Raw genomic sequence first — 46802 nt, 5'->3', positions numbered from 1 at the left:
CCCCAACCCACCCAACAGGAGGACACCACACTCAAACTCACCGCATAACCCACTCCGAAGGACACAAAACGATTACACCACTCCACAGGACTTGACCCACTGAGGACGTGAGTCAAGCGGTGGGGCGCCCTGCTGGGGCGATATTTCTTCCATGGAGGCTCGCTGGAAGTGGCGGTGGTTGCCGTGGAGTGCCTCGATGAGACCGATACCCCCATGCCGCGTGTCAGTGCCTGGTTGCGGCACCCGTGGGTGGTGGCTGGGACTGCCTCAGAAAAGTCGCACGTAATTCGATTGGGTTAAGTTTCAATAAAGTCTGAAAACGTTGCAATTCCAACGATCTGATTTTCGAATTTGAAAGGGGTGTGGGGGAATTGCATGCGAAATTGGGTGTGGGCGCAGAAATGATGTGCGTTAGGGTTGGCTGCCAGAGATGGGGTTCAAGTAGGAGACAGGCTGCGGTGCCCGCGGGCGGCGTCGGGGCCTGCCCGGACAACGAGCCGACGCGCCAAGCCACACGTCAACACACCAGGTCCCACCGGTGTGAAGGGCGCCGGAGGGCCGTGAGGGGCCTGGCTGCGGTGCCCGTGGGCGGTGGCGGGGCCTGGCCGGGCTTCGAGGCGACGCGCCGAGCGAAGCTCGCGGCGCGGACGGCTCGCGGGCGGGCCGCCGCCCACGGGCACACCAAGCAGCCCGGCCCCACAGCCGGGCCCTCCGGCGCCCGGAACACCAGCGGGGCCACAAACAAGGCACTGCGGGCGGGCCGCCGCCCACGGGCACACAAAGCAGCCCGGCCCACCAGCGGCGTCACAAGCAACCCACGCACGCCGCGTCGGCATAACAAAACCGCCCGGCCCCAATGGGGCCGGGCGGCAGTGGCGGTAGCGCTGGGATTTGAACCCAGGGTGGCTGTGACACCACACAGCATTTCGAGTGCTGCACCTTCGGCCGCTCGGACACGCTACCTTACCCGGATACTCTACTACACCCTCCCCCCGCGCGCGCAAATCGACCGGGTGGGCTGGGAGCAGGGCCACACCGCAGCCTGAAAGCAGGGCCACACAGCAGTCCAGAAGCCGGGCCACACCACAACCGACAACCAGAGCCACACAGCCACAGGATCACACACCGCACATGAAACGGACACGACCTCACCGTTTAGATTGATTGAAAACGAGATGAAGTAACCGCATACCATTCACGACCACTCATAAATGCACTACTCTTGCAGGGTATCTATTCAAGGCAGCGAAAGGATTTTTCGTGTCTGCGCCAAACGCGACGAAGCAAACGTCGCTCAAAGAACTGACCCTCCGCGGCATCATCCTCGGCGGCATTATTACGCTGCTGTTCACGGCCGCGAACGTCTACCTGGGTCTGAAGGTCGGCCTGACGTTTGCAACGTCGATCCCGGCAGCCGTCATCTCGATGGCGGTTCTGCGCTTCTGGGGCGACCACACGGTCCAGGAGAACAACATCGTCCAGACCATCGCCTCGGCGGCCGGCACCCTGTCGGCGGTCATCTTCGTTCTCCCCGGCCTCGTGATTGTCGGCTGGTGGAGCGGCTTCCCCTACTGGGAGACCATGTTCGTGTGTGCGGTCGGCGGTGCGCTGGGCGTCATGTACTCGATCCCCCTGCGCCGTGCGCTCGTGACCGGCTCGGATCTGCCCTACCCGGAGGGTGTGGCAGGCGCTGAGATTCTGAAGGTCGGCGACGCCCAGGATGCGGGCGAGGACAACAAGCGCGGCCTCCTGGCGATCACCTGGGGCGCCCTGGCCTCGGCCGCGATGGCGCTTCTGGGCTACATGAAGGTTGTGGCCTCCGAGGTTGGCACGGCCTTCAGGATTGGCTCGACGGGCACGATGATTTCCACCTCCCTGTCTCTCGCTCTGATCGGCGTGGGCCACCTTGTCGGCATGACGGTCGGCATCGCGATGCTGATCGGCATGGTCACCTCCTACGGTGTCCTGCTGCCCCTGTACGCGAACGGCCAGCTGGAGGGCGCCGAGGACCTGACCTCAGCCCTGTCCACGGTGTTCAAGTCGGACGTGCGTTTCATCGGCGCGGGCGTCATGGCGGTCGCCGCTATCTGGACGCTCATCAAGATCATGGGCCCGATCGCCCGCGGCATGTCCGAGTCGCTGCGCGCCTCGCGCGGCACAAAGGAGGACGGCGCGCAGGTCGACCGCACCGAGCAGGACATTCCCGGCAAGTGGGTCATCGTCTCCATCTTCGTGGCCATGATTCCGATCGCCGGCCTGCTGTGGTGGTTCATGCGCGGCACGCAGATCGAGCACAATACGGCTGTTCTGATCGCCATTTCGGTTCTCTTTATTCTGCTCGCCGGCCTGCTGGTTGCGGCGGTCTGCGGTTACATGGCCGGCCTGATCGGCTCGTCGAACTCGCCGGTCTCCGGTGTCGGCCTGCTGGTCGTCGTCATCACTGCGGTCGTCATCCTGGCGGTGCACGGCCGCGGCTCGACCACGGAAGAGAACACGGCGCTCATCGCCTACACGCTCTTCACCTCGGCCATCGTCTTCTGCATTGCGACGATCGCAAACGACAACCTGCAGGACCTCAAGACGGGCCAGCTGGTGGGCGCAACCCCGTGGAAGCAGCAGGTCGCCCTGGTTATCGGCGTCGTCTTCGGCGCGCTGATCATTCCCCCGGTCCTGGAGCTCATGCAGAACTCCTTCGGCTTCCAGGGCGCTCCTGGCGCCGGACCGGACGCGCTGGCGGCCCCGCAGGCCTCGCTGATTTCCTCGCTCGCCAAGGGTGTGCTCGGCGGCGGCATCGACTGGAAGCTCCTGGGTATCGGCGCTGCGATCGGCGTTGTCGTCATCATCATTGACGAGATCCTGCGCCCCGCATCGAAGGGCAAGCTCGCCCTGCCCCCGCTGGCTGTCGGCATGGGCATTTACCTGCCCGCTTCCCTGACGGTCCTGATCCCGATCGGTGCGCTCGTTGGCTTCCTGTACAACAGGTGGGCTGATAAGCAGGCGGACGTGGAGCGCGCGAAGCGCTTCGGCACGCTGGCTGCGACCGGCCTGATCGTGGGCGAGTCCCTGTTCGGCGTCGTCTACGCAGGCATCGCGGGCGCGACGGGCTCGGAGTCGCCGCTGGCGCTGCCATTCATCGGCGATGGCTTCACACCGATCGCGAACGTGCTGGGCCTCGTGTTCTTCGCGGGCGCGACGTGGCTGCTCTACCGCTTCGCCCGTAAGATCACGCGCGACTCGGATCGCGAGTCCGCCGCGAAGTAAGCATGCACTAAGCGCGCGGGATACCCCCGCTACGCATCAGCCCCGGCCTCGTTCCTCCTCTCAGGGACGAGGCCGGGGTTCATTATGCCCGCGCGTCACCTCCCGGGAACGGGGTTTATGTCCATCCACGTGACCATAAATCCCACGATGTGGTCTCCGTCCCACTTGTCACCCGTAGATATTCCGCATGTCAAGGCACATTTGCCCACATTTCGAAAATATTGCCATTTCATGACCAATCATTAAATGGTACTTTTATTACATGAAGCACATCCCGGAACCAGACGTTGCATGGCTGCGGGACCCGGGGGCGTCGGTGAACCGCCTGACGGTGCACTCGACGTGGAGGTCGCGCAGGCCGCTTCAAATGCTGTCCAGCACCTGGCAGGTCACGGGTGCGTCTGGCACTCCCGCCGAGTTGATCAAGCGCACTCCCCTTCAGCGTGATTTCGAGGCGACGTCGGTGCCCGGCGTGCTGGAGATGGACGGCGCATGGGTGCGCCGAGAGGAAGAGGCCCGCAGGCTGGACGAGGAGGGGGGCCCGGACCGGGTGCGCGCCTCGATCCTGCGCCGTGAGTTCATCCTTGACGCGCCCCTCAAGGACGCGGCAGAGCGCGGCTGGACCATGACGCTGACCTTCGGTGGTTTCACGGGTCCCCTGTACGCGTGGGTCGACGGAACGTTCGTGGGCTTTTGCGCGGACGGTTTCATCCCCACCGCCTTCGACGTGACGGACGCGCTGCAGCCGACGCACACCCACGCGATCGCCGTGCTTCTCATGGATTCTCCGGCGTGCTGCCACGGCCTGTTCCGCGAGGTGTCGCTGGAGGCGCGCCCAGCCGCGCACATCGTCGACCTGATCCCCCAGGCCTCGCACGATGGCAGGAATGGGAGCGTGCGGCTGCGCATCGAGACCTCGGCGGAGTCGAACAACTCGAGCGTGCGCGCGGCACTGCTTGGTGAAGCGGAGCAGCAGGAGATATGGTCCGCGAGCGCGCCCGCCGGCGAGGTGCTGGAGGCGAGCGGCTTGGACGTGCTTCCGTGGAGTGCGGAGGAGCCGGTGCTGTACACGCTGGTCGTGACACTGAGCGACGAGGAGGCGGGCACGCAGGACACGATCGCCCTGCAGGTGGGCTTTCGGGATCTGACGGCGACCCCCGAGGGCTTGCGCCTGGGCGGCCGCCCGCTGACGCTGCGCGGCGTGCGCCGCAACGAGTGCGATGGTCCCACTGGGCTCGCGGTGGGCCTGCAGGACATGGTCGAGGACATCGTGTGGTGCAAGCGCCACGGCGTGAACGCGGTTGCGATCGAGCAGGGGCCCGCGCACGCGCGCTTCTACGAATTGGCGGACCTGTACGGCCTGTACATCATTGGCCGGGCGTCGACGATGTACGAGCCTGGAGTCGCGCGCGACGAGGCGATCGAGGCGATGATCCGCCGGGATCGCGCCCACCCGAGCGTCATTGCGTGGAACGTGGGCGAGGAGGACGAGGAGATCCGCACCGCCCGCGCGCTGGATCCGACGCGCCCGGAATACGCGGACACGGACTTCCCGCTGCTGAGCGAGGTGCGCGCCGAGGAGTTGCACTACGCGCCGGTGACGGTGGCGCCCTCGTATTCGGGGGTGACGGTTCGCAATCACATGACCTTCACGCCGACGTCCGACCTGGAGTTCCTGTGCCGCGTCGTCGAAGACGGCCGCGTCACGTGGGAGTACCCGGCGTTCCTAGACGTCGCACCCGGGGAGACGGGGTTTCTCCCGGTGGCGTGGCCAGCCTCGGGCATGCGCGAGGTGTCGGTGCGTCTGTCGTACGGGACGGGCTGGGCGCCGGCTGGGTTTGAGATCGGTCGCGGGGTCATGCCCGCGCCGTAAACATCGGACGAGGCCGGGGACAGTGCGCACGAGGAGGTGTGCACGCGAAGGGGACGGAGCCTGCCAGCTCCGTCCCCCTCTCAGCGTCTCGGCTGAGTCAGCGGAAGGCCGCCCGCCTGCTCGGGATCGTCGGCATGCCGAGCATGACCGAACCGGACCCGCCGCATGACGCGGGTTCTTCGGCGTCCACGAGCTGCAGGACGTCGCCGTCGCGTGCCTGCGGGTCCTGCAGGGCGGTGGCCAGCATCAGCTTGATGCGGTTGAGCTGGTTGACCTCGGAGGCACCCGGGTCGTAGTCGACGGCCACAATGTTGGCCTCGGGGTAGCGGGTGCGCAGCGCGCGGAACATGCCCTTGCCGACGACGTGGTTAGGCAGGCACGCGAAGGGCTGGGCGCAGATGATGTTCGGGCAGCCGTGTTCGATCATGTCGACCATTTCGGCGGTCAGGTACCAGCCTTCGCCGGCCTGGTTGCCCAGGCGCGCAATGTCCTGGGAGCGCTCGATCATCTCTTCGATGGGCCGGTGCGCCTCGAACTTGCCGTTCGTCGCGGCAAACGCGCGGTGCACGGGCTTCTCGTACTTCTTGAGCGCCCACAAAACGATCGGCATGATGTAGCGCTGCTTGCCCTCGATACCCAGGTTCTCCTTGTCCCACGCGGCGGTGGCCACGGAGTTGTGGAAGAACTGCATGAGGCCGGGCAGTTCGGCCTCGCAGCCCTCGGCCTCGATGACGTCGACGGCGTGGTTGTTGGCATCGGGGTGGAACTTCACGAGGATTTCGCCGACCAGGCCGACGCGCGGCTTGCGCGGAATGTCGCGCAGGGGCAGGGCGTCGAAGGCGCGCACGCACTCGCGGATGATCTTCCCGTAGGAAACGCGCCCACCGAGGGCGGCCACGCGTCCCGAGGTGATCCACTCCTGGACGTAGCCGTCCCACATGCGGTACAGGTCCATCGCGGAGCCGGGGGTGGCCTCGTAGGGGCGCACGCGCAGCAGCATCGACTGGATGGCGTCGCCGATGACGAAGGCCTGAATGGCCTTGTGGAGGTGGGCGACGCCCAGGTGGAAGCCGGGGTTGTCCTCGATACCTTGGACGGACAGGGCGATAACCGGCACCTGCGGGTATCCGGCGTCGCGCAGGCCCTTACGTAGGAGGGCCGCGTAGTTGCTGGCGCGGCACATGCCGCCCGTCTGCGTGATGCCGACGGCGGTACGGTCGGGGTCGGCGCGCCCGGAGATGAACTCGTCGAGGAGCTGGCCGATGACGACGATCGCCGGGTAGCACGAGTCGTTGTTGACGTATTTCAGGCCGACCTCCATGGAGGTGCGGCTCGTGTGCTCCAGGACGCGCACCTTCAGGCCCGCGCTCGCGAACAGCGGGGTGAGGAAGCGGAAGTGGATCGGGGACATCTGGGGGGCGAGGATCTCGTATCCGGCCTCGCGCATCTCCTCGGTGAAGACGGCGCGGGGCTGGATGTGCCCGGCCTCCTCCTCGCGGGCGGCGTCGCCGGAGGGGTCGCGCAGGGTGGCGGTGTCGACGGAGCCCGACACCAGGCCCACGGACGAGGCGGGGGCCAGTTCCGCTCCATCCGCGCCGTTGTCGCCGTCCCCGGCCCCGGCCTCGTCGATCGCGGAGGCGAGGGAGGCGCGCTCGGTGATCGCCGCGTCGAGGGAGCGCAGGCGGATCTTGGCGGCGCCCAGGTTGGAGACCTCGTCGATCTTGAGCACGGTGTGCACGTCGCCGCGGCCCTCGAGGATCTCCTGGACCTGGTCGGCGGTGATCGCGTCGACGCCGCAGCCGAAGGAGTTGAGCTGGACCATCTCAAGGTCGGGCTCGTCGCCGACGCGGGCGGCGGCCTCGTAGAGGCGCGAGTGGTAGGACCACTGGTCGAGGACGCGCAGGGGGCGCTCGAGGCGCGCGTCCACGATGGAGTCCTCGGTGAGGACGGCCATACCCAGGCCCACGATGACCTCGGGAATGCCGTGGTTGATCTCGGGGTCGAGGTGGTAGGGGCGGCCCGCGAGCACGATGCCGCGCACGCCGTGCTCACGCATCCATTCGATGGTTTCGACGCCCTTCGCGCGAATCTCGGCCTTGACGGCGGCGTCCTCCTCCCAGGCCTTGTCGAGGGCGGCCTTCATCTCCTCGACCGGGATGTCGTAGCCGTACTGCTTGAAGGTCTTGGACAGGTGGGCGGGCAGGTACTCGCGGTTGCCGAAGTTGACGAAGGGGCTGATGAACTTTGTGCCCGGCTCCAAGAGGCGCTCCATGTTGTTGCGGATGACCTCGGGGTAGGTCGCCACGATGGGGCAGTTGAAGGAGTTTTCGGACTCGGTGAGCTTCTGCTCGAAGTCGACGCAGGGGTAGAAGATCGTCGTGATGCCCTTGTCCAGCAGGGACTCGATATGTCCGTGGACCAGCTTGGCCGGGTAGCACACGTTCTCCGAGGGGATGGACTCCATGCCGGTCTCGAAGAGGTCGTGGTTGGAGCGGCCCGAGATCATGACGCGGAAACCGAGCTCGGTGAGCATCGTGAACCAGAACGGGTAGTTCTCGTACATGCCGAGAACGCGCGGGATGCCGATATCGCCGCGGAACGCCTTCTTTTCGGTGAGACGGCGGTATCCGAAGATCCGCTTGTACTTCCAGTCGTAGAGGTTGGGCAGCTCCGACTTCTTGGGCACGCGCTCCAGGGAAGCGCCGCGCTCGCAGCGATTGCCCGACACGTGGCGCTCGCCGTTGGAGAACGTCGAGATCGTCATCTGGCAGTGGTTTTGGCACAGGCGGCAGGTCTTGCGCATCGTATCCACGCTGAAGCCCTCGAGGGCCTCGATCGTCGCCAGGGACGAGGTCCCCTCCCCCGTGTCGTGCATGCGCGCGGTCAGGGCCGCGCCGTACGCACCCATGAGGCCGGCGATGTCGGGGCGCACGACCTCGCGGCCAGTGAGCAGCTCGAAGGCGCGCAGCACCGAGTCGTTGAGGAAGGTGCCGCCCTGGACGACGACGCGCTCACCCAGGTCCGAGGGCTCCTTGAGCTTGATGACCTTGTAGAGGGCGTTGCGCACGACGGAGTATGACAGGCCGGCGCTGATGTCGCGCACATCGGCGCCTTCCTTCTGCGCCTGCTTGACGGAGGAGTTCATGAACACCGTGCAGCGGGTGCCCAGGTCCACGGGGGATTCGGATTCCATGGCCATGCGCGCGAAGGAGCGCACGTCGGTGCCCATCGTCTGCGCGAAGGTCTGCAGGAAGGAGCCGCAGCCTGAGGAGCAGGCCTCGTTGACGGAGATGGAGTCCACCGCGTGGTCGCGGATGCGCAGGTACTTCATGTCCTGGCCGCCGATGTCGATGACGGAGGTGACGCCGGGGCAGATGAACTCGGCGGCGCGGTAGTGCGCCATCGTCTCGATCTCGCCTTCGTCCATGGTGAGGGCGGACTTGACGAGGCCCTCGCCGTAGCCGGTCGCGCACGAGCGGCCGATCTCGCAGCCCTCGGGCAACGCGCCTCGCACCGCACGCACGATGTCGACGGCCGCGGCCACGGGGTCGCCCTCGTTGGAGGCGTAGTGGGTGAAGACGATGCGGTCCTGGGAGTCGATGACGACGGCCTTGATCGTCGTGGAGCCCGCGTCGATGCCGAGCCAGCAGCGTCCCTCGGCCTCGTCGAGGCTGGCCTTGGGGATGACGTCGAGGCTGTGTCGGGCCATGAACTCTTCGCGGTCCTCGGGGGTCGCGAAGAGGGGGGCCATGCGCGGGGACTCGACCTGCACGGGCGCGGCGGCTAGGCGCTCCATGAGGGTGGTGAGCTTGTCACCGCGGGAGTCGACGGAGGTGGCACCCGATTCCTCGGCCTGGCGCGCTTTCTTGGCGGCCTCCTTCTCGGCGAGGAGGGCCGCGCCGATCGCGACGTACAGCTGGGCGTCGTCGGGGGTGACGAAGGAGTCGGCCTTGGGCAGGAGGGCTTTGTAGGCCTCACGCAGGGCGGGGAGGAAGTGCAGGGGGCCGCCGAGGAACATGACGGTTCCACGGATCGGGCGCCCGCACGCCAGGCCGGCGATGGTCTGGGTGGCGACGGCGTTGAAGATGGAGGCGGCCAGGTCCTCGTGGGCGGCGCCCTGGTTGATGAGGGGCTGGATGTCGGACTTGGCGAAGACGCCACAGCGCGACGCGATCGGGTAGAGCTGCGTGTGGCGGGTCGCCATCTCTCCCAGGCCCGCGGCGTCCGTGTGCAGGAGGGTCGCCATCTGGTCGATGAACGCGCCGGTGCCGCCCGCGCACGTGCCGTTCATGCGCTGCTCGGGAGTGGGGTGCAGGTAGGTGAGCTTGGCGTCCTCGCCGCCCAGCTCGATAACGACGTCGACTTCGGGGTGGAGGCGCTGGGTGGCCTCGGTGCCCGCGATGACCTCCTGGACGAAGGGGATCCCCATGGCGCGAGCGGTCGTCAGGCCGCCGGATCCGGTGATGGCCGCGTGGACGCGGGCGCCGGGCAGGGCGCGCTCGACGTCGGCGAGGAGGGCCCCCAGGGATGCGCGCACATCGGCGTTGTGGCGGCGGTAGTCGGAGAAAAGGCGGCGATTCCCGTCCAAAACGACGGCCTTCACCGTCGTCGAGCCGACGTCGATGCCGAGCTGATAGGGGCGCGTTGCCTCGTGGTGACCCTGTGTTGTCATGAGGTACCTCCTGGGTTCTCATCACAACTTAGGAAACCCTTCACGCAGAGTCAAAGCTGTCCACCGACTGCTGGTACGCGGCGATTAAAACCGCAGAATAACCGCGAAAATAGGCTATGTTCCCCATTTTGGGGGTGCGGACCCCGCTCATGCAAAAAGCAAGAATTACAACATATGAAGCGTGACAAAATTCGCGCCACCGTCAGACAGTGAAACAATCAGGAGGTCGGCGCGACGCGGATCGCGCGGACCTGGGTGGCCTTGACGCTCACCCACAGGCCCTCGCCGACGCCGAGGCCCAGCTCGGACCAGGCGGCGGCAGTGACTCGGGCGGTCACCGATACGCCCTCTGCGAGCGCGACGTGCACGCTGACGAGGGAGCCGTCAACATCGATGCCCGCGACGACGCCGGGTAGGACGGAGCGCGGCGAGGCGTGGGCCTCCTCGCGGGACAGGGCCACGGCCTCGGGCGGGAAGGTGAGGGCGACGCGCGCTGACTCCTCGCCAGGGGCAACGCTGTCGGAAGCCGCCCACAGCGCCCCGTCGCCGACGCGCACGCCGACCATGCCGGGACGCGCCACAGGAGGCCCACTCACGATGTTGAGCCCGGCCAGGCGGGCCGCGAACACCGACGCGGGCGATGCGAGCACGCGGGCGGGTTCGCCCTCCTCGACGATGCGCCCCTCCCCCATGACGATCATGTGGGAGGCGAGGGAGAGGACCTCGGCGATGTCATGTGAGACCAGCAGGGTCGTAATGCCGGAACCCGCCAGGCGCTCGCGTAGAACGGCGGAGACCTGGGCGGTGGCCTCGACGTCGAGGGCGGCCGTGGGCTCGTCGAGGATGAGGACCTCGGGGCGGAAGACGAGGGCGCGTGCGATCGCGACGCGGGCTGCCTGGCCGCCCGACAGGTCGGAGGCGCGCTTGCTCGCGAGGTCGGCGATCCCCACGGCGCGCAGCTGTTCGAGGGCGGCGGCCCGGGCCTCGGCGCGCCCCACCCCGCGCACGCGCAGGGGGAAGGAGACATTGGCAGCCACGCTCATGTGGGTGAAGATGCGGGGCGCCTGGGAGACCATGGCGACACCGCGGCGGCGCGCGGGCACGAACGTGGCGGCATCATCGACGACTCGCTCGCCGATGCTGACGGTCCCGCTATCCAGGCGCAGGGTCCCGGCGATCACCTGGGCGAGCGTCGACTTTCCGGCGCCGTTGTGGCCGACGACGGCGGTGACGAGGCCGGGGCGGAGCTCCGCGTCCACGTCCCATCCGCGCGCCGCCACGGTTCCGGCGACGCGCACGGTCACGCTCTCCCCCGCTTCTCCCGCGAGCGCGGCGGGGGCCTCGGGGGAGCGAGCGGAAGGGTCAGCGGGAGCGGCAACCAACCCGGACCTCGTCGATCGAAGGAGGGAGGCGAGGCGTCCCCACGGGGTTTCCGTGAGCGCGACGACGGCGGCCGCGACGCCGAGGAGGACGATGCCGAGCGCGAGGGCCAGGTCCGCGTCGGATTCGCGGGCCAGGTAGATCTGGAGGGGCATCGTGCGGGTGACGCCCTGCATGGATCCCGCGAAGGTGAGGGTCGCGCCGAACTCGCCGAGGCATCGGGCCAGCGCGAGGGCGGCGCCGCGCCCGAGGCCGGGCAGGACGGTCGGCAGGGTGATCTGCCAGAACACGCGCGTGGGCGAGGCCCCCAGGGAGGAGGCCATCTCGTCGAGCCCCTGCTCGCGGGCGCGCAGCGCGGACTCGAGGGTGACGATGAGGAAGGGCAGGGAAACGAAGACCTGGGCGATGACGACGGCGGTTGTCGTGAAGGCGATGTCGAGGCCGGCCCCGCTGAGGAGCGCCCCGAGGGTCGAGCGCCTGCCGAAGGCCGCAAGTAGGGCGATGCCCGCGACGACGGGCGGCAGCGAGAGCGGCAGGGCGACGAGGATGCGGGCTGCGCGCACGCCCCGCCACGAGCGGGACAGCACGAGGGCCGCAGGGACTCCGAGGAGGAGGTCCACGCCGAGGGCCATCAGACACGTGCGCAGCGACAGGCCGAGGGCGTCGCGAGCCTCCGGCGTCGCGAGGGTCGCGCCGAGGGTGGCCCAGTTGACGCGCCCCAGCATGAAGGCCAGGGGCAGGACCAGGAAGCACAGGGCGAGCGCGCCGAGGCCCCCCGCCCAAAGGGGCAGGGGGCTGACGGCGGGCGTCCTGCGTGACTTCACGCGTCGATGTTACTTCGCGGCGGGCGTGAAGCCCGCGTCTTCGAGGATTTTCTGGCCCTCAGCGGACAGAACCAGGTCGATCCACTTCTGGCCGAGATCCTTCTTGGTCGAGGCGCTCACGAGGGCGATCGGGTACTTGTTGACGGCCTCGTCGGCGCCCTGGATGGCGACGGTCTCGACGGCGTCGCCCTCGGCGAGGGCATCGGTCTTGTAGACGATGCCGGCGTCGGCCTGGCCGGAGGACACCTTGCCGCGCACGTCGGTGACGGCCTGCTCCTCGGAGACGGGGTTCAGGGTCACACCCAGCTTTTCGGTGAGGGTCTTGGTGAGCTTTCCGCAGGGGACCTCGGGCGCGCAGACGACCAGCTTGACACCGTCGAGCGAGGAGTCGAGGCCGGTCACGCCCGCCGGGTTGCCGGGCGTCGTGATGAGCGTGAGGGTGTTGGTGACGAAGATGGTCTGCGCGTCGACCTGGGAGGCGTCGGCGGCCTTCTTCATGGTGGATTCGTTGGCGGTGGCCAGGACGTCGACGTCCGCGCCCTCACCGAGCTGGGTCACGAGGTCCTGGGATCCCGCGAAGTTGAAGCGCACGTCCACGCCGGGGTTGGCTTCCTCGAAGATCTCTTCGAGCTCGCCGAAGGTCTCGGTGAGGGAGGCGGCGGCGTAGACGTTGAGGACGGTCTGCTCAGCGGCGGGCTGGGTCGCCTCGGACGAGGCCGTGGAGTCGGCGGCGGGGGTGGAGCCGGAGGTGCAGGCGGCGAGGGCCAGGGCGGCGGTGCCGATGGCGGGGAGGATGCGGAGGGAACGCACTCATATCTCCTTTTGAGAGGGAATCGAACGAGTTAAATCTAACAAGGGGCGCGATCACCTTGCAACGGTTCGCAAGAGCGCACCCAAATTGTTACTTTTGCTTTTAATGCCAGGGAAATCTGGAAAGCAATTTAACTTGCTTCCTCCCGTCATAAATCGGGATATACCGCCGCGCGCAAATCCCGGCAACCGTACATCAGCGCGCACGGATACCCAGACGCCACTTTTCCCTCGGGCCACGCACGCACAAAATCACCTGGCGACCACGCTCAGCTCTAAGCCCCACCTCACCACGAGGAAGGGACTAGGATCACATTCGTACGCATCATTCTCGGAGGACACCATGCCCAAGCCTGTCGACTACGACCTCAGCCAGATCAGCGCCCACGTCATCACCTATTCCGACCGCATCCAGCGCGGCACGAAGGAGGACCGGGCGACCCCCGCCTGCACGGCGGCGCTGGCCGAGGCCGGCCTGGGCCCCGTGACGGTCGCGGCGATCCCCGAGAGCGCCGACATCCTCGAGACGGAGATTCGCGACGCGCTCGAGGCCGGCGTGCGCTTCATCCTGGTCCTGGGCGGCTCGGGTTTCGGCGTGGGCAACTACGCGCCCGAGGTCGTCCGCTCGATCATCGAGGTCGAGATTCCCGGCATCGCCGAGCAGATCCGCGCACACGGCCTCGCCAATACCCCCCTGTCGGGCCTGTCCCGCGAGGTCGTCGGCGTGACCGCGCGCGACTCTTCGGGCGCACTCATCATCTCCTCGCCCGGCTCGCGAGGCGGCGCACTCGACACCCTCGAGGTGGTCACGCCCCTGCTCACCGCGATCTTCCACCAGCTCGACGAGCAGCGCTGACTCCCCTCCCTCCTTCCTTCCCTCCCTCCAATGTCGCATGCAATTTGGCTTCCCTGAATTTTCTTAGGCACCGAGAAAACGTTGAAATACCAACATTCCCATTTCAAATCTCAAAAGGTTGACATGGGAATTGCATGCGGAATTGTGGGGGCCATACGAGGCCCCGGACACCAGAAACGAACGAGGCCGCGGAGGCCGCGACGGTCATCGTCAGGGCCGCTGCGAGGCGGGCGCGAGGAAGCGTCATGGCGAGCCTTTCACGTGGGGATGCTGTCTTCACAGTACAGGCAGCAAGCGCCGCCCACCTGCGTCAATACGCGGCGGGCGGCGCTTCGTGAGGATAATCGCCGGTTCCTCGGTTAGGAGGCGTACCCGATCCAGCGTCCCGACAGGGAGAAGGTCGAGGAACGACCCTCAATCTCCCGGGTGCCGGTGACCATGGCTCCCGTATCGTCCATGTAGTACCAGGCGCCGCTATCCAGGACCCAGCCGGTCGCCAGCGCTCCAGAGGAGCTCAGGTAGTACCAGGCGCCGCCGGAGTTCAGCCAGCCCGTCATCATCGAGCCGGAGGAACCCGCGTAGTACCAGGAGGTGGAGCCATCCTGGAACCAGCCGGTCATCATCGCACCAGTCGCGCTGAAGTAGTACCAGGAACCCGACACCCGACCCCAGCCGGTGACCATCGCACCGCTACCGCTCAGGTAGTACCAGGTGCCACCGCTACTCATCCATCCGGTGGCCATGGCCCCGCTGCTGCCCATGTAGTACCACTGGCCATCCACCTGGGTCCACCCTGTGGCCATCTTTGCATTGATGCTATCGAGCCAGTACCACTGGCCACGGTCAAACATCCATCCGGTACGCGCCCGACCCGCGTCTAAGTAGTACCAGGCACCATCAATCCACTTCCAACCACTAGAGCTGGGATGCCCTGCAGAATCCAGGTAGTACCAGGACTTGCCATCATGGATCCACCCGGTTGCCATCGCACCCGTTGCATCCATCCAGTACCACTGGCCCCCGTCATACACCCACTGACTAACTACAGACGAAGCCCGCCCAGCGAAGTAGTACCAGTTGCCGCTAGCACCCTTCCACCAGCCGTTCGTGGCCGAGGGACGCCCGCCCACGAACCACCAGGCGCGCGGACTCAGCGCACCATACTCATGTCCCCACGAGGCAGAGGATAGATCGTTATATGAAATACCGGAGGGACCGAAGGTAGCAATGAGCGCAGGAATATGCGCGCTCGACCAGAGGTCCATCATCGGCACCCACGATGAGTTTCCGCCAATGACACTCTGCGTCAGATTGTCGGGCGTGTACCACTCCGGCCCGGTCTGAGCGATCATGGAAGGACTCAGCGCCTTCACGAAAGCAACAGAGTTAGAAGTCGGCAGACCATGATGGCCAGCCTTGAGCATGTCGACGTGGCCAATAATCGGGGCGAGGCGATCTTCATAACCGCCGCCTGCTTCGAGATCGGCGGCCAAATAGGCGGAACGCCCGAACGCGCTCACCTTGGCCGTATACGCGATGAGGTTTGCGTCGCGCACCCCTGTCTTCTTGTAGTTTTCAGCGGGATCCGTGGGGAGAATCTGGACATCCATATCACCCAGCGTGATGTGAGTGTTGTAGTCATGGACGTTCTGCACGATTGATGCCCCATACGCACCCTGCGCCCAGCGCGCAGCCGCCATCATGTTGTCATAGACCCACTGGTTATCCCACAGGCGCGATTCATCTGTGATCCACGCGTCGGAATACTCGGGGCTGAGAATGACCTTCGGACGGAACTTCCTGATGATCTCGTCCGCGTTGTCGATATGATCGGAGTGGGCATGCGTGCCGAGGTAGAAGGCGAGGTTCGAGGAGGTGACGCCGTGGTTGGACATATAGCCAAGGACGAAGTCCGTCTCCCCAGACGACGCGGGAATGACAGCATAACGTAGCGGGTAGCGAGGGTCACTACCATCCGGCGCTCCGTAGCCCTCTCCGCCGTCGATCATGCCGAAGACGCCCTTCGACTCGAGCAGGATCGCGTCCGACGAGTGGGTTGATAGCACGTGAATGCGCGTGGGGCCGTCCACGCCGGGGAAGGTGTAGACTTGCGCGTCGACGCCGTCCACGCTTTCTTCCTCGGCCGAGGCCGTGGCCTCATCGGCGCTTTCGGTTTCCTCCGCGGCCGCGCGGTCCTGCACAGTGGCGGGGGAGGAGACATCGGAGTCGGAGCTCGACGTATCGAGGTCGGCAGACTCCATGTCACCATGCATATCCTGGCCGTCTGCAGGAGCAGCGGCAGTGGCGGGAGCGAGGGAGGCGACGAGGATTCCTGACAGCACTGCCAGTCCGAGTCGTTGCCACAGTTGTCCGTAACGAAGGTTCATGAGCACGCCTTAGTGGGATAGGCCACCAGATACTTACTAGCTAAACCTACACCCAAAGGTGCGTTACCGACAAATCAGTTGCCCAGAAAGCTCTCCCACCAGGCGACATCCTCTGGGGTATCGATATCCCGGCAGACATCGGCGCCCACACTCACCCGCTCGACCTCGAGGGCGCGTAGCACCCGGCGCACCCCCACTCCGCGGACCGACCCGAGGGCGGCCACGGCCTCGTCGAGGACGCGCCGCAGCGCACCCGCACGATAGACGCCCATCAGGTACTGATCGAAAGGCTCCGGATCACCGCCGCGCACGATGCGCCCCTCGACCCCCTCACCCAACGCAGGCTCCAAGAGGGCGGGCAGCAAAGCACCCACGCCGGGAGCATCAACCGAAACAACCACGACGAGGACGTCGTCGCCGACGCCGAGCGCGCGCAAGCCCGCGTCGATACCGGCCAGCGGGCCGCCGCTCGGCGGATCCTCAAGGGTACGCAGGACACCGTCGGGGACGCGCACACTGGGCGGCACAACAGCCACACACCCTGCGCCGCACGCCTCTATCAAGGCCGCGCACACGCGGTCAAGCAAGCGCACGCCACCCAGCGTCAGATCCGGCTTGGAGACGCCACCCAGGCGCTCTCCCCCACCGCCGCCGACGACGAGCGCGGCGACATCAGCGCGCGGGGCGGCCACGGGACTCAGTCCCACGGGGCGAAGGTCAGCACGTCGGCGCGCTGCGTCGCCGCATCCGTCATGAGGACGCGCCCGATCAGCGGCTCACCGAAGCCCACCAGCAGCTTGATAGCCTCCGTCGCCATCGCGGTGCCCGCCTGGCCGACCACGGGACCAAGCACGCCAACCTTCGGCGAGGCCGGGGTCGTCCCGGGGGCAGGCTTGACCGGGTGCAGGCTCCGCAGCGTCAGCGACGGCACGGGGGCAGGTGCCGCAGACCAGAACACGCTCACCTGGAAGGCCATCGACACGACCGTGCCCCACACCAGCGGGACGCCGGAATCCGCACAGTAGTCCGCCACCAGGTACTTCGAGTCAAAGCTATCCGTGCACTCGACGATCAGGTCCCACTCGCGGCCATGCTCGTCCAGCCACTCGCGGGTCACGTGCCCGTAGCGCTCAAAATGCACCGAGGAGTTCAGCCCACTCAGGTGACGCACCGCAGAATCCGGCTTCGGATCCCCCACGTCACCCTCGCCGTGCAGGAGCTGACGCTGAAGGTTCGACACCTCGACCACGTCGGAGTCGCAGATGCCGATCGTGCCGATGCCCGCCGCCGTCAGGTACAGGAGGACGGGGGAGCCGAGGCCGCCCGCGCCCACCACGAGCACGCGCGCGGCCGCCAGGCGCGCCTGACCGGCCTCGCCAATACCGGACACTAGCCAATTGCGACGGAAACGCTCCAGCGCGGGGTCCCCGGCCTCGTACGGGACGGGCTGATTGATCAGCGGAAGCGCGACGGCGCGCCCCGAAACGGCTGCATCACGGGAAAAAGGATCGCCGATCGTCATCTCACAGACCCGACCAGTTGTGCGAGCCGTCAGTCAATTCCTGCTTCTTCCAAATCGGGAGCTTCGCCTTCACGTCCTCGACGATGGCCTCGACCGCGCGGAACGCCTGAGCGCGATGCTCCGCAGCGACGGCGACGACCATCGCATCCTCACCGATCTCCAAATGCCCCACGCGGTGCCACGCGACGATGCAATGCACGCCCGGACGATCCTTGAATTCCATGACGATGTCCCGCAGAATCTGCTGCGACGAGGGGTGCGAGGAATACTCGATCGCGTCCACGCTCTCTCCGCCGTCGTGGTTACGCACCACCCCAATAAAGGACGCCACAGCACCACACGTATCCCGACGTGCGCTATCAATCAGCGCGCCAGTATCCAGCGGCTCATCGGTGATGCCGGTTGCAATCTCAGCTGACATGGGACCCTCCAGGGACGGGAATGCCTTCCCCCTCATCTTACGAGGGAGCGGCCAGGATTATTTTACAACCCTGACCGCCCCACACAAATGACTAAAAAATCTCACCCGCCGGCGAACGGAGGCAGCACGTCGACGCGCGCGCCGGGCGCGAGCTCAGCGTCCAGACGAGCAGAGCGCTCGTTGACCAGGTAGCTCGACACACCGAGGATTCGCGCCAGCTCAGGGCTCTCTGAGCTGAGCTGATCGATGAGTTCACGCAGGGTCGCGGGGGTCTCATCGGAGGGCAGTTCTCGCACGTACCCACCGGCCGCCTCAGCCGCTCCACCGAAGAAGTGAAGGGTCGTCGACAGCGGCTTCGGGTTTGCCTCGTCAAGCCGTCGAATATAGACGGTCAGGCGCAGAGGATCCTCGGGATCACTCTCCAGTGACCAGGTGGCAAAACCGGTCGCCGTCCGCTCGAACACACGCTCGACGATGCCGCGGCGCAGCTCGAGGGCCAGGTCGTCGGGGGTGCCCGGCTCGGTGAACGGGCAGGCCGTCAGGACGACCGCCATCGGATCAGTGTCGTGCGGGATGGACGCAAAACCCATGGCGTTCATGAACAGGCGCACCTTGCCCAGGTGCGACGCGATGTTGAAGGTGTCGCGCACGGGACGACGGTTCGCATTGTGGCTGTGATCAGGCACCGCCATCGTCTCGAGGGCGGCGTCCGCCCAGCGCGAGCCGATCTCACGCACGGAAGCCGCCGGGTCGACCGCGTCAACGCGCAGCCAGGCCAGCAGCGACGACGTGAGCTGGTGCAGCATCTGCGCCGCAAACGAGGGGTCCGCCGGGGTCATCGTCGAATAGCCCAGCGCGGGGCGGCCACGGCCGGACGAGGGGAGCTGCTGCTTTTCCACGAGGCCAAGGGCGAACAGGCCCTCAAGGGTCTCGCGCACGCTCGAGACGTGCAAGCCAGCTTCCTGAGCCAACTCCGCCACGGTCACGGGCATCGCATGGTGCGAGATGCGTTCCAAGAGCGTGTGCTGTGCAGGGGTCAACGCTGCCATTGCGGCGAGCGTTTCAGCCAGAGGCCGAGCACGGGAGGTATCACTCATGACGTATCCTCTCTCCCTCATAATCAGCGGAAATACCCTTCATAGGCATCTCCATACGGCATTAAAGCTGTTACGTTACTAACAAAGCGCGCTTTATTCTACCCATCACAGACAGCCACCCGCACGGCCAATACCAACAGTCGGTCGTATTACGCGGGGTCTATCGCTCTATTCATACAGATGAGTACGCGGGAACCCCCGATAAAGACGCGGAGGCGAGCCTGCGCTCGCCCCCGCGTCTGCCGATCACCACGCCACAGCCTCACCAAAGAGCGAGGGGCCGCGGCGGGCACGGCCATCGATCAGTCCGACATACCGCCGCGCGTGAGCTCGTGCGTGCGACGCTCGTCGCGCGACCGGTAGATCACCGGGGGACGCGCCACGTAGCCGACCGGCGCACTCACCGCGTGTACGAGGCGAGTGAACGGCCAGATGCAGAACAGCAGCAGGCCCGCGATGATGTGCAGCTTAAAGCTGAGGGGCACATCCACCATCAGGTGCGCCTGCGGGTGGAGATAGAAGATCGAGCGGAACCAGACGGAGATCGTCTCGCGGTAGTCGTAGCCCTCGTGCCCACCGAGCACCTGGTTGAGCAGGGTCGCCGCCCCGCCCAGGAGCACCGGGATCGCCAGCATCACGTAGGTGACGATGTCCATGCGGGTCGTCGCCACGCGAACCGACTTGACCACCGCTCGACGGTAGATCAGCAGCGCGAGGCCAACGATCGTCATGATTCCAGCGATCGTACCGGGGATCGTCGCCATCAGGTGGTAGACGTGCTGAGGCACGCCAGCCGCCTCGGTCCAGGTCTTCGGGATCACGAGGCCGAGGATATGGCCCAAGAACACGAAGAGGACGCCGAAGTGGAACAGCGGCGAGGCCCAGCGCAGGATGGTCGGCTCATTCCACTGCGAGGAACGAGACGTCCACCCGTACTGGTCGGTCTTGTAGCGCCACGCGAGACCCACGATGAGGATCGCGAAGGACACGTACGGCAGGACCACCCACAGGGCAATGTCCAGGAAGGACAGCGACTGCGTCTGGGATGCAGACGCGGCATGCAAAAGTGCGGATTCCATGAACGTTACCGTCCCATCGTTGAATCGGAAGTCGGGAAGGGCGTCGCAGACAGATCGCCCACGCCCACCAGCTCGGTGGGCGGCCCCTGGCTAATGAGCTTACGGAAGCCCTCAATGGTCTTTTCGTCCGGCTCGGGCAGCGTCGCGACCAGAGCGTCCAGCAGCGGCGCGTACGGGGAGTCCGTGGCGCGCAGCGCCGTGCGGATCACCTCGATACCCTCGCGGTTGGAGCGCAGCAGGCCCTCGGCCGTGCCGGTCTCGTCGAAGGCCGCGAACTCCAGGACCACCGGCAGGTGATCGGGAAGCTCCTCGCGTTCCATCTCGAAACCGGCGCGACGCAGGATCTCCTTGAAGGCCAGGATGGCCTGGCCGCGTCCGCGGGTGTCGCCGTGCGTGTAGTACGTCAGGCCGAGCGCGCAGCGTCGGCGCTGGTCGAACGTCTCCACGTAGGTGGTCTGCATGGCGCGCAGGCCAGCGGCGCGAGCGTAGCTCACGAACGAGGCCAGGGACGCCGAGGCCGGCTCCGGCAGGTCCGCCAGAGCCTCCTCGACCGCGTCCAGCTTGGTCTCGAAGTCATCCCCCGGGTAGTCCAGGAGGACCGAGACCGCCATGCGCACGCCGCGCGCGTCCTGCGGATCCATCTCCGTTTCCGGAGCGGCCGTAGGAATACGCGGAATGCCGACGAAAGTACTCATCGAACGACCTCAAGAGGGAGCATCTGGCGTCCCTCCGGCGACGAGCCACCCATCGGGCGGTTCGACGTGGCGGGGGCCAGGCCGTGGAAGGCCTCGACGTCGTAGGACACCGGGCAGCCCTCGAGCTCCTTGATGCCGCGCGGCATCTCGGGGTGGGCGGTCGGGATGACGAAGCGGTCGTCGTACTTGGCGATCGACAGCAGTCGGTACATTTCCTTGACCTTCTCCGGGGTCATGCCCACGGAGGCCGGGATCTCCTCGTTCGTCGGGTTGTCGACGAAGACGTCGCGCATGTAGGAGCGCATCGCGGCGAGGCGACGCAGCGCCAGCTCCACGGGAGCCGTATCTCCGGCCGTGAACAGGCCGGCCAGGTACTCCAGCGGGATACGCATCTGCGAGATGGCGGACAGCAGGACCTTGTGGTCCTCGCCGTCGCTGCCGGACGCGGTCACCTGGTCGACGACCGGGGACAGCGGCGGCACGTACCAGACCATCGGCAGGGTACGGAACTCGGGGTGCAGCGGCAGGGCGACCTCGTACTCGGTGATGAGCTTCCAGATCGGGGACTGCTGGGCGGCCGTGATCCACGAGTGGGGAACGCCGTTGGCCTGAGCCTGGGCGACCACCTGCGGGTCGTTCGGGTCGAGCAGGATCTCGCGCTGGGCGCGGTACAGGTCGCGCTCGTCCTCCTGGGAGGCGGCCCAGGTGACGCGGTCCGCGTCGTAGAGCAGCACGCCCATGTAGCGCAGGCGACCCACGCAGGTCTCCGAGCAGATGGTCGGCTGGCCGACCTCGAGGCGCGGGTAGCACAGCGTGCACTTCTCGGCCTTGCCCGTGTTGTGGTTGAAGTAGACCTTCTTGTAGGGGCAGGCGGACACGCACATGCGCCAGCCGCGGCACTGATCCTGGTCGACCAGGACGATGCCATCCTCGGAGCGCTTGTACATCGCGCCCGAGGGGCACGCCGACACACAGGTCGGGTTCAGGCAGTGCTCGCAGATGCGAGGCAGGTAGAACATGTACGCGTCTTCGATGGTCTTGGCGACCTGGAGGTTCATCTGGTGCAGGACGGGGTCCTGATCCAGGGTCTCCATGGAGCCACCGAGGTCATCGTCCCAGTTCGGGCCCCACTCGGGCTTGTCGATGTGCTCGCCCGTGATCTTGGACTTCGCGCGGGCCGTCGGGATCGCGCGGGAGTTCGCGGGCGCCTGGAGCAGCTTGTCGTACTCGTACGTCCACGGCTCGTAGTAGTCCTTCATGGTCGGCTGCGTCGGGTTCGCGAAGATCTTCGCGAGCGAGGCGACGCGTCCGCCCTGACGGGGAACGAGGCGGCCCGTGGCGGTGCGCTTCCAGCCACCCTTCCACTTCTTCTGGTCCTCCCAGCCGCGGGGGTAGCCCACGCCGGGACGGGTTTCGACGTTGTTGAACCAGATGTACTCGGTGCCCTCGCGGTTCGTCCACACCTGCTTACAGGTGACCGAACAGGTGTGGCAGCCAATGCACTTGTCGAGGTTCATCACCATCGCGATCTGAGCCATGACCTTCATCAGAACTGCACCTCCTGGGAGCGGCGGCGGATAACCGTGACCTCGTCGCGGTTATTGCCGGTGGGACCGTAGTAGTTGAACGCGTAGGCGAACTGCGCGTATCCGCCGGCCAGGTGGCTCGGCTTAATGAAGATTCGGGTCAGCGAGTTGTGCGTACCGCCGCGCTTGCCGGACTCCTCGTTCAGCGGGGTGTTGATCTGGCGATCCTGGGCGTGGTGCATGAACACCGTGCCCTCCGGGATGCGGTGGGAGACAACGGCGCGAGCCGACACGGTGCCGTTACGGTTCTTCGCCTCGATCCACTCGTTGTCGCGCACGCCGATCTTCTCGGCGTCCTGCGGGCTCATCCACACCGTCTGGCCACCACGACCCAGCGTCAGCATGTACGGGTTGTCGTAGTACTGGGAGTGGATGGCCCACTTGTTGTGGATCGTCAGGTAGCGCACCGCGACCTCGGCCTGACCCGGCTGACCGGGACGGTGGTCGCCGACGGGGCGCTCACCGTAGATGTGCGCCAGGTCGAGCGGGGGACGGAAGATCGGCAGGGACTCGCCCATGTCCATCATCCAGTCGTGGTCGACGTAGAACTGCGGGCGGCCCGTCAGCGTGTGCCACGGCTTGCGGCACTCGACGTTCTGCACGAAGGCGCTGTAGCGGCGACCGCCGTGCTCGGAGCCCGACCACTCGGGGCTGGTGATGACGCTGCGCGGCTGCAGGACGGTGTCCTGGTAGGTGATCTTCTTTTCTTCGTCACCTTCGGCCAGGAACGCCATCTCGTTGCCGACGCGCTTTTCCAGCGTGCGGAAGCCCTGAACGGCCAGCGAGCCGTTCGTGGTGCCCGAGAAGCGCAGCGCCATGTTCGCCGCCTTGATGGCGGTGTCGCACAGCGGCATGCCCTCGCCGGCGTTGCCGTCCATGGGGGCGCGGCCGTTGAGGTCGCCGAGCTGCTCGTACGCCTCCTGCACGTTGTACGCCACGCCCTTCGAGGCCAGGCCGGCCTTGGGCAGGAGCGGTCCCATGCGGTCGAACTTGTATCCGACCTGCCTGTAGTCGCGCTCGATCGGGACCAGCTTCGGCATGGTCTTGCCGGGCGTCCACGTCTGCTCGGGGACGACGCCATCCGCCATGGTCATGGCGTCCGGGGAGTCGTGCCCCAGCGGGACGGCGACGACGTCCGTCTGGATGTCCAGGTGGCCGGGGGCCATGCGGCCGACGAGGCGAGCCAGGGTCTGGAACACCTCAAAGTCGGTGCGCGCCTCCCACGGCGGGTTCACGGCCTCGTCGAAGCAGTGCATGAAGGGGTGCATGTCCGTGGAGGACAGGTCGTGCTTCTCGTACCACGTGGCGGCGGGCAGCACGACGTCGGAGTGCAGCGTCGTCGAGGTGTTACGGAAGTCCGCGACCCACATGAGGTCGAGCTTGCCGGGGTGAGCCTCACGCCAGTTGACGGACGCGGGGCGGTTGCCCTCTTCCAGCTCCTGCGCGTTGACCTCGTTGCCGGTACCCAGCATGTGACGCAGGAAGAACTCTGTGCCCTTCGCGGACGAGCCGAGCAGGTTCGTACGCCAGTTCGCGAGGATCTTCGGGACGTTGTGGTGGGCGTCCGGGTCCTCGATCGCGAACTGCAGGCGGCCCTCACGCAGCTCCTGGGACACGTATTCCGCGGGGGCCATGCCGGCCTCGGCGGCCTCGCGACCCAGCTGGGTCGAGCCCTTGGAGAACGTCGGGTAGCAGGGCATCCAGCCGCGCTGAACCGACTCGACGAGCGTGTCGACCAGCTGCTTGCCGTCCAGGTGCGAGGACTTGATCGGGTTCGCCATAGCCGAGGCCGGGGCCCCGTCGTAGCGCCACTGGTCGGTGGTCATGTAGTACCAGCCGGTGGAGATCATCTGGCGCGGCGGGCGTGCCCAGTCCAGGGCGAAGGTGAAGGAGCCCCAACCCATGATCGGGCGGACCTTCTCCTGACCCACGTAGTGGGCCCAGCCGCCGCCGTTGCGGCCCTGGGTGCCACACATTTCCGTGAGCGCCAGGAACGTACGGTACATCTCGTCGGAGTGGTAGTAGTGGTTCGTGCCGGCGCCCATGAGGATCATGGAACGGCCCTGCGTCTCAACCGCGTTCTGCGCGAACTCGCGGCCGATCTTGATGGCTGCGGCGGCGGGAACCGACGTGAACTCCTCCTGCCACGCAGGGGTACCCGGCGTGGAGGCGTCCATGTAATCGGTGGGCCACTGGCCCGGCAGGCCCTCACGCTCGACGGCGTACTGGGCGAGCAGGATGTCGAACACGGTCGTCACGAGGCGGCCGTTGACGCGGCGCGCGGGCACGCCACGCTTCACGTAGCCGCCGCCGACCGAAGCCTGGCCGGGGGCCGCGGGCAGGTCGAAGCGCGGCAGGGCGATCAGGGCGGCTTCCCACTCGTCCGTGTCCATGATGGACATGACGGGCTCGACGCCATCCAGGTTGAGGTTCCAGTGGCCGGCGCCCTCCTCGCCGAAGCGATCGGCGAGCGTGCCGCCCGGGTCCTTGACCGTGCCGTCGGCCTCGATGACGAGGGAACGGAACTGGTTGTTCTCGGTGCGCTCGGTCGTGCCTGCGGGCATCTTGGCGGCCGTCAGGAACTTGCCGGGGACCAGGGTCGTCGGGGCGATGCCCTCGTGGGCGCCCTCGCCGACCTCGTTGATCTCCACCAGGAACGGGGCGTCGGTGTAGCGCTTCATGTAATCGAGGAACATGGGCTCGCGCTTGCCGACGTGGAATTCCTTGAGGATGACGTGACCCATGGCCTGCGCCAGGGCGCCGTCCGTGCCGGGCTGGACGCGCAACCAGTCGTCCGCGAACTTCGTGTTGTCCGCGAAGTCCGGGGACACGACGATGACCTTCTGGCCGTGGTAGCGGGCCTCGGCCATGAAGTGAGCGTCGGGGGTACGGGTCAGCGGCAGGTTCGTGCCCCACATGATGAGGTACTGCGAGTTGAACCAGTCGCCGGCCTCGGGCACGTCGGTCTGGTCGCCGAACACCTGAGGCGAGGCTGGAGGCAGGTCCGCGTACCAGTCGTAGAAGGACAGCATCGTGGCGCCGATGAGCTCGTGGAAGCGGGAGCCCGCACCGTAGGAGATCATCGACATGGCGGGGATGACCGAGAAGCCGGCGATGCGGTCGGGGCCGTACTGCTTGATCGTGTGCACGTAGGCGGCGGCGACGATCTCCATCGCCTCTTCCCACGACACGCGGACCATGCCGCCGCGGCCACGCTGCGACTTGTAGGCGCGAGCCTTCTCCGGGTCCTCGACGACCGCGGCCCACGCGTGGACGGGATCCCCGAGGCGCTTCTTGGCCTCGCGGAACATGTCGAGCAGGACGCCGCGCACGTAGGGGTACTTGATACGGGTCGGCGAGTATTCGTACCACGAGAACGCCGCGCCACGCGGGCAGCCGCGGGGCTCGTACTCGGGCATGTCCGCGCCGGTTGACGGGTAGTCAGTCTGCTGGGTTTCCCAGGTGATGACGCCGTCCTTGACGAAGATCTTCCACGAGCACGAGCCCGTGCAGTTCACGCCATGGGTGGAGCGCACGATCTTGTCGTAGCTCCAGCGGTCGCGGTAGAAGGAGTCGCCGTCGCGGCCGCCCTCAAGGAAGAGCTGGCGCGCGTCGGCGGATGCCTTGCCGCGACGCAGCCACGAGCCGAGCGCAAACAGGGTCGCGCCGGTCGCGGGCTTGACCTCACCGCCGTAGGTCGGGAAGGTCATATCGGATTCGAGATTCGTCATGGGGTGCTCCTAAGAGTCGATTGACGAGGCAGTGGCAGGTCCGTCGGCACCACGCAGTGCCGGGTGGATCAGCCGGGGAACGGGGCGTTCTTGCGCGCGTACATGATCCAGCACAGGACCGCGCACAGGGCGCAGAAGATGGCGCAGCCCGCGAAGAAGACCGGGGCGCTGATGGCGGAGAGGGCGACGCCGACCAGGAAGGGGCCGAGCGACGCGATCGCCGCGGTGAAGCCGATGGCGCCGCCGGCCTGGCGGGCCGGCATAATCATCGGCATCTGCTTGAAGGTACCGGCGTTACCGAAGCCGGAGAACAGGAACATGGCGAGCATGAGGCCCAGGAAGATGTGGAAGTCCGTCATGCCGGTGGGGTTCGTCAGGACCCAGGCGATGCCGCCCATGGTGACCGCCATGCCAACGGCGGAGATGAAGGTCCAGATGGCGCCGCCCATGCGATCGCAGAAGATACCCCAGGACATGCGGATGAGCGAGCCGATGAGGGGGCCGAGGAAGGCGTAGGTCGCGCCCTTGACGCCCAGGTTGAGGGCCGACTGGTCACCGAACTGGTTGTTGATCAGGAGGGCGAAGACGGCGGAGAAGCCGGAGAACAGACCGAAGGTCATGACGTAGAGGATGGTCATGTACCAGGTGTTGGGGTTGGAGAAGATGTCCAGCTGCTGCTTGAGGTTGGCCTTGACGGGCACGTCACGCAGCCAGATGAAGGCGAGGATCGCCGCGAGGATGCACCACGGAACGAAGAAGATCGCTGCGTTGTAGACCCAGATGCTCTCACCGACGTGGTCGCCGGCGACCTGCTGCTGGGGCGCCAGCCAGGTCAGACCGAAAAGACCAAAGCCCATCAACACAGGACCAACAAGCAGAATGACGGACATGCCGAGGTTACCGATGCCGCCCTGCAGGCCGAGGGCCGTACCGGCGAGGCGCTTGGGGAAGAAGTAGCCGGTGGAGGGCATGTAGCCGGAGAACGCGCCGCCGCCGATTCCACACATGAATGCCAGGGTCAGCAGGACCCAGTAGGGGGTCGTGTTGTCCTGGACCGCGAAGAACCAGCCGAGCATCGGAATGATGCACAGCAGGGAGGTGATGCCCACGAGCTTGCGTGTGCCGATGAGCGGGGGCAGGAACATGTAGATGAGGCGCAGGATGCCGGCGGCCAGACCCGGAAGGGCGGTCAGCCAGTAGAGCTGAGACTTATCCAGGTTGAAGCCGAGAAGCGTCAGCTTGGGCGCGATCGCGCTGGGCAGGAACCACACGCAGAAGGCCAGGATCAGCGAGTAGGTCGTGATCCACAGCGTGCGCCACGCGAGCTTCGAGTCCCACTTGGATTCGTCGTTGGGGTTCCAGTCAGTGAGCAGGTAGCGGCTCTTCTTGGCCGCAGGTTCGGTCGCGCTCATGGCTCTCCTCGGGTCTGAAGGGAGTCCGGGCGCGGGCGTGCGCCGGACATTCTTTAACACGGAGGCTACCAATTGAAATGACATAACCCACAAGAACGCATTGGGACGTGCATCACCCTTGTGAACACTAGGAAAAGTTCTTTCGCCACGAACGTCCCTCCCGAGGACACACAAGCAATTAACCGCTGTTAGAAAACATCGGCATCACGAAATTAGTGGGAGGTTACCCGCCAATACGGCTCATGGTGCGCGACGCGCGAGCAAAGGTGTCGATATTGAGCCCGTGCGCGGCCGGCTTGGCCCACATCGCGTCGGCCCATCGGGCGGCGATCTGTGCGTCGTCCCCGCCGCCGCGCAGCAGGTCGCGCAGCGAGGTCTCCTCGGTGGAGAACAGGCACGAACGCACCATGCCGTCCGAGGTCAGGCGGGTGCGGTCGCACGCGCTGCAGAAGGGGTCGGACACGGAGGCGATAACTCCGAGGCGCTTCGTCGGGTCACCGTCCACAATCCAGCGCCCCGCCGGCGAGTGCGGATCCTCGCGGGGCGCGGGGGTCAGCGTGTGGCGGGTGCTCATGATGTGCAGGATCTCGTCGGCCGTCATGATGTTTTGGCGGTCCCACGTGTCCGGCGGGCCGATCGGCATCTGCTCGATGACGCGCAGCTCGATGCCCCGGTCCAGGCAGTAGTCGACCAGGTCGGGCAGGTCGGCCTCGTTCATGCCGCGCAGCACGAGGGCGTTGACCTTGATCGGGCTCAGGCCCGCGCGGGCGGCGGCCTCGATGCCCTCCAGGACGTCGCCGAGGCGGTCGCGGCGGGTGATCGCCGCGAAGTGCTCGGGGTCCAGAGAATCAAGCGAAATGTTGACGCGGTTCAGGCCAGCGTCCTTCAGGCCCTGGGCGCGCTTGGCCAGGCCGAGCGCGTTCGTCGTGAGGGCCAGATCGAGGGGGTTTCCCTCGTCGGTGCGCAGGTGGGAGCATGCTTCGATGATCCCCTCGAGACCTCGGCGCAGGAGGGGTTCCCCGCCGGTGAAGCGGACCTGGCGGATCCCGAGCCGCTCGACGCCAACGCGCACGAGGCGCACAACCTCGTCGTCCGTCAGGGTTTCCTCGGTGGGCAGCCAGTCCAGGCCTTCGGGGGGCATGCAGTAGGAACAGCGCAGGTTGCAGCGGTCGGTGAGCGACACGCGCAGGTCGCGGGCCACCCGCCCAAAGGTGTCGACGAGCCGCAGCGGCGCGTCACACGCAGCTGCATCTGCCGCCTGAGAGGCGGAAACGAACTCGACTGACATGGCGCAACCCTACCGCGATTTGCCCGGTGTTCGCCCCTCGAAAAACCGAGCACCAACGGCGACACGCGGCCCCGGCCTCGTCTCTGAGAGAAAGGAGACAGTGTCCAGCAGTGACGAGCAGCTGGACGTGAGCGCTACCGTTGCCCTACGACCAATTCACCAATCACGAGGAGAATCATGCGCGCCGTCATCATGCACGCGCCCGGCAACGTCACCGTCGAAGACATGCCGATGCCGGCCATCCTGGAACCCACAGACGCCATCATCAAGCTGGCGGCCACCTGCATCTGCGGCTCCGACCTGTGGCCCTATCGTGGCGCCCAGCACGTCCACGAGCAGCGCATGGGCCACGAGTACGTCGGCACGGTCACCGAGGTAGGCTCCGCGGTCGCGACCGTCAAGCCCGGCGACTTCGTCGTCGGTTCCTTCTGCATTTCCTGCGGTGAATGCGAAATCTGCCGCGCCGGATACCCCTCGCGCTGCGCGACCGCCGCCGCCCAAGGAGATCCTTTCGTCGGCACGCGCGCAGGCGGCACCCAGGCCGAGTACGCTCGCGTGCCCCTCGCTGACGGCACGCTCGTCAAGACACCCGCCACCCCCACGTCCGAGCAGATTCCCTCGCTCCTGGCCGCCTCCGATGTGCTCGGCACCGGCTGGTTCGCCGCCGACGAGGCCGGGGCCGCCCCCGGGAAGACCATCGTCGTCGTGGGTGACGGGGCCGTGGGCCTGGGCGCAATCATCGCCGCCAAGCAGCTGGGCGCTTCTCGCATCATCGCTATGTCGCGCCACGCGGACCGTCAGGCTTTGGCTCGCCAGTTCGGCGCGACCGACATCGTGGAAGAGCGCGGCGAGAAGGGTATCGCCCGCATCAAGGAGATGACCGGGGGACTGGGTGCCGACTGCGTCGTGGAGGCCGTGGGCAACGAGGCGTCCTTCGACCAGGCTCTGGGCTGCGTGCGCCCGGGCGGCCACCTATCCTTCGTGGGTGTGCCGCACGGTGTTTCCCTCGACATGGGTCGTATGTTCGGCGCGCAGGTTCACATGTTCGGCGGTCCAGCCGCGGTGCGCAAGTACCTGCCCACCATGATCGACCTGATCTACCGCAGCGAGATCAACCCCGGTGCCGTCTTTGATCTGGTCCTGCCGCTCGAGCAGGCCGCCGAGGGCTACGCGGCCATGGACGAGCGTCGCGCCACGAAGGTCATGCTCACCGTCTGATTCGGTTGCACGGCGGCTTCAGCCTCGCGTTTTCACTCGTTCTGAGCCGCACCGTCATCCGGGCAGTCCCACCGCCGTGCGGGGCTGCCCGGATGGCTTTGTGGCGACCGGCTCCACGTCCACGACAATCCGCCCCACACCGCCCCACCAGACCCATCGGGCCCGCCCGTACCTCGCTAAGTCGCACCCCCGCCCCTCCAACAACGGCCCACCAGCCCCCCAACCGGGGGTTTGGCACTACACGAAGCCTTCCAACGGCCCACCGGGCCACCCAACCGGGGGTTTGGCAGCATTAGAAGTCCCATCACGGCGTGTCGCCGGCGTGTCGCGCGCCTAATGCTGCAATTCCCCCCGACATCCATATCCAGGCCGTTGAAATGAGCTGCAACCACACACCCCAGCCCGCGCCTCGTCACGCCGCGCACGAACGCCGTACCCACGCCCGCATCGCGACAAGTCACATATGTGCGCCATTAACAATCAAGCAAATTAGTACATCTAAAACTGCAACAGACTGAAATCTATCGCACTAGAATTCACTCATGAGCCAAGAAGTCAGGGGCAACGACGCTCCTTTCATCCTCAACGCCGTTGAACGCGCGATCATTCGCGTACCGCGATCCAGCCACCACGGCCTCACAAAGATACCGACGGCTGTGAACATCGCGGGCAAGACCTACCTCGACCTTGCGCGCCTAACGGATATAGACACACATCAGCTACCGCAGGTCGTGCTCGCCGCACGCCTCTACCACCTCGCGCACACACACCAAACTCTCATCGCTACCGGACAATGTGCGCTATGGGCGCACGGCTATGGAAGTGATCCCGCGCTTCCACCTATCACGGTTGCCACTTCGTCCGCTATCCGCCCCATCGTCCTGCCCGCCATAACAATCGGTACTCGCACCTTTGCTCCCATGAAGGTCACGCCCAGGCACGTACGTCACCTCCCTGCTATCAGTGACACACGCGGGCTCCTCATCGAGAACCTCGAATCTGCACAGATTACTGCTGCCCGCACATCATCCAACCGACGTGCTGCTTTCACGCAGATGTGCATGAACGCCCACGCCTACACGCACTTCGACAACTTCCACATGAAAGCGTCACGCAACAACGAGGAGTCGTGGAAGTTCTTCCTTGAGCGCGAGCTGAAACAGCTGGGCAATCGGGCAAGAGGACGCTCTCAAGCACAGTGGATCATCACTCACGCAGATGCCGGCTGTGCCTCCCCCGGAGAAGCGCGCGTGCTGTACGAGCTGTGTGCCGCGGGCCTGGCAGGCATGCTCACACAGGTCGAGGTGCACACGCGGGGTCGTCGCTATTTCATCGATTGCGCGTTCACGGCCGAAAAAGTCGGCATCGAGTTCGACGGGCGCGCAAAATACGGGGACGACGCCCGCAGCATCCACTCCTCGCTCGCCCGCGAGCGCGAGCGCCAACGCCACCTTGAGGGTGAGGGCTGGCACATCATCCGCGTCGGCTGGCACGATCTGGACCATCCGGACGAGCTCATTGCGCAGGTCCGCGCAGCGCTCGCCGCACGCCTCGGATGAGTCCACGACACCCGGCGAACGCCGTTAGCGGCTGTCTCCACTGCGCCAACGAAGGCCCACCAGGCCACGCAAGTGGGGGTTTGGCAGCATTAGAAGTCCCGTCACGGCGTGTCGCCGGCGTGTCGGCCTCCTAATGCTGCAATTCCCCCTTGCAGCCCATATCCAGGCCGTTGAAATGAGCTGCAACCGCGCACCCCAGCCCACTCCTCGTCCGTCGCGCACGAAGCAAACGCCCGCACGCCTCGCCCACCCCACCTGGCCCTACACTGGTGGCATGCACGATCCCTCCCTGTCCACTGCGCAGCATCGCGAGCTGATCGAGGCGTTGGCGCTCAGCCACGTCCTCCCCCATGACACGCTTCCCATCGAGGAGTGCCTGGGTCGCCGCCTGGCCGTCGACATCCACTCGCTCATCCCACTTCCCCCGTTCACGAACTCCGCGATGGACGGATTTGCGGTGCGCCGCGAGGACCTGGAGGGCGAGGGCCCGTGGACTCTGCCCGTCGCAGGCGACATTCCGGCGGGCGACACCCGCGAGAACCGCCTCGAGAAGGGGCAAGCCTGGCGCATCATGACGGGCGCTCCGATCCCGCAGGGCGCGGACACCGTCGTGAAGGTCGAGCACACAGACCACGCGGCGGGCGTCGCCCAGGCGCCCGACAGCGTCGAGATCCGCGTTGCCCCGAAGCTGGGCGCGAATGTGCGCGTCGCGGGCGAGGCCCTCGAGGCCGGCTCCCCGGTCCTGAAGGCCGGCCGCATCCTAGACGGGACGGCCCTGTCGGCCGCTGCCTCGGTCGGCCACGGCACCCTCATGGTTCTGCCCCGCCCGCGCGTCATCGTCGTCTCGACGGGCACGGAGCTCAAGCGCGCCGGCGAGGCCCTCGAGCGCGGACAGATTCCCGATTCGAACGGCATCCTCCTGCGCGGCCTCGTCGAGGATGCCGGTGGGCAGGTCGTCGCACACCTGCGCACGGGGGACACCCCGGCCGAGCTGCGCACGGCCCTCGATGAGGCCCCGGAGGCCGACCTGGTCCTCACAGCCGGCGGCATTTCGGCGGGTGCCTTCGAGGTCGTGCGCCTGACGCTTGGCACGGACGCGGGCTTCCACCACGTCGCCCAGCAGCCGGGCGGGCCGCAGGGCGTCGGCTCGACGCAGGTGGGGGCGGGCGGCCGCGAGACGCCGGTCATCTGCCTGCCCGGCAACCCGGTCTCGGTCTTTACGACGTTCCACATGTACGTCGCGGGCGCCCTGGCGGTCATGTCCGGCCTCGTCGCACCCGAGCACGGCGGAACGGTCCCGAGCGGCGTCCTCGCCCGCGCGCACGTCGGATGGGAGTCGCCGTCCGGAAAGACTCAGTTCATCCCGCTTCGCTTCGTCTCCGGAAAGGGGGACGAGGCCGGGGCCCGCTGGGTGGAGCCGGCGCACCCCCTGGGATCGAAGTCGCACCTGGTGGCCTCGCTCGCGAACGCGGAGGCGATCGGCGTGGTCGCGCCGGACGTCGAGCAGGTCGAGGCCGGCCAGGAGCTGGCGGTCGTCCCGCTCGTGGGCTGACCCCACCATAGAGAGAATTAACGAGAGGAAAACCGTGAAGTTTACGCATTTGAACGAGGACGGCGCCGCCTACATGGTGGACGTGACCGCAAAGAATCCGACGGTGCGCCAGGCGAGCGCCGTGTGCCGCGTGGATTGCTCGCCCGAGGTGATGCAGGCCCTGCGTGACGGCACCGTCCCGAAGGGCGACGTCCTGGCGGTGGCGCGCGTGGCCGGCATTTCGGCGGCGAAGCGCGTCCCCGAGCTGCTGCCCCTCGCGCACACGATCGGCGTGCACGGCTGCGCGGTGGACCTGAGCTTGGAGGACGATCACGTGGCGATCCGTGCGACCGTGCGCACGGCCGACCGCACGGGCGTGGAGATGGAGGCGCTGACGTCGGTGACGGTTGCGGCTCTCGCGATCGTCGACATGGTCAAGGGCGTGGACCGCTCCGCTCGCATCCGCGAGGCGAAGATCGTCGCGAAGTCGGGCGGCCGCAGCGGCGACTGGGTGCGCCCGGAGGATCCGCAGGACTGACGCCCCCACTGTACGAGGAGGCCGCCCGCAGCACATCTGCCGGGCGGCCTTTTCGTTGCTATCTCAGGCTTTTAAGCACGCGGGTGGTCGCCGCCCGCGAGCTGGTCGATGATGTGGGCGACGAGGGGACCGATGACGGCCACCGTATCGGTGACACCTCCGCGCGAGCCGGGCGCGTTGACGATGAGGGCTCCCTCGGGGGATCGCGCGGTCACGCCGACGAGGCCTCGCGACAGGGCGGCGGACGCGACCTTTTCCTCGCCGCGGCGTCGGATCGCGTCGGCGAGACCGTCGATGCGGGTGACGAGGAGAGGCTCGGTGGCCTCGGGGGTAACGTCGCGGGGCGCGAGACCGGTCCCGCCGGTCGTGAACACGAAGCGGGCGCCGTCCTCCACGGCCGCGGTGATCGCGGCGCGAATGGCGTCGACCTCGTCTGGGACGATCACGACCGAGGCGTCGACGCCGTGATCGGCGAGGAGGCGCGCGGCGAGAGGGCCGGAGAGGTCCTCGGCGAGGCCGGCGGAGCAGCGGTCCGAGACCGTGATGACGCGTGCGGGGATCATGTCAGTGACGGGCGTTGCCGCGACGGCGGGCGGAGCGGCGCACGCGAATGCCGGAGGTAATGGGGTCAACGTCGTTGAACTGGCGCGGAGACAGCTCGTAGTCGACGCGGCGCACGGGCTCGGGTTCGAAGGCCTGCGGGAGGGGGCGCTGCGGGCGCGCGCTCTGGCGCGACGAGGCGCGCTGCGGGAACGCGGGCGGTGTCGGCGGAGCGGGGATCGGCTCATCCATGGCCCGCACAGGTTGCACGGGGGCCTGCGGCTCGACGAGCGCGGGTTCGACGACGGGCTCAGGAGCCGGAGGACGAGGAGCGCTCTCTCGCAGGGGCTGCGTCACGGGTCGGCCGGGCTGCGCGGGCGTGTAGAGTCCCTCGGGCACACTCGACGTGGGGCGCACGTGCACGGGACGGATCTGCGGGACAGACTTCGTGATAGGTCCGCGCGTCATGTCGGGCGACACGGCGGGCATGACCGGCGCGGCGCTGGGGTAGGGCGGCTGCGACGGAGGGGCGGAGACTGGCGCACCAGGTTCGATCGATTCGCCAACGGGGATGTCGGCAGGATTATCGGCGTTACCGGAGACTCGCTCGGAGAAGGGACGTCCCACTCGCCGAGGCAGGGGCGAGGCCTCGGTGCCACGGTGACGGCTGGGAACGCGCGCGGCGTGGGCAGGGGCATGTGCGCGCTCAGCGGGTGCAACCGGAGCGGCGGGTGCCGCGGGTGTAACGAGCTGGGCGGGAACCCCCTCGTCATGGGGAAGTTCCTCGTGCGGAGCTTCCTCGTTGATCGGTTCGGGCGCTTCGTCCTCCTCGTAGGGGACGACGATGGGCGTGACAATGTCGCCTGGTTCATGAACGGGGGCCTGGACGACGGGCATCTCGTCGGGCGTGCGGCAGCCGAGGAAGAAGGAGCGCAGCTGCATGGCGGCCTCTTGTGCGAGGACGCCGCCGACGACCTCGGTCGGGTGCGGCATGCGGGCGTCGCGCAGGACGTCGCGCAGGGATCCGGCAGCGCCGGCTTTCGGGTCCCAGGCGCCGAAGACGACGCGATCGATGCGGGAGGCAAGGATGGCGCCTGCACACATCGTGCAGGGTTCCAGGGTGACGATGAGCGTGCAGCCGGTCAGGCGCCACGTCCCTCGGGCGCGGCCCGCCTCTCGCAGGGCGACGATTTCGGCGTGGCCTGCGGGGTCATGGTTGGCCTCGCGGCAGTTCCACCCGCGTCCGATGATGCGGCCATCCTCGTCAACAACGACGGCTCCGACGGGAACGTCTCCCGTCTCGCGGGCGCGGTTAGCCAGGAAGAGGGCCTTGCCCATTGCTTCGCGGTACTGCTCATTCACTGTCACCCCTCTAGCTTACCGACCAAACGACTGATGGGATAGTTGGAGTCCATCGTGACTCGTGGTGCTGATGTGACGAATGAGTGTGATATGCGTTACGACACGGCCGAAACGTCGACCACTGACATCCACGACGGAGCCGCAGAGGAGACCCCAGCCTCGTCTTCAACACACCGGAGTGCGCTCGCATATACGAACGAGGTAGCCTATAACCATGCGCCTCCACGTTGCTCATCACCCCCTGATCACCCACAAGCTCACCGTCCTGCGGGATCGCGAAACGCCGTCGGCGACGTTCCGCCAGCTCGTGGACGAACTGGTCACCCTGCTCGCCTACGAGGCGACGCGCGAGGTGGCCGTCACCGAGACCCCCATCGAGACCCCCGTCGCTCCCACGGTCGGCCTGAAGCTCTCCGAGCCTCGCCCGATCGTGGTCCCCGTCCTGCGCGCAGGCCTGGGCATGCTCGAGGGCATGACTCGCATGCTGCCCACGGCCGAGGTTGGCTTCCTGGGCATGCGTCGCGATGACGACACCCTGGAGATCGAGACCTATGCGAACCGCCTGCCGGACGACCTGTCGGGCCGCCAGTGCTTCGTTCTCGACCCCATGCTGGCCACCGGCCACACCATGGTCGCCGCCACCAACTACCTCTTCGAGCGCGGCGCGAAGGACGTCACCTGCGTGTGCATCCTGGCCGCCCCGGAAGGCATCAAGACCCTTGAGGACGCGATCGGCGACCGCGCCGACGTGAACGTCGTCGTCGCCGCCGTCGACGATCACCTCAACGAGAAGTCTTACATCGTCCCCGGCCTGGGCGACGCGGGCGACCGCCTGTACGGCATCGTCGACTGACGAGGCACGCGCCCCTCGCGCATCGCAGCGCCGGGGTATGCGACGCAGCTAACGCCACACGAAGGGTGGGCGCGGGATGAAAGTCCCGCGCCCACCCCTCGCATTTACTCAACAACAAAGGCTCAAATTAACCATGTTGGCTATTTTTAGCCCATTTTCCCTAATCACACCCTCATGTGACCTTGAGCGCTAAGCACCCCAAGGCCTCGAAAACACCCGACGCACGTTTCATGCTTGTCACATGGCACTGATTCAGACCAATCCCAAGCGCCGCCGCTACGGCGTCGCAGCACTCGCAGGTGTTCTCGGCGGAATCGTCTCCGCCATCGTGAAGTTCGGTTGGGAGGTGCCGCTGCCTCCGCGTACGCCCGAGCGCAACGCCACCAACCCGCCCCAGGAGCTGCTCCAGCAGCTGGGCGTCCCGGAGAGCGTCACCCACCTGTCCTACACCTTCAACGGTAACGAGGGGCTCCCCTGGGTCTCCTTCATCGTTCACTTCGCGTTCTCGATCGCTTTCGCGATTCTCTACTGCGTGCTCGCCGAGCGCTTCCCGCAGATCAAGCTCTGGCAGGGTGCCGCCTTCGGTATCTTCATCTACGTGGCCTTCCACGTCGTCCTCATGCCACTGATGGGCACCGTTCCGGAACCCTGGAACCAGCCCTTCGCGGAGCACTTCTCCGAGTTCTTCGGCCACATCATCTGGCTGTGGGTTATTGAAGTCTTCCGCCGCGACATGCGTAACCGCATCACGCACGAGCCGGACGCCGAGTTCCCGCTCGAGGCTCGCACCAACTGACGCGCGCCGCTTGCGCGAACAAACGGGTGGGCCCCGGAACCGTACGGTTCCGGGGCCCACCCGCTTATCTATGCAGATCCTTGCATTCGCGATCCGTCAGCCTCGGCGCCTGCGCGCCCCGGCCTCGCAGGTCAGAACGCCGGGATGACCGAGCCGTCCGACCAGGTCTTCTCGATGTACTGCTTGACCTCATCGGAGTGCAGGAGCTTCTCGAGCTTCGCGATGGCCTCGGCCTTCTTGGAATCCTTCTTCCACACGAGGACGTTCACGGCCGGGTTGTCCACGGGGGACTCGACGACGAGTGCGTCACCGGAGATGGACTTGCCACCCTCCTGGGCGAAGTTGCCGTTGATGACCGCGTAGTCGAAGTCGTCGAGCGAGCGGACCAGCTGCGGGCCCTCGACCTCGCGGAAGTCAAAGTTCTTCAGCTTGGTGACGGTGTTGATGTTGACGTCGCCGTCGCCCTCGGGGATCGAGACGAGGCCCTGGGTCGCCAGGAGCTCGAGCGCGCGGGACTGGTTGGCCGTGTCGGAAATGATGCCGATCGTGCCGCCGTCGGGCAGCTCGTCGAGGGACTTGTGCTTGTTGGAGAACACGCCGAGGGGCTCGAGGTGAATGCCCTCGCCGGCCTCGAAGTCGTAGCCGAACTGCTTCTCCGCGTTCTCCAGGTAGGGAACGGTCTGGTAGAAGTTGGCGTCCAGGTCGCCGTCGTTGAGCGCGGTGTTGGGCTGGACGTAGTCGGTGTACTCAACGATGTTGAGCTTGATGCCCTCGGCCTCGGCCAGGTTGTCGTTGATGTAGGTGAGGATCTTCGCGTGGGGCGAGGGGGTCGCGCCCACGGTCAGGGTGACGACGTCCGAGGAGGAGCCGGAAGCATCCGAGGAGGAGCCGCCGCCGCAGGCCGCCAGGCCCAGGGTGGCAACGGCTGCCAGGCCGATAGCTGCGAGAGAGCGATGACGCATGGTGGTTCTCTTTTCTTCTGCGTACTGGATGGGATGGATGGTCGAGGCCGGGGTGACCTGACCGGGGTCTATCAGCGCGCGCGGTGGTCGACCAGGCGCGAGAGGAGATCGCCGATCAGCTGGATGATCTGCACGATGACGATGATGGCGACGACGGTGGAGATCATGACGTCGTCCTGCCAGCGGTTGTAGCCGTAGTTGATGGCCATCTGGCCCAGGCCGCCGCCCCCGACGGCGCCCGCCATCGCGGAGTAGCCGATCAGGGTGATCGCCAGGGTCGTGATGGACTGGATGAGGGCGGGCATTGCCTCGCGAATGAGGACGCCCCAGCGGATCTGGCGGTTGGAAGCACCCATCATCTGGGCGGCCTCGATCTTGCCGGGGTCGACGGCCAACAGGTTCGTCTCCACGAGACGCGCGAAGAAGGGCGCGGACAGGATGACGAGCGGAACGACGGTTGCGAGCGAGCCCGTGGACTTGCCGACGATCATCTTCGTCAGCGGGATCAGCATAATGATGCCGATGATGAAGGGCAGGGAGCGCACGATGTTCACGACGAAGGACACGGCCTGGTACACGCCCTTGTTGGGGGTGAGGCCGCCCTTGCCGGTCTGCACGAGGAGGAGGCCGAGGAGTGTTCCGATGATGACCGCGAAGAGCGTGGACAGGCCCGTCATCATGAGGGTCTCGAGGATTGCCGGACCGAACTTCTGGGTCAGCGCCGGGTTATCGAACCACGTGGGATCGCCCTTACCCGTGGGCACGACCACCTGCGCGGCGGTCGCGGCGGCGAGGTATGCGGTGGTCATTGGGTCCTCACTTCCGCGCGGACGTTGTTCTTGCGCAGCTGCTCGATGATCTTGTCAGCGTGGTACGCGGGGACGGTGAGGGCCAGGCGGCCCACCTGCACATTCCCGAGGGACTCGAAGGTTCCGGCGGTGACGTCGGCGCCCATGGACGAGGCCAGGTGCAGGACGGTCGCGCCGGTCGGGACACCCGGGTGCGACGTGAAAACGACGTCGAGGAGGACAGTGCTCTTCGTCAGGCCGTCAAGGCTGGTGGCCGCGGAGGCGGGGACCGATTCGACGACGGGCATGGGGACCAGCTCACGGGCGAGCGGGGTCGAGGGGTCTGCCACGACCTCTTCGAGGGGGCCGGTCTGCAGGACCTGTCCGTGGCCGAGGAGGGTCACGGAGTCGCAGATCTCGCGGACGACCGCCATCTCGTGGGTGATGATGACGACGGTGACCCCGGCGACGTCGCGCACGTGGCGCAGCAGGGAGAGGATCTGAGCGGTCGACTCGGTGTCGAGCGCGCTCGTTGGCTCGTCGCACAGGAGCACAGCGGGGTTGTCAGCCAGAGCGCGGGCGATGCCGACGCGCTGACGCTGGCCGCCCGACAGCTGGGACGGGTAGGAGTCACCACGGCCTTCGAGGCCGACGAGTTCGAGGAGTTCCTCGACGCGTTCGCGGCGCTGCGCACGAGGCACACCGGCGAGCTTCAGCGGGTAGCCGATGTTATCGGCGGCAGTGCGGGCATCCAGGAGGTTCGCCGCCTGGAACACCATGCCGATGCGACGGCGAGCGGCGCGCAGCGCAGAACCCGACAGCATCGACAGATCCAGGCCGTCGACGACGATGTGGCCCTCGGTGGGCTTCTCCAGGGCCGTCAGACACCTGATGAGCGTGGACTTACCCGCGCCGGAACGGCCGACGATCCCATGGATCGAGCCGCGATCAACGTGCAGGTTCACCCCATCGAGCGCGACGACTTGGCCGCCGCTTTTCACGGGGTAAACCTTGGACACCCCGGTGAGGTCAATCATGTGCATCTCCGTTACTGGGCCACACGGCCCGCAACATCAGCATATGAGGGCCAGCGTCGCGAGCGCTCGGAATGCTGTTACAAAACTCCGTATCGTGGCTAAACCCTCACCCATCAGCCCGCATAGTGGCCCCAGTTGCGTGACAAACTCCTATCCGGCGCAGGCGATGCCGGCGAGCGCCGCGCCCCACGAGGCCGCCCACGTGCCAAGCGCGAGCGCGAGGCTCCGTCCTCGGAATCCATCGGCCCACAGTGTCACCGCGTCCACGAGTGCCGTCGAAAACGTCGTGAAGCCACCGAGGAACCCCGTCGACACGATCGGCATGAGGCCTGCGGGCACCAGCTGAGTGGCCGCACCAGCCAGGAAACAGCCGATGACGTTGACGACCAGGATGCCGAGCTTCGCTCCCGCCGAGTCACCCAACGAGTCCAGGGAGCGTTGCACGCCCCGGTCCAGCCAGAAGCGGGCGCACGCGCCCACGCCGCCGGCCAGGGCCACGAACAGGAAGGTTGCGCCACTCATGCCGGGTCCCCCTCACTGGCGACGGGGCGCGAACCTGAGCGACCGCACGTCCACTCCCCCACGCGCATCCCCGCCCAGGCGCAGGCGCCACCCAGGGCCAGGAGACCGAGGGACTGGGAGACAGCCTCGGCAATTCCATTGAGCGACACGTACCCCACCGACGCGACGATGTACGTCCCGTAGGTCGTGAACGCGCCCGCGAAACCCGTGCCGACCAGGAGCTTCAGGGTTTTCAGCGACGCCGCATTCCCCGATCCTCGCGCGAGGCGACCCGCCACCCACGCGGCCAGCGCGCCCAGCAGGAACGCGCCCACGGCGTTGACCGTCAGCGTCGACCACGACAGGAAGAGGCCGCGCACGGGCGAGGCCTTCGCGACCTCGTCCAGGCCGGCGCGCGCAGCCGTCCCCACGACCCCGCCCGCGAAGACCGCCAACCAGTCGGGCACCCGAAAACTCACCATGCACCCCACTGTACGCCCGCCGCGCCACCGCCCGGGGAGGCGGATCCCGGGAGGCGGCCACGGCCTCGTACACTGAGCGCATGACGAACACCGGACGATTCGCGCCCTCCCCCACGGGCGACTTCCACCTGGGCAACCTGCGCACCGCGATCCTCGCGTGGGCGTGGGCGCGCACGACCGGGCGGCGATTCGTCCTGCGCATCGAGGACATCGACCGGGAGCGCGCCGGGTCCGCCGAGCGTCAGATCGAGGACCTGGCGGCGATCGGCGTGGATTGGGACGGCGAGCCCCTCATCCAAACCGCGCGGGCCGACGCGCACGAGGCCGCCCTGGCGTCGCTGGCCGCGCGCGGCCTCATCTTCGAGTGCTACTGCACCCGCCGCGACATCCGCGAGGCCGCCTCCGCGCCGCACGTGCCACCCGGCCACTACCCGGGCACCTGCCTGACGTTGAGCGAGGCCGAGCGCGCCGCGAAGCGTGAGGCTTTGGCCGCCGCTGGGCGCGCCCCCGCGCTGCGCCTGGCCGCCCCCTCGCCCGAGTGGACCGTGTTCGACGAGCTGCACGGCTCCTACACCGGGGCTGTCGACCACTTCGTCGTGCGCCGCGCAGACGGCGTGCCCGCCTACAACCTGGCGGCCGTCGTCGACGACGCGTTCCAAGGCGTCGACCAGGTCGTACGTGGCTTCGACCTGCTCTCCCAGGCACCCGCACAGGCTCAGCTCGCCCACCTGCTCGGGGCCCCCGAGCCGACGTACGCGCACGTGCCCCTCGCACTCGCGCCTTCAGGGGCCCGGCTGGCCAAGCGCGACGGCGCCGTCACCCTCTCAGATCTACGAGGCCTGGGCTGGTCCACCGACGACGTCGTTTCGTTTATCGGGTCGTCCCTGGGAGTGCCCGGGGCGCGTTGCGCCTCCGACATTGCGGACGCCCTGGGGATTACAGGATTGCGTTCCCTGCCGACCGAGCCGTGGGTCGTGACGCCTCCCAGTTCCTGAGGGCTGCTTGTGGCCCCGCTGGTGTTCCGGGCGCCGGAGGCCCCGGCCGCCCGCGAGGCTAGGCGTCCTCACTTCGTTCGGCGCCGCGCCTCGAAGCCCGGCCAGGCCCCACCACCGCCCACGGGCACCGCAGCCAGGCCTCACCTGCACCCCGCACGCCTCATGCCCCTCATCACGGGGTCCACCACCAATTTCGCATGCAATTCCCTCGCGACTCTTTCAAATCATGAAGTCACAACGTTGGAATTGCAACGTTTTCGTGCTGTGTTGAATCTTCGTCCAGTCGAATTGCCTGCGGAATTAGTAGAGCCGATCCCCACCACCACCCACACCCCCAGCAAAGATGTCGTCGGTTTCACCAAGGTGCCGCAAAGTCCGGACACTGGCACTTCCTCTTTCACAACAAGACGCGTCGAGTGATCTGAGCGAAAGAAATACCGCCCCAGTACTGCACGAGAACGTACTCTCACAGGCCGCATGAAAGAAAAATCGCCCCTGCTCATCGAAAATCGGCAGAAATAGGGGAATTTGAGCGTGCTGGGGCGATGAAAGTTTCATGACACCCCATGTCTCATGAAGCGGGGGTGGTTTTTCTTTCAGCCTCCATCCGCCTCCACGCCCCCGCGAAGGCTCGCCTGCGATGCACCATCTGGGCCACGACAACACACAACGTCCCTGCGTAGCGACGCGGACGGATGGGCATGAAAAAAGCACTCCCGAAGGAGTGCTTGCTAGAAATGCAGAACCCCCACCGGTGGATCGCACCGAGGGGGGCCGCTGCGCGCCCGGAGGGACTCGAACCCCCAACCTTCTGAACCGTAATCAGATGCTCTATCCATTGAGCTACGGGCGCTTGCCGTTTGGCTGGGTATAAGCTTACACGCTCTTCGCCAGGATGCAAAATCAAGAGCTATGGCCTGAACCACATCGAAGAAATGCGTCCTGCAGTCGACCAAGATCGAGCAGCATATACAAAGATCCTCCGCGCACCCGGCAGCGCACCCTTATCCTTGCTGCATTCCTGCCCTGGGGAGGTTCGGATGATACCGTCACGCGGAGGACCGGCCCCCAGCATACACGTTTTCGCCCCGCGCGCGCAGCTGCGAATCGGTCACCATGGGACACGGCGACGTCGTCAAGGTTTCACCCCCTCACTCAGCTGCGAAGACCGCAACTCGCCAGCCTCACACAAACACCCCCACGCGCAACGCACACACCACGATCGTTACACACGCTTAAGGACTGATCAGGCGCCAGCAACCCACGGCGAGCAGACCTACCCTGAGACCATGAGCGACATCATCATTCCTGGCATCGGCTCACTGGAGCCGGCACCCGCACTGGCCCATCTCGATCTGCTTGCCCCGCCCGTCGCCGCTGCACTGACCGCGCTGGCGGAGCGCGGGGTGGCCACGGCCTCGTCGGCACTGGTTGTCGCGATCGACCCGGAGCTCGCGGACACAGAGGTCATGACGCGCGAGTTCGGCATGGACCTGGCGCTGTCGTCGAACTGCATCCTGGTGGCGGGTAAGCGCGCCGGCGAAGAGCGGATCGCGGCGTGCGTCGTGCGCGCGACGACGAACGCGGACGTAAACCACGTCGTGAAGAAGCGCCTCGACGTGCGTAAGGCGAGTTTCTGGCCGCAGGAACGCGCGGTCGAGGCGTCGGGCATGGAGTACGGCGGCATCACGCCGGTGGGCGTACCCGGCTCATGGCGGCTCCTCATCGACTCGGCGTGCGCGGTCGGATGGAGCTGCATCGGCTCGGGCCTGCGCCGATCGAAGCTCTTTGTGACGGGCGAGGTCCTGGCCGCGCTCCCGGGCGCAGAGATCGTCGAGGGCCTCGGAGTCTAAGGGGACGAGGCCGGGGCTGGCTTCGAGACACAGGGCCAGGCTACGGTGCCCGCGGGCGGCGGGGCCTGGCCGGGCTAGTCCAAGCACCACAAGTGCCGCCGGTGTGGAGGGCGCCGGAGGGCCCGGAGGGCACGGGCGGGCTTCGAGATCGACCACTCCGAGCGAAGCTCGCGTGTGGCGATCTCGCGGGCGGCCGGGCCCGACGGCGCCCAGAACACCAGCGGCACCACAAGCAACAACACGCGGCGCGGACGACTCGCGGGCGGGCAGGACTCGCGGCGGCCGGAGATCAGGCGGGGTACAAGCAACAAAAACCCCGGAACCTGAAGCGGTCCCGGGGTCCGGTGGCGGAGGATGGGGGATTCGAACCCCCGAGGGCTTGCACCCAACACGCTTTCCAAGCGTGCGCCATAGGCCACTAGGCGAATCCTCCGTGCACATCGTGCCGGACAATCATAAGCGAAAAATGTCTTCCCGCGCCAATCCTGGCCAATGGAGCAGGTCACAGGCCCGTCATTTCAAGGAAAAAGGGATCACATGGGGCCCAAACCCACCGACCCCCAAACAGTCGGGCCAGCAAACTACGCCAATGCGGCGCACATCTACGCACCCACCGCAGAGGCGACGGCACCCGCGCGCGGCACCCCGGCCTCGTCGATTAACCGAGCCCCAGCACGTAGATGTAGGCGGCGATGCCAATAAGAATCCCATCGAACACGAGGGCGGCGGTAGCCTCCCGCGCACCGATGCGATCGGGCAGCGATTGCGCCTGAATGAGGGCGATGACCGCAAGCACAATGCTGACGATGATGGGGAAGCCAAAGAAACCAAAGACAGCGAACCAGAGAGAGGCTTTGGCTACGGGGTTCGTGATGGGCACGGGGGAGGTGTAGCCGCCGTCGGCGAAAACCTCCCTGACGTTGACGTATTCCGTCCCCGGAAAATCACCATACGAGACCGGCGCGCTCCCCCGCGTCACGCTCTCGGGCGCATAGCCAAAGCGGTCGCCGGCGACGTTCATGGGCGAGGCATCGGCCGGGTTGGCCTGCAAGGCCATGTCCGGGTTCGCCCAGGGCACGCCAGAGACTGTGGGGGCGACGTTCGGGGATGGCTGGCTCATGTGCTCCACTATTCCACAACGAGAGGGGCATGCACCACACTTTGCCCACTGGAGGGGTTTAGGCGTGGCGAAACCTGCGGGGACGGGGGCAGACGCGCTACCCTGTTATTCCGACCGGTACGGCCATTCTGCCCATCAACTGATCGGATTTGTACGCTTATGAGCGAAACGAAGACCTCGCTGTTCCGTTGGAAGCTTCACGGTGACGGCACGTCCATTAATCCCGGCGACGTCGTCCTTCCGAATGAACGACTCTCGTGGCCGCGCACCGCTGGTATTGGCGCCCAGCACGTGGTCGCAATGTTTGGTGCCACGTTCCTTGTTCCGTTGTTGACTAAATTCCCCCCGTCAACAACGCTTTTTTTCACCGCGATCGGCACCCTGCTATTCTTCCTGATCACGGCGGGCCGCCTGCCCTCGTATCTGGGCTCCTCGTTCGCGCTGATCGCGCCGATCCAGGCAGTCACCGCCTCCATGGGCCCCTCCTACGCGCTCGGCGGCATCATCGCTGTCGGCGCAACGCTGGCGCTCGTCGGCCTGATCGTCCACTTCGCGGGCGTGCGCTGGATTGATGCTGTCATGCCGCCCGTGGTGACGGGCGCGATCGTGGCGCTCATCGGCCTGAACCTGGCGCCCGCCGCGTGGAACTGGGTGAAGCAAGGCCCGATCACGGCCGTCGTGACGATCGTGTCGATCTGCCTCGTGACCGTCCTCTTCAAGGGCATCCTCGGCCGCCTTTCGATCCTCATCGGTGTGCTGGTCGGCTACCTGGTGGCGATCTACCAGGGCGAGGTCGACTTCTCTAAGGTGAGCGACGCCGCTTGGATCGGCTTCCCCGAGTTCCACACCCCCGCCTTCTCTGTGTCGACTCTCGGCCTGTTCCTGCCGGTCGTCTTCGTCCTGGTCGCCGAGAACGTCGGCCACGTGAAGTCGGTGTCCGCGATGACGGGCGAGAACATGGACGACCTGACGGGCCGCGCGCTCGTCGCGGACGGCCTCTCCACGATGCTGGCCGGCAGCGGCGGCGGTTCGGGTACGACCACCTACGCCGAGAACATCGGCGTTATGGCCGCGACCCGCGTGTACTCGACGGCGGCGTACATCATCGCTGCTGGCGTTGCTCTGGTCCTGTCGATGCTGCCGAAGTTCGGCGCCCTCATCGCGACGATTCCCCCGGGCGTGCTCGGCGGCGCGGGCACGGTCCTGTACGGCATGATCGGCATGCTGGGCGTTCGCATCTGGGTGCAGAACCGCGTGGACTTCTCCAACCCGGTGAACCTGAACACCGCCGCGGTCTCACTGATCGTCGCGATCGCGAACTTCACGTGGGTTGTCGGCGACATGACCTTCGGCGGCATCGCGCTGGGCACAGCCGCCGCTCTGCTGATCTACCACGGCATGCGCCTGATCTCAAAGCTGCGCGGCACGAACCTGGAGGCGGCGTCGCCCGCGTCCGCGCCATCGGGTTCGGAGCTGGAGGGCGAGGCGTACTCGAAGCGCCACCGCTCCCCCGCGCCGCAGGCTGACGCCTGATCTGACGCGTTCATAGACGAGGCCGGGGCTCGGCCACTCGCTCACCGCACGGTGAGGGGTGGGTCGGGCCCCGGCCTCGTTTATCCCCATAATTCCGCACGTAATTCCCCCGGTGCACCGCAATCATCGTCAGTGCAATGCCCGGATTTCCGGCTCTTCATAATTGGGGGTGTAGTTGGGGTCTGAATCCTCCTGTTTCGAGGAGTGCTCGGGTGATGTAGTTGGTGAGGTTTCGCAAGT

At 66.5% G+C, this 46802-nt stretch carries 34 protein-coding genes, 3 tRNA genes and 1 other RNA gene; 12 read left to right on the top strand and 26 right to left on the bottom strand.

Annotation, left to right across the window (positions count from 1 at the left end):
* Window positions 1-873: 873 nt before the first annotated feature.
* Window positions 874-963, bottom strand: a tRNA-Ser gene (locus CYJ22_RS09205).
* A gap of 297 nt (window positions 964-1260) precedes the next feature.
* Here CYJ22_RS09205 and CYJ22_RS09200 point away from each other — a divergent pair.
* Window positions 1261-3261, top strand: a complete 2001-nt coding sequence (locus CYJ22_RS09200; RefSeq protein WP_007589337.1) for an OPT family oligopeptide transporter — start codon at window positions 1261-1263, stop codon at window positions 3259-3261.
* Window positions 3262-3523: 262 nt separating this feature from the next.
* Entirely contained in the window at window positions 3524-5134 is a 1611-nt protein-coding gene (locus tag CYJ22_RS09195) for a glycoside hydrolase family 2 TIM barrel-domain containing protein (protein WP_165782141.1), read from the top strand.
* 97 nt (window positions 5135-5231) lie between these two features.
* Here CYJ22_RS09195 and CYJ22_RS09190 read toward each other — a convergent pair whose 3' ends face one another.
* The 3 genes from CYJ22_RS09190 to modA all read right to left on the bottom strand — a co-directional run bounded on the left by CYJ22_RS09190 (window position 5232) and on the right by modA (window position 12820).
* On the bottom strand, window positions 5232-9806 hold the full coding sequence (locus CYJ22_RS09190) for an acyl-CoA dehydratase activase-related protein (RefSeq protein WP_101602389.1): 4575 nt from the start codon (window positions 9804-9806) through the stop codon (window positions 5232-5234).
* A gap of 218 nt (window positions 9807-10024) precedes the next feature.
* The gene (locus CYJ22_RS09180) at window positions 10025-12010 is read right to left on the bottom strand and encodes an ABC transporter permease (protein WP_101602388.1); all 1986 of its coding nucleotides are present in this window, start codon (window positions 12008-12010) and stop codon (window positions 10025-10027) included.
* Window positions 12011-12019: 9 nt separating this feature from the next.
* Window positions 12020-12820 carry a molybdate ABC transporter substrate-binding protein gene (gene modA, locus CYJ22_RS09175; protein ID WP_101602387.1) on the bottom strand — a complete coding sequence of 267 codons (801 nt, stop codon included), beginning with the start codon at window positions 12818-12820 and terminating at the stop codon, window positions 12020-12022.
* A gap of 343 nt (window positions 12821-13163) precedes the next feature.
* Between modA and CYJ22_RS09170 the strand changes: the two genes are divergently transcribed.
* Window positions 13164-13676, top strand: coding sequence for a molybdopterin-binding protein (locus tag CYJ22_RS09170; RefSeq protein WP_007589345.1), 513 nt, complete (start codon window positions 13164-13166; stop codon window positions 13674-13676).
* A 359-nt stretch (window positions 13677-14035) separates the two neighbouring features.
* Here the strand turns inward: CYJ22_RS09170 and CYJ22_RS09165 are convergent, their stop codons facing one another.
* The 11 genes from CYJ22_RS09165 to moaA all read right to left on the bottom strand — a co-directional run bounded on the left by CYJ22_RS09165 (window position 14036) and on the right by moaA (window position 28894).
* Window positions 14036-16063 (bottom strand): MBL fold metallo-hydrolase, encoded by a 2028-nt coding sequence (locus CYJ22_RS09165; RefSeq protein ID WP_165782140.1) that lies wholly within the window; start codon window positions 16061-16063, stop codon window positions 14036-14038.
* A gap of 74 nt (window positions 16064-16137) precedes the next feature.
* Complete coding sequence (mobA, locus tag CYJ22_RS09160) at window positions 16138-16770, bottom strand: molybdenum cofactor guanylyltransferase (protein ID WP_034496800.1); 633 nt, start codon at window positions 16768-16770, stop codon at window positions 16138-16140.
* Window positions 16761-17585, bottom strand: a complete 825-nt coding sequence (locus CYJ22_RS09155) for a HesA/MoeB/ThiF family protein (protein WP_101602386.1) — start codon at window positions 17583-17585, stop codon at window positions 16761-16763. The genes mobA and CYJ22_RS09155 overlap by 10 nt, the downstream gene beginning before the upstream one ends.
* 1 nt (window position 17586) lies before the next feature.
* Window positions 17587-18006, bottom strand: coding sequence for a molybdenum cofactor biosynthesis protein MoaE (locus CYJ22_RS09150; protein ID WP_007589356.1), 420 nt, complete (start codon window positions 18004-18006; stop codon window positions 17587-17589).
* Window positions 18007-18107: 101 nt separating this feature from the next.
* Window positions 18108-19103, bottom strand: a complete 996-nt coding sequence (locus CYJ22_RS09145) for a MoaD/ThiS family protein (protein ID WP_101602385.1) — start codon at window positions 19101-19103, stop codon at window positions 18108-18110.
* Between the two features lie 302 nt (window positions 19104-19405).
* Complete coding sequence (gene narI, locus CYJ22_RS09140; protein ID WP_101602384.1) at window positions 19406-20182, bottom strand: respiratory nitrate reductase subunit gamma; 777 nt, start codon at window positions 20180-20182, stop codon at window positions 19406-19408.
* 5 nt (window positions 20183-20187) lie between these two features.
* Complete coding sequence (narJ, locus tag CYJ22_RS09135) at window positions 20188-20877, bottom strand: nitrate reductase molybdenum cofactor assembly chaperone (protein WP_007589328.1); 690 nt, start codon at window positions 20875-20877, stop codon at window positions 20188-20190.
* On the bottom strand, window positions 20874-22424 hold the full coding sequence (gene narH / locus CYJ22_RS09130; protein WP_007589372.1) for a nitrate reductase subunit beta: 1551 nt from the start codon (window positions 22422-22424) through the stop codon (window positions 20874-20876). The genes narJ and narH overlap by 4 nt, the downstream gene beginning before the upstream one ends.
* The gene (locus CYJ22_RS09125) at window positions 22424-26194 is read right to left on the bottom strand and encodes a nitrate reductase subunit alpha (RefSeq protein ID WP_101602383.1); all 3771 of its coding nucleotides are present in this window, start codon (window positions 26192-26194) and stop codon (window positions 22424-22426) included. Before CYJ22_RS09125 ends, narH begins: the two co-directional genes overlap by 1 nt.
* Window positions 26195-26262: 68 nt before the next feature.
* Window positions 26263-27606, bottom strand: coding sequence for an MFS transporter (locus CYJ22_RS09120; protein WP_007589326.1), 1344 nt, complete (start codon window positions 27604-27606; stop codon window positions 26263-26265).
* Between the two features lie 223 nt (window positions 27607-27829).
* Entirely contained in the window at window positions 27830-28894 is a 1065-nt protein-coding gene (gene moaA / locus CYJ22_RS09115; RefSeq protein WP_007589334.1) for a GTP 3',8-cyclase MoaA, read from the bottom strand.
* Between the two features lie 177 nt (window positions 28895-29071).
* Here moaA and CYJ22_RS09110 point away from each other — a divergent pair, with 177 nt between their 5' ends.
* The 4 genes from CYJ22_RS09110 to moaC all read left to right on the top strand — a co-directional run bounded on the left by CYJ22_RS09110 (window position 29072) and on the right by moaC (window position 33740).
* A complete protein-coding gene (locus CYJ22_RS09110; protein WP_007589360.1) occupies window positions 29072-30112 on the top strand; it encodes a zinc-dependent alcohol dehydrogenase family protein in 1041 nt (346 codons plus the stop codon).
* A gap of 542 nt (window positions 30113-30654) precedes the next feature.
* Window positions 30655-31671 carry an endonuclease domain-containing protein gene (locus CYJ22_RS09105; RefSeq protein WP_007589343.1) on the top strand — a complete coding sequence of 339 codons (1017 nt, stop codon included), beginning with the start codon at window positions 30655-30657 and terminating at the stop codon, window positions 31669-31671.
* Between the two features lie 274 nt (window positions 31672-31945).
* Window positions 31946-33223, top strand: a complete 1278-nt coding sequence (locus tag CYJ22_RS09100) for a molybdopterin molybdotransferase MoeA (protein ID WP_101602382.1) — start codon at window positions 31946-31948, stop codon at window positions 33221-33223.
* A gap of 34 nt (window positions 33224-33257) precedes the next feature.
* A complete protein-coding gene (gene moaC, locus CYJ22_RS09095) occupies window positions 33258-33740 on the top strand; it encodes a cyclic pyranopterin monophosphate synthase MoaC (protein ID WP_003791807.1) in 483 nt (160 codons plus the stop codon).
* Between the two features lie 71 nt (window positions 33741-33811).
* On the opposite strand, the gene CYJ22_RS09090 is transcribed toward moaC, so the two are convergent.
* Window positions 33812-34303, bottom strand: coding sequence for a MogA/MoaB family molybdenum cofactor biosynthesis protein (locus CYJ22_RS09090; RefSeq protein WP_101602381.1), 492 nt, complete (start codon window positions 34301-34303; stop codon window positions 33812-33814).
* Between the two features lies 1 nt (window position 34304).
* Complete coding sequence (gene tadA / locus CYJ22_RS09085; protein WP_243390489.1) at window positions 34305-35648, bottom strand: tRNA adenosine(34) deaminase TadA; 1344 nt, start codon at window positions 35646-35648, stop codon at window positions 34305-34307.
* 208 nt (window positions 35649-35856) lie between these two features.
* Between tadA and upp the strand changes: the two genes are divergently transcribed.
* Both upp and CYJ22_RS09075 read left to right on the top strand, forming a co-directional pair.
* Window positions 35857-36495 (top strand): uracil phosphoribosyltransferase, encoded by a 639-nt coding sequence (gene upp, locus CYJ22_RS09080; protein WP_007589358.1) that lies wholly within the window; start codon window positions 35857-35859, stop codon window positions 36493-36495.
* A gap of 241 nt (window positions 36496-36736) precedes the next feature.
* A complete protein-coding gene (locus tag CYJ22_RS09075; RefSeq protein WP_101602379.1) occupies window positions 36737-37291 on the top strand; it encodes a YagU family protein in 555 nt (184 codons plus the stop codon).
* A gap of 131 nt (window positions 37292-37422) precedes the next feature.
* On the opposite strand, the gene CYJ22_RS09070 is transcribed toward CYJ22_RS09075, so the two are convergent.
* The 5 genes from CYJ22_RS09070 to CYJ22_RS09050 form a co-directional block, all read right to left on the bottom strand.
* Window positions 37423-38253: a MetQ/NlpA family ABC transporter substrate-binding protein gene (locus CYJ22_RS09070; RefSeq protein WP_101602378.1), complete on the bottom strand. Its 831-nt coding sequence runs from the start codon at window positions 38251-38253 to the stop codon at window positions 37423-37425.
* Window positions 38254-38324: 71 nt separating this feature from the next.
* The gene (locus CYJ22_RS09065; protein WP_101602377.1) at window positions 38325-39062 is read right to left on the bottom strand and encodes a methionine ABC transporter permease; all 738 of its coding nucleotides are present in this window, start codon (window positions 39060-39062) and stop codon (window positions 38325-38327) included.
* Window positions 39059-40078: a methionine ABC transporter ATP-binding protein gene (locus CYJ22_RS09060; RefSeq protein ID WP_101602376.1), complete on the bottom strand. Its 1020-nt coding sequence runs from the start codon at window positions 40076-40078 to the stop codon at window positions 39059-39061. The genes CYJ22_RS09065 and CYJ22_RS09060 overlap by 4 nt, the downstream gene beginning before the upstream one ends.
* A gap of 150 nt (window positions 40079-40228) precedes the next feature.
* Window positions 40229-40600: a fluoride efflux transporter FluC gene (locus tag CYJ22_RS09055; RefSeq protein WP_101602375.1), complete on the bottom strand. Its 372-nt coding sequence runs from the start codon at window positions 40598-40600 to the stop codon at window positions 40229-40231.
* The gene (locus tag CYJ22_RS09050) at window positions 40597-41061 is read right to left on the bottom strand and encodes a fluoride efflux transporter FluC (protein ID WP_101602374.1); all 465 of its coding nucleotides are present in this window, start codon (window positions 41059-41061) and stop codon (window positions 40597-40599) included. Before CYJ22_RS09050 ends, CYJ22_RS09055 begins: the two co-directional genes overlap by 4 nt.
* Before the next feature lie 80 nt (window positions 41062-41141).
* Between CYJ22_RS09050 and gluQRS the strand changes: the two genes are divergently transcribed.
* Entirely contained in the window at window positions 41142-42056 is a 915-nt protein-coding gene (gene gluQRS / locus CYJ22_RS09045) for a tRNA glutamyl-Q(34) synthetase GluQRS (protein ID WP_101602373.1), read from the top strand.
* Window positions 42057-42836: 780 nt separating this feature from the next.
* Here the strand turns inward: gluQRS and CYJ22_RS09040 are convergent.
* Window positions 42837-42909: transfer RNA gene (locus CYJ22_RS09040), tRNA-Arg, on the bottom strand.
* Window positions 42910-43026: 117 nt separating this feature from the next.
* Window positions 43027-43122, bottom strand: an RNA gene (gene ffs, locus CYJ22_RS09035) — signal recognition particle sRNA small type.
* Between the two features lie 223 nt (window positions 43123-43345).
* On the opposite strand from ffs, the gene CYJ22_RS09030 reads away from it, so the two are divergent.
* Complete coding sequence (locus CYJ22_RS09030; protein WP_101602372.1) at window positions 43346-43909, top strand: YbaK/EbsC family protein; 564 nt, start codon at window positions 43346-43348, stop codon at window positions 43907-43909.
* 345 nt (window positions 43910-44254) lie between these two features.
* On the opposite strand, the gene CYJ22_RS09025 is transcribed toward CYJ22_RS09030, so the two are convergent.
* Window positions 44255-44342, bottom strand: a tRNA-Ser gene (locus tag CYJ22_RS09025).
* A 225-nt stretch (window positions 44343-44567) separates the two neighbouring features.
* Window positions 44568-45029, bottom strand: coding sequence for a hypothetical protein (locus CYJ22_RS09020; protein WP_101602371.1), 462 nt, complete (start codon window positions 45027-45029; stop codon window positions 44568-44570).
* 159 nt (window positions 45030-45188) lie between these two features.
* Here CYJ22_RS09020 and CYJ22_RS09015 point away from each other — a divergent pair, with 159 nt between their 5' ends.
* Complete coding sequence (locus CYJ22_RS09015) at window positions 45189-46562, top strand: uracil-xanthine permease family protein (protein WP_101602370.1); 1374 nt, start codon at window positions 45189-45191, stop codon at window positions 46560-46562.
* The last annotated feature ends 240 nt before the right edge of the window (window positions 46563-46802 follow it).

Source organism: Schaalia odontolytica (assembly GCF_002847525.1).
In the GTDB taxonomy this organism is placed as follows: Bacteria; Actinomycetota; Actinomycetes; order Actinomycetales; family Actinomycetaceae; genus Pauljensenia; species Pauljensenia odontolytica_B.
Note: the sequence above shows the minus strand (reverse complement) of the source record. Positions and strands in the feature narration are given on the sequence as shown.

Coding starts and splice junctions, on each gene's coding strand:
- narH (WP_007589372.1), bottom strand. CDS start 22,424: ATGAAGGTCATGGCTCAGATCGCGATGGTGATGAACCTCGACAAGTGC.
- moaA (WP_007589334.1), bottom strand. CDS start 28,894: ATGTCAGTCGAGTTCGTTTCCGCCTCTCAGGCGGCAGATGCAGCTGCG.
- CYJ22_RS09195 (WP_165782141.1), top strand. CDS start 3,524: ATGAAGCACATCCCGGAACCAGACGTTGCATGGCTGCGGGACCCGGGG.
- CYJ22_RS09155 (WP_101602386.1), bottom strand. CDS start 17,585: ATGACGATCGGCGATCCTTTTTCCCGTGATGCAGCCGTTTCGGGGCGC.
- CYJ22_RS09145 (WP_101602385.1), bottom strand. CDS start 19,103: ATGAGTGATACCTCCCGTGCTCGGCCTCTGGCTGAAACGCTCGCCGCA.
- CYJ22_RS09150 (WP_007589356.1), bottom strand. CDS start 18,006: ATGTCAGCTGAGATTGCAACCGGCATCACCGATGAGCCGCTGGATACT.
- CYJ22_RS09100 (WP_101602382.1), top strand. CDS start 31,946: ATGCACGATCCCTCCCTGTCCACTGCGCAGCATCGCGAGCTGATCGAG.
- CYJ22_RS09110 (WP_007589360.1), top strand. CDS start 29,072: ATGCGCGCCGTCATCATGCACGCGCCCGGCAACGTCACCGTCGAAGAC.
- CYJ22_RS09055 (WP_101602375.1), bottom strand. CDS start 40,600: ATGAGTGGCGCAACCTTCCTGTTCGTGGCCCTGGCCGGCGGCGTGGGC.
- CYJ22_RS09015 (WP_101602370.1), top strand. CDS start 45,189: ATGAGCGAAACGAAGACCTCGCTGTTCCGTTGGAAGCTTCACGGTGAC.
- CYJ22_RS09170 (WP_007589345.1), top strand. CDS start 13,164: ATGCCCAAGCCTGTCGACTACGACCTCAGCCAGATCAGCGCCCACGTC.
- CYJ22_RS09190 (WP_101602389.1), bottom strand. CDS start 9,806: ATGACAACACAGGGTCACCACGAGGCAACGCGCCCCTATCAGCTCGGC.
- CYJ22_RS09060 (WP_101602376.1), bottom strand. CDS start 40,078: ATGATTGACCTCACCGGGGTGTCCAAGGTTTACCCCGTGAAAAGCGGC.
- gluQRS (WP_101602373.1), top strand. CDS start 41,142: ATGACGAACACCGGACGATTCGCGCCCTCCCCCACGGGCGACTTCCAC.
- CYJ22_RS09020 (WP_101602371.1), bottom strand. CDS start 45,029: ATGAGCCAGCCATCCCCGAACGTCGCCCCCACAGTCTCTGGCGTGCCC.
- CYJ22_RS09050 (WP_101602374.1), bottom strand. CDS start 41,061: ATGGTGAGTTTTCGGGTGCCCGACTGGTTGGCGGTCTTCGCGGGCGGG.
- upp (WP_007589358.1), top strand. CDS start 35,857: ATGCGCCTCCACGTTGCTCATCACCCCCTGATCACCCACAAGCTCACC.
- CYJ22_RS09105 (WP_007589343.1), top strand. CDS start 30,655: ATGAGCCAAGAAGTCAGGGGCAACGACGCTCCTTTCATCCTCAACGCC.
- CYJ22_RS09125 (WP_101602383.1), bottom strand. CDS start 26,194: ATGACGAATCTCGAATCCGATATGACCTTCCCGACCTACGGCGGTGAG.
- CYJ22_RS09070 (WP_101602378.1), bottom strand. CDS start 38,253: ATGCGTCATCGCTCTCTCGCAGCTATCGGCCTGGCAGCCGTTGCCACC.
- narI (WP_101602384.1), bottom strand. CDS start 20,182: ATGGAATCCGCACTTTTGCATGCCGCGTCTGCATCCCAGACGCAGTCG.
- CYJ22_RS09090 (WP_101602381.1), bottom strand. CDS start 34,303: ATGATCCCCGCACGCGTCATCACGGTCTCGGACCGCTGCTCCGCCGGC.
- CYJ22_RS09165 (WP_165782140.1), bottom strand. CDS start 16,063: ATGAACCTTCGTTACGGACAACTGTGGCAACGACTCGGACTGGCAGTG.
- CYJ22_RS09120 (WP_007589326.1), bottom strand. CDS start 27,606: ATGAGCGCGACCGAACCTGCGGCCAAGAAGAGCCGCTACCTGCTCACT.
- CYJ22_RS09030 (WP_101602372.1), top strand. CDS start 43,346: ATGAGCGACATCATCATTCCTGGCATCGGCTCACTGGAGCCGGCACCC.
- CYJ22_RS09075 (WP_101602379.1), top strand. CDS start 36,737: ATGGCACTGATTCAGACCAATCCCAAGCGCCGCCGCTACGGCGTCGCA.
- CYJ22_RS09065 (WP_101602377.1), bottom strand. CDS start 39,062: ATGACCACCGCATACCTCGCCGCCGCGACCGCCGCGCAGGTGGTCGTG.
- narJ (WP_007589328.1), bottom strand. CDS start 20,877: ATGAGTACTTTCGTCGGCATTCCGCGTATTCCTACGGCCGCTCCGGAA.